The 55,231-nt window shown below is 73.4% G+C and carries 54 protein-coding genes and 1 pseudogene (2 of these 55 running past the window's edge); 28 read left to right on the top strand and 27 right to left on the bottom strand.

The features are described 5' to 3' along the window. On the bottom strand, positions 1 to 370 hold the beginning of the coding sequence (locus tag RM572_RS12790) for a sodium-dependent transporter (protein ID WP_311673433.1). Its footprint begins 1,202 nt before the window's first position; 370 of the gene's 1,572 nt are visible here — the first part of the coding sequence; its start codon is at positions 368 to 370; the stop codon falls past the left edge of the window. Between the two features lie 258 nt (positions 371 to 628). On the opposite strand from RM572_RS12790, the gene RM572_RS12785 reads away from it, so the two are divergent. Beyond that, positions 629 to 1,147, top strand: a complete 519-nt coding sequence (locus RM572_RS12785; protein ID WP_311673461.1) for a DUF4240 domain-containing protein — start codon at positions 629 to 631, stop codon at positions 1,145 to 1,147. Positions 1,148 to 1,205: 58 nt separating this feature from the next. On the opposite strand, the gene RM572_RS12780 is transcribed toward RM572_RS12785, so the two are convergent. After that, positions 1,206 to 1,703 (bottom strand): GNAT family N-acetyltransferase, encoded by a 498-nt coding sequence (locus RM572_RS12780; RefSeq protein WP_311673431.1) that lies wholly within the window; start codon positions 1,701 to 1,703, stop codon positions 1,206 to 1,208. Between the two features lie 49 nt (positions 1,704 to 1,752). On the opposite strand from RM572_RS12780, the gene RM572_RS12775 reads away from it, so the two are divergent. The 3 genes from RM572_RS12775 to RM572_RS12765 all read left to right on the top strand — a co-directional run bounded on the left by RM572_RS12775 (position 1,753) and on the right by RM572_RS12765 (position 4,661). Further along, positions 1,753 to 2,652: a TIGR01777 family oxidoreductase gene (locus RM572_RS12775; RefSeq protein WP_311673430.1), complete on the top strand. Its 900-nt coding sequence runs from the start codon at positions 1,753 to 1,755 to the stop codon at positions 2,650 to 2,652. 244 nt (positions 2,653 to 2,896) lie between these two features. After that, entirely contained in the window at positions 2,897 to 4,288 is a 1,392-nt protein-coding gene (locus RM572_RS12770; protein ID WP_311673429.1) for an FAD-dependent oxidoreductase, read from the top strand. Between the two features lie 130 nt (positions 4,289 to 4,418). After that, positions 4,419 to 4,661 carry a hypothetical protein gene (locus RM572_RS12765; RefSeq protein ID WP_311673428.1) on the top strand — a complete coding sequence of 81 codons (243 nt, stop codon included), beginning with the start codon at positions 4,419 to 4,421 and terminating at the stop codon, positions 4,659 to 4,661. Between the two features lie 50 nt (positions 4,662 to 4,711). Here RM572_RS12765 and RM572_RS12760 read toward each other — a convergent pair whose 3' ends face one another. After that, entirely contained in the window at positions 4,712 to 6,361 is a 1,650-nt protein-coding gene (locus RM572_RS12760; RefSeq protein WP_311673427.1) for a regulator, read from the bottom strand. 238 nt (positions 6,362 to 6,599) lie between these two features. Between RM572_RS12760 and lipB the strand changes: the two genes are divergently transcribed. From lipB to RM572_RS12740, 4 genes are all read left to right on the top strand, one after another. Beyond that, positions 6,600 to 7,487, top strand: coding sequence for a lipoyl(octanoyl) transferase LipB (gene lipB, locus RM572_RS12755; protein ID WP_311673426.1), 888 nt, complete (start codon positions 6,600 to 6,602; stop codon positions 7,485 to 7,487). A 64-nt stretch (positions 7,488 to 7,551) separates the two neighbouring features. After that, positions 7,552 to 8,490 (top strand): lipoyl synthase, encoded by a 939-nt coding sequence (lipA, locus tag RM572_RS12750; protein ID WP_311673425.1) that lies wholly within the window; start codon positions 7,552 to 7,554, stop codon positions 8,488 to 8,490. Between the two features lie 263 nt (positions 8,491 to 8,753). Then, complete coding sequence (locus RM572_RS12745) at positions 8,754 to 9,005, top strand: hypothetical protein (protein WP_311673464.1); 252 nt, start codon at positions 8,754 to 8,756, stop codon at positions 9,003 to 9,005. Between the two features lie 91 nt (positions 9,006 to 9,096). Next, positions 9,097 to 9,792, top strand: a complete 696-nt coding sequence (locus RM572_RS12740) for a DUF4191 domain-containing protein (protein WP_027763068.1) — start codon at positions 9,097 to 9,099, stop codon at positions 9,790 to 9,792. A gap of 82 nt (positions 9,793 to 9,874) precedes the next feature. On the opposite strand, the gene RM572_RS12735 is transcribed toward RM572_RS12740, so the two are convergent. After that, on the bottom strand, positions 9,875 to 10,345 hold the full coding sequence (locus RM572_RS12735; protein WP_078528649.1) for an RDD family protein: 471 nt from the start codon (positions 10,343 to 10,345) through the stop codon (positions 9,875 to 9,877). Between the two features lie 207 nt (positions 10,346 to 10,552). Between RM572_RS12735 and glnA the strand changes: the two genes are divergently transcribed. The 4 genes from glnA (at position 10,553) to RM572_RS12715 (ending at position 15,506) form a co-directional block, all read left to right on the top strand. After that, the gene (glnA, locus tag RM572_RS12730) at positions 10,553 to 11,968 is read left to right on the top strand and encodes a type I glutamate--ammonia ligase (protein WP_027763066.1); all 1,416 of its coding nucleotides are present in this window, start codon (positions 10,553 to 10,555) and stop codon (positions 11,966 to 11,968) included. Positions 11,969 to 12,965: 997 nt separating this feature from the next. Beyond that, positions 12,966 to 13,577, top strand: coding sequence for a type IV toxin-antitoxin system AbiEi family antitoxin domain-containing protein (locus tag RM572_RS12725; protein WP_311673423.1), 612 nt, complete (start codon positions 12,966 to 12,968; stop codon positions 13,575 to 13,577). After that, a complete protein-coding gene (locus tag RM572_RS12720; protein WP_311673422.1) occupies positions 13,577 to 14,476 on the top strand; it encodes a nucleotidyl transferase AbiEii/AbiGii toxin family protein in 900 nt (299 codons plus the stop codon). Before RM572_RS12725 ends, RM572_RS12720 begins: the two co-directional genes overlap by 1 nt. 220 nt (positions 14,477 to 14,696) lie before the next feature. Further along, entirely contained in the window at positions 14,697 to 15,506 is an 810-nt protein-coding gene (locus RM572_RS12715; protein ID WP_311673421.1) for an alpha/beta hydrolase family protein, read from the top strand. Here RM572_RS12715 and RM572_RS12710 read toward each other — a convergent pair. After that, positions 15,503 to 16,195, bottom strand: a complete 693-nt coding sequence (locus tag RM572_RS12710) for a DNA alkylation repair protein (RefSeq protein WP_311673420.1) — start codon at positions 16,193 to 16,195, stop codon at positions 15,503 to 15,505. The genes RM572_RS12715 and RM572_RS12710 overlap by 4 nt on opposite strands. Positions 16,196 to 16,303: 108 nt before the next feature. On the opposite strand from RM572_RS12710, the gene RM572_RS12705 reads away from it, so the two are divergent. The 4 genes from RM572_RS12705 to RM572_RS12690 all read left to right on the top strand — a co-directional run bounded on the left by RM572_RS12705 (position 16,304) and on the right by RM572_RS12690 (position 21,898). Next, entirely contained in the window at positions 16,304 to 16,639 is a 336-nt protein-coding gene (locus RM572_RS12705; protein WP_311673419.1) for an ArsR/SmtB family transcription factor, read from the top strand. After that, a complete protein-coding gene (locus RM572_RS12700; RefSeq protein ID WP_311673418.1) occupies positions 16,639 to 17,388 on the top strand; it encodes a cation transporter in 750 nt (249 codons plus the stop codon). Before RM572_RS12705 ends, RM572_RS12700 begins: the two co-directional genes overlap by 1 nt. A 151-nt stretch (positions 17,389 to 17,539) precedes the next feature. Further along, entirely contained in the window at positions 17,540 to 18,985 is a 1,446-nt protein-coding gene (locus RM572_RS12695; RefSeq protein WP_311673417.1) for a glyceraldehyde-3-phosphate dehydrogenase, read from the top strand. A gap of 273 nt (positions 18,986 to 19,258) precedes the next feature. After that, a complete protein-coding gene (locus RM572_RS12690) occupies positions 19,259 to 21,898 on the top strand; it encodes a SpoIIE family protein phosphatase (protein WP_311673416.1) in 2,640 nt (879 codons plus the stop codon). Positions 21,899 to 21,955: 57 nt separating this feature from the next. Here RM572_RS12690 and RM572_RS12685 read toward each other — a convergent pair whose 3' ends face one another. After that, a complete protein-coding gene (locus RM572_RS12685; protein WP_311673415.1) occupies positions 21,956 to 22,393 on the bottom strand; it encodes a DUF2752 domain-containing protein in 438 nt (145 codons plus the stop codon). Then, positions 22,383 to 22,934, bottom strand: a complete 552-nt coding sequence (locus RM572_RS12680) for a TM2 domain-containing protein (RefSeq protein WP_311673414.1) — start codon at positions 22,932 to 22,934, stop codon at positions 22,383 to 22,385. Before RM572_RS12680 ends, RM572_RS12685 begins: the two co-directional genes overlap by 11 nt. A 153-nt stretch (positions 22,935 to 23,087) precedes the next feature. Here RM572_RS12680 and RM572_RS12675 point away from each other — a divergent pair, with 153 nt between their 5' ends. Beyond that, positions 23,088 to 24,233, top strand: a complete 1,146-nt coding sequence (locus tag RM572_RS12675) for a threonine aldolase family protein (protein ID WP_311673413.1) — start codon at positions 23,088 to 23,090, stop codon at positions 24,231 to 24,233. 49 nt (positions 24,234 to 24,282) lie between these two features. On the opposite strand, the gene RM572_RS12670 is transcribed toward RM572_RS12675, so the two are convergent. The 11 genes and pseudogenes from RM572_RS12670 to RM572_RS12620 form a co-directional block, all read right to left on the bottom strand. Then, positions 24,283 to 24,873 (bottom strand): potassium channel family protein, encoded by a 591-nt coding sequence (locus RM572_RS12670; protein ID WP_311673412.1) that lies wholly within the window; start codon positions 24,871 to 24,873, stop codon positions 24,283 to 24,285. A 327-nt stretch (positions 24,874 to 25,200) separates the two neighbouring features. After that, positions 25,201 to 26,289 carry a hydrogenase expression/formation protein HypE gene (gene hypE / locus RM572_RS12665; RefSeq protein ID WP_394813591.1) on the bottom strand — a complete coding sequence of 363 codons (1,089 nt, stop codon included), beginning with the start codon at positions 26,287 to 26,289 and terminating at the stop codon, positions 25,201 to 25,203. After that, on the bottom strand, positions 26,282 to 27,415 hold the full coding sequence (hypD, locus tag RM572_RS12660) for a hydrogenase formation protein HypD (protein ID WP_311673411.1): 1,134 nt from the start codon (positions 27,413 to 27,415) through the stop codon (positions 26,282 to 26,284). Before hypD ends, hypE begins: the two co-directional genes overlap by 8 nt. Continuing rightward, the gene (locus RM572_RS12655; RefSeq protein WP_311673410.1) at positions 27,412 to 27,786 is read right to left on the bottom strand and encodes a HypC/HybG/HupF family hydrogenase formation chaperone; all 375 of its coding nucleotides are present in this window, start codon (positions 27,784 to 27,786) and stop codon (positions 27,412 to 27,414) included. The genes hypD and RM572_RS12655 overlap by 4 nt, the downstream gene beginning before the upstream one ends. Further along, positions 27,740 to 30,301 (bottom strand): carbamoyltransferase HypF, encoded by a 2,562-nt coding sequence (gene hypF, locus RM572_RS12650; protein WP_311673409.1) that lies wholly within the window; start codon positions 30,299 to 30,301, stop codon positions 27,740 to 27,742. The genes RM572_RS12655 and hypF overlap by 47 nt, the downstream gene beginning before the upstream one ends. A gap of 1 nt (position 30,302) precedes the next feature. Next, a complete protein-coding gene (gene hypB / locus RM572_RS12645; protein ID WP_311673408.1) occupies positions 30,303 to 31,106 on the bottom strand; it encodes a hydrogenase nickel incorporation protein HypB in 804 nt (267 codons plus the stop codon). A 2-nt stretch (positions 31,107 to 31,108) separates the two neighbouring features. Continuing rightward, entirely contained in the window at positions 31,109 to 31,501 is a 393-nt protein-coding gene (locus RM572_RS12640) for a hydrogenase maturation nickel metallochaperone HypA/HybF (RefSeq protein WP_311673407.1), read from the bottom strand. A gap of 129 nt (positions 31,502 to 31,630) precedes the next feature. Continuing rightward, positions 31,631 to 32,215: a hydrogenase maturation protease gene (locus RM572_RS12635; RefSeq protein WP_394813596.1), complete on the bottom strand. Its 585-nt coding sequence runs from the start codon at positions 32,213 to 32,215 to the stop codon at positions 31,631 to 31,633. Positions 32,216 to 32,256: 41 nt separating this feature from the next. After that, positions 32,257 to 32,565 (bottom strand): annotated as a pseudogene (locus tag RM572_RS12630) (hypothetical protein); the annotation flags it as partial. A 93-nt stretch (positions 32,566 to 32,658) separates the two neighbouring features. Then, entirely contained in the window at positions 32,659 to 34,392 is a 1,734-nt protein-coding gene (locus tag RM572_RS12625) for a hydrogenase maturation protein (RefSeq protein WP_311673406.1), read from the bottom strand. 228 nt (positions 34,393 to 34,620) lie between these two features. Continuing rightward, on the bottom strand, positions 34,621 to 35,106 hold the full coding sequence (locus RM572_RS12620) for a DoxX family protein (RefSeq protein ID WP_311673405.1): 486 nt from the start codon (positions 35,104 to 35,106) through the stop codon (positions 34,621 to 34,623). 178 nt (positions 35,107 to 35,284) lie between these two features. Between RM572_RS12620 and RM572_RS12615 the strand changes: the two genes are divergently transcribed. Next, positions 35,285 to 36,301 (top strand): sigma-70 family RNA polymerase sigma factor, encoded by a 1,017-nt coding sequence (locus tag RM572_RS12615; protein ID WP_311673404.1) that lies wholly within the window; start codon positions 35,285 to 35,287, stop codon positions 36,299 to 36,301. 38 nt (positions 36,302 to 36,339) lie between these two features. Beyond that, positions 36,340 to 36,699: an arsenate reductase family protein gene (locus RM572_RS12610; protein ID WP_311673403.1), complete on the top strand. Its 360-nt coding sequence runs from the start codon at positions 36,340 to 36,342 to the stop codon at positions 36,697 to 36,699. 172 nt (positions 36,700 to 36,871) lie between these two features. Here RM572_RS12610 and RM572_RS12605 read toward each other — a convergent pair whose 3' ends face one another. Both RM572_RS12605 and RM572_RS12600 read right to left on the bottom strand, forming a co-directional pair. Then, a complete protein-coding gene (locus RM572_RS12605; protein WP_311673458.1) occupies positions 36,872 to 37,849 on the bottom strand; it encodes a Gfo/Idh/MocA family protein in 978 nt (325 codons plus the stop codon). 158 nt (positions 37,850 to 38,007) lie between these two features. After that, positions 38,008 to 38,445, bottom strand: coding sequence for an SPW repeat protein (locus tag RM572_RS12600; RefSeq protein WP_311673402.1), 438 nt, complete (start codon positions 38,443 to 38,445; stop codon positions 38,008 to 38,010). Between the two features lie 241 nt (positions 38,446 to 38,686). On the opposite strand from RM572_RS12600, the gene RM572_RS12595 reads away from it, so the two are divergent. Continuing rightward, positions 38,687 to 40,012, top strand: coding sequence for a sensor histidine kinase (locus RM572_RS12595; protein WP_394813590.1), 1,326 nt, complete (start codon positions 38,687 to 38,689; stop codon positions 40,010 to 40,012). Here the strand turns inward: RM572_RS12595 and RM572_RS12590 are convergent. Beyond that, positions 39,984 to 40,748 carry an SDR family NAD(P)-dependent oxidoreductase gene (locus tag RM572_RS12590; protein ID WP_027763031.1) on the bottom strand — a complete coding sequence of 255 codons (765 nt, stop codon included), beginning with the start codon at positions 40,746 to 40,748 and terminating at the stop codon, positions 39,984 to 39,986. The two genes, RM572_RS12595 and RM572_RS12590, sit on opposite strands and share 29 nt — an antisense overlap. Before the next feature lie 137 nt (positions 40,749 to 40,885). Between RM572_RS12590 and RM572_RS12585 the strand changes: the two genes are divergently transcribed. Both RM572_RS12585 and RM572_RS12580 read left to right on the top strand, forming a co-directional pair. Continuing rightward, a complete protein-coding gene (locus RM572_RS12585) occupies positions 40,886 to 41,569 on the top strand; it encodes a response regulator transcription factor (RefSeq protein ID WP_311673401.1) in 684 nt (227 codons plus the stop codon). Between the two features lie 44 nt (positions 41,570 to 41,613). Beyond that, positions 41,614 to 42,342, top strand: coding sequence for a TetR/AcrR family transcriptional regulator (locus tag RM572_RS12580; RefSeq protein WP_311673400.1), 729 nt, complete (start codon positions 41,614 to 41,616; stop codon positions 42,340 to 42,342). 13 nt (positions 42,343 to 42,355) lie between these two features. On the opposite strand, the gene RM572_RS12575 is transcribed toward RM572_RS12580, so the two are convergent. From RM572_RS12575 to RM572_RS12565, 3 genes are all read right to left on the bottom strand, one after another. Next, entirely contained in the window at positions 42,356 to 43,012 is a 657-nt protein-coding gene (locus RM572_RS12575) for an HAD-IA family hydrolase (RefSeq protein WP_311673399.1), read from the bottom strand. Between the two features lie 90 nt (positions 43,013 to 43,102). Next, positions 43,103 to 48,472, bottom strand: coding sequence for a pullulanase-type alpha-1,6-glucosidase (gene pulA / locus RM572_RS12570; protein ID WP_311673398.1), 5,370 nt, complete (start codon positions 48,470 to 48,472; stop codon positions 43,103 to 43,105). A 156-nt stretch (positions 48,473 to 48,628) separates the two neighbouring features. Then, complete coding sequence (locus tag RM572_RS12565) at positions 48,629 to 50,017, bottom strand: alpha-amylase (protein WP_394813589.1); 1,389 nt, start codon at positions 50,015 to 50,017, stop codon at positions 48,629 to 48,631. Positions 50,018 to 50,362: 345 nt separating this feature from the next. Here RM572_RS12565 and RM572_RS12560 point away from each other — a divergent pair, with 345 nt between their 5' ends. Together RM572_RS12560 and RM572_RS12555 are read left to right on the top strand one after the other, a co-directional pair. After that, a complete protein-coding gene (locus tag RM572_RS12560) occupies positions 50,363 to 50,851 on the top strand; it encodes a VOC family protein (protein WP_311673397.1) in 489 nt (162 codons plus the stop codon). Positions 50,852 to 50,930: 79 nt separating this feature from the next. Then, positions 50,931 to 51,392 (top strand): GNAT family N-acetyltransferase, encoded by a 462-nt coding sequence (locus tag RM572_RS12555; protein ID WP_394813595.1) that lies wholly within the window; start codon positions 50,931 to 50,933, stop codon positions 51,390 to 51,392. Here the strand turns inward: RM572_RS12555 and RM572_RS12550 are convergent. Further along, the gene (locus tag RM572_RS12550) at positions 51,308 to 52,126 is read right to left on the bottom strand and encodes a MerR family transcriptional regulator (RefSeq protein WP_311673395.1); all 819 of its coding nucleotides are present in this window, start codon (positions 52,124 to 52,126) and stop codon (positions 51,308 to 51,310) included. The two genes, RM572_RS12555 and RM572_RS12550, sit on opposite strands and share 85 nt — an antisense overlap. Before the next feature lie 46 nt (positions 52,127 to 52,172). On the opposite strand from RM572_RS12550, the gene RM572_RS12545 reads away from it, so the two are divergent. Both RM572_RS12545 and RM572_RS12540 read left to right on the top strand, forming a co-directional pair. Further along, entirely contained in the window at positions 52,173 to 52,643 is a 471-nt protein-coding gene (locus RM572_RS12545; protein WP_311673455.1) for a DUF6194 family protein, read from the top strand. A 200-nt stretch (positions 52,644 to 52,843) separates the two neighbouring features. Further along, positions 52,844 to 53,044: a hypothetical protein gene (locus RM572_RS12540; RefSeq protein ID WP_311673394.1), complete on the top strand. Its 201-nt coding sequence runs from the start codon at positions 52,844 to 52,846 to the stop codon at positions 53,042 to 53,044. Between the two features lie 39 nt (positions 53,045 to 53,083). On the opposite strand, the gene RM572_RS12535 is transcribed toward RM572_RS12540, so the two are convergent. Both RM572_RS12535 and RM572_RS12530 read right to left on the bottom strand, forming a co-directional pair. Continuing rightward, complete coding sequence (locus tag RM572_RS12535; protein ID WP_311673393.1) at positions 53,084 to 53,530, bottom strand: ATP-binding protein; 447 nt, start codon at positions 53,528 to 53,530, stop codon at positions 53,084 to 53,086. 98 nt (positions 53,531 to 53,628) lie between these two features. Then, a complete protein-coding gene (locus RM572_RS12530) occupies positions 53,629 to 54,066 on the bottom strand; it encodes a DUF6892 domain-containing protein (RefSeq protein ID WP_311673392.1) in 438 nt (145 codons plus the stop codon). A gap of 152 nt (positions 54,067 to 54,218) precedes the next feature. Here RM572_RS12530 and RM572_RS12525 point away from each other — a divergent pair, with 152 nt between their 5' ends. Both RM572_RS12525 and RM572_RS12520 read left to right on the top strand, forming a co-directional pair. Further along, positions 54,219 to 55,064 carry a helix-turn-helix domain-containing protein gene (locus tag RM572_RS12525; protein ID WP_311673391.1) on the top strand — a complete coding sequence of 282 codons (846 nt, stop codon included), beginning with the start codon at positions 54,219 to 54,221 and terminating at the stop codon, positions 55,062 to 55,064. Continuing rightward, positions 55,061 to 55,231, top strand: the 5' portion of a protein-coding gene (locus RM572_RS12520) for a DUF397 domain-containing protein (protein ID WP_311673390.1). 78 nt of this gene lie beyond the right edge of the window; 171 of the gene's 249 nt are visible here — the first part of the coding sequence; the start codon lies at positions 55,061 to 55,063; the stop codon falls past the right edge of the window. The genes RM572_RS12525 and RM572_RS12520 overlap by 4 nt, the downstream gene beginning before the upstream one ends.

The raw sequence follows: 55,231 nt of genomic DNA, 5'->3' as shown, positions 1-55,231 counted from the left end.
AGGAGAATCCGACGTAGCGGATGGCCCAGGCCAGGATGACGGCGTAGTAGGTCGCGATGACGAAGCAGATCGCCACCTGCCACCAGCCGATGAACTGCCCCGGCTTGCCCAGGGCCCGGAACGCGGCGGGCGGCGACTTCCGGTACTTCCGGCCGACGCTGTACTCCAGGATCAGCAGCGGCAGACCGGCGGTGAGCAGAGCCGCGAGATAGGGCAGGAGAAACGCGCCGCCGCCGTTCTCGTACGCGACGGCGGGAAACCGCCAGATGTTGCCGAGCCCGACGGCCGAGCCGATCGCCGCGAAGAGGAACCCGGTGCGGGAACCCCAGCGCTCGCGGGGCTGGTGCTGCGGGCGGGAATGCTCAGCCATGACGCCGTCCTTCGTCGCTCAGGCCGTGCCCGTCCGGTCGTCCGCGGGAAAGAACCAGGTCAGAGGTTCTCTTCGCGCGTCCCGGACAGTCCTTGCGGCCCATGGTGCTCCCGTCCCCGGCGAAGCGCCATCCGGCCGTGGCAGACGGGTTCGGCGGGGCGGTCGGGCGGAGGCCCGCCCCGCCGCGGCGGAAGGCGTCGGCGTGTCCCGGGCATTCCGCGTGCGTCGGGGCCCACCAGGCTGGATGCTGGTGCCGTGATGGACGAGACGGAGTTCTGGGAGCACGTCGACGCCGCCCGCGAGGCCGCCGAGGGAGACCCCGACGAGCAGGCCGACGTCCTGGTCGACCGGCTCACGCAGCTCGACCCGGACGCCGTGACGTACTTCGCCCGGCACTTCGAGGTCCGCTACCGCCGCGCCTACCAGTGGGACCTGTGGGCGGCGGCCTGGATTCTGCTGGACGGGGTCAGCGACGACGCCTTCGACGCCTTCCGCTGCTGGCTCATCGGGCAGGGCCGGCACCTCTTCGAGGTCGCCGCCCACGACGCGGACGCGCTGGCCGAGCTGCTGGAGGACTTCGACGAGGAGCTGGACGGCGAGGCCGAGGACCTGGGCTTCGCGGCGGACGAGGCGTACGAGCAGCTCACGGGCGGCGAACTGCCGGACCTCGGCCTCCCGGACCGGCCCTCCGATCCGGAGGGCGCCCCGCTCGACCTGGAGGACGACGCGGCGCTGGCCGAACGCCTTCCCCGTCTGTGGGAACGATTCCGCACCTGAGCGGCCCCGCGCCGGTGGCGCCTGGTGCAGCCTGCTGCCGTCCCCGGCACGGCACCGGTCAGCCGGCCAGCGACCGGCCCATCAGCACGTCGTCCACGTACGCGCCGTCCAGCCAGAACTCCTCCGGCAGCACGCCCTCGACCCGGAAGCCGGCCGACTCGTACAGCGCCCGGGCGGGCACGTTCGGCCCCAGCACGCGGAGGGTGAGGCGCCGCGCGCCCCGCCCCCGGGCCAGCGCGCACACCCCCTCCAGCAGGGCGCGCGCGACGCCGATGCCGCGCGCCCGCTCGTCCACCGCGAGACCGTGGATCTGGCGGACGTGCGCGTTGCACTCCAGCTCGGTGGGGCGTCCCAGCCGGACGTAGCCGACGAGGCCGCGACCCGTCAGATCGGCGACGAGGTGGTCCTCGGGGCCGGTGGTGGCGAAGAAGGAGGGGTACGGCGGCTCGGGTCGCGGCGTGACCGCGTGCAGCGGGGACCAGGTCCGTCGGTCGAGGGCGCCGAGCGGACCCTCGTCGGCGTCGGAGGCGGCCCGGATGGTGAACTGGGAGGGCATACGCGTCACTCTCGTCCTCGTTCGCCGCCCACGTCCACAGGATTACGTCATGCGCCTCGCAGTGACCGGTTCGAACGGCCTCATCGGCTCCGCCCTCGTCTCCTCCCTCCGCAGGGACGGCCACGAGGTGGTGCGCGTGGTGCGGCACCCTCCGCGCGCGGCGGACGAGGTGGCGTGGGACCCGAAGGGCGGCACCGTGGACACCGCCGGCCTGGCGGGCTGCGGGGCGGTGGTCCACCTCGCGGGCGCCGGCGTCGGCGAACGCCGGTGGACCGAGGCGTACAAGAAGGAGCTGCGGGACAGCCGGGTGCTGGGCACCGCCACGCTGGCCGAAGCCCTCGCGGGCATGGCGGAGCCGCCCGCGACCTTCCTCGTCGGCACGGCCATCGGCTGGTACGGCGACACCGGGACGCGTGCGGTGGACGAGTCTGCGGCACCCGGCTCCGGCTTCATGGCCGACCTGTGCCGCGACTGGGAGGCCGCCGCGGCACCCGCCGAACAGGCGGGCGTCCGCACCGTGTTCGCGCGGACCGGACTGGTGGTGGCCCGTCAGGGCGGTGCCTGGGGGCGGCTGTTCCCGATCTTCCGGGCGGGTATCGGCGGCCGCCTCGGCGACGGGCGGCAGTACTGGAGCCACATCGCGCTGCACGACCACGTCGCGGCGCTGCGCCACCTGCTCGACACCCCGGAGCTGGACGGACCGGTGAACCTCACCGCACCGGAACCCGTCACCAACCGCGAGGTGACGGCGGCGATGGCGCGGGTGCTGCGGCGGCCCGCGCTGTTCCCGGTGCCCGAGGCCGTACTGCGGCTGGTCCTCGGCGAGTTCGCCGGCGACGTGGTCGGCTCGCAGCGTGTGCGGCCCCGGCGGCTGCTGGAGTCCGGGTTCCGCTTCGCCTTCCCGACGGTGGAGGACGCGGTGCGGGCCGCGCTGGACCGCACCGCCTGACCACCTTTCGGTTCCGGCGGGCGGGCTGACGGCCTGACCGCTCCCGCGCGCCGGTCGTGTCCCCGGGCGTGCGCCGTCGTGCGCCCGTGCCACCCCGTGCACTACTGACGGCGAGTCCGCGTGTGCATAGAGTCGACTCCCTCGGGTATTCCCGGCTCTGCCTGCGGGCATGAGCCAGACGGAACGTCCAACGCTCCGACGGGAAAAGGCCCTTGCTGTCGCTCGACGACCTTGGGGAGGGCACGTGCCGATCAACAGCGCACTCGCACGCCGCACGCACGCGGAGGAGACCGACGTCGTCGTCGTGGGCGCCGGGCCGGCCGGCCTGGCAGCGGCGCTGCACCTGGCCGGTGCGGGGCTGCGGGTCGTGGTTCTGGAGGCCGAGGACCGCATCGGCGGCCGGATGCGCACCGACGAGGTGGACGGCCATCTGCTGGACCGCGCACCGGGGTTGCTCTGCCCCGGCTGGCCCGAGGCCGAACTGCCCGGCCTGGGCCTGGGATCGGCGCTCGCGCTGCGTCCCTTCGCGCCCGGCGCCGTGCTGCGGACCGGAAACCGGGCCCTGCGCGTCGCAGACGTCCGCCCGCACGCCGGACGGCCGGGGCGGGGCGGCCACCCGCACGGCGGCCGGGTGGGCCGCGGCGCGCTGCGCTCCGCCCGCGCGCTGACCCGTACGGCGGTGAGCGACGCCGTGGAGGTCTCGCGGCTCCGGGCCGCCCTGGGCAGGCTGGCCGCGCTGCCCGAAGAACGCCTGCACGCCCGGCCCGAGGTGTCCGCGTCGAAGGCGCTCGCCGGGCGCGGCCTGTCCGGCCGTACGGTCGACGCCCTGATACGCCCGCTGCTCTCCGCGCTGCTGTCCGATCCGGCACTGACCACGTCCAGCCGGGTCGCCGACCTGGCGCTGCGCGGCTTCGCCCGCGCCGGGCTGTGCGTACCGGCCGGCGGTGCCGGCGCGCTGCCGGGCGTCCTGGCCGCCGCACTGCCCCGGGGCTCCGTACGGACCGGGGTGCGCGCCACCTCGGTCTGCGCGAGCGCGGTGGACACGGCCGGGCACGGCAGCATCGGCTGCCGCGCCGTGGTCATCGCGGCCGGTGCGCACCGGGCGGCGCAGCTGCTGCCCGGCCTGCGCGTCCCGCCGCACCACCCGGTGACGGTGCTGCACCACCTCGCGGACGGCCCGCTGCCGCACGGGGACGCGCTGCTGGTCGACGCCGAGCGCCGCGGCCCGGTCTCGCACAGCTGGGTGGCGTCGGCGGTCGACCCGTCCCGGACGCCGGGCGACGGACGGCCGCTGGTGACGTCCGTGGTGCTCGGCGAGGCGGCCGGGGAACCGGCGGCCACGCTGGAGAAGGCGGTGCGGGCGCACGCGGGCGTGCTGCACGGAGTGCCGTCGGACGGCTGGGAGGCGATGGCCGTCCGTCACGACCCGCGCGCCGTGCCGGCGATGCCCGCCCCGCACGACATCCGGCGGGCCGTGCGCGTGCTGTGCGGCCTGTACGTGTGCGGCGACCACCGTGAGGTGTCGGGCCCGCAGGGGGCCCTCGCCTCGGCCCGGCGGGCGGCAGCCGAGGTGCTGCGCGATCTCGGTCTGCGATCCGCCGCGGAGGGCGGCCCGGGCGTACGCGCGGCGGCCTGAGCACATCTGGCCGCCGAAAGCCCCTCCCGACGGGCCGTCAGATGTGCTCTGGCCAGGGCCTTTTGTCAGTGGGCGGCGGTATTCTGGAGACAGAATCGCGAGGGCTCACCCACGTCCTGGGAGGTCGCTGATGACCGTCGTCCGCAAGGTGCCGCTGCCCGCCGGGCAGCCCCGAGAGTGGTACGTCACGCACAACCGCCGGCTGAAGGCGATGCGGCTGGCGATCGCGTTGCTCGACTCCGGCGTCTACACGCCGGACCGGGCGACGGACCGCCGTATCTGCGGCCTGGCCGAGCGGATAGGCGTCCACCGTCCGTCCCGCACGACCTGCCGCGCCGTCCGCGACCTGCTCCCGGCGTCGGCTCGCCGGTAGCCCCTCCCGGGGCCGGGGGCGGGGGCTCGGAGCGCCCCGCCCCCGGCCGTTCAGCCCAGGGCTGCGACGCGCTCGCGGTAGACGCGCACCGGCCCCGCGTCGCGGTACGGCTCGAGACGGCGTTCGAAGTCACGCACGTACTCGAACGCCCGCGCCGACCGCATCTCCGCGGCCTGGTGCGCCGCCTCCGCGGCGAGCGCACACGCCTGCTCGACCTCGCCCAGCCCGAGCCGCGCGGTCGCCAGCACCACCCGGCAGAACAACCGGCTGCGCGCATAGCCCGCGCCGCGCAGCCGCAGCGCGCGCTCCGCGTGCTGTGCCGCCGCGCGGTACTGCTGGAGGTCCCGGTGGCAGTGCCCGAACTCGTCCGCGAGCTGCGCCTCGTCGAAGAAGCGCGCCCAGGGCGGCACCTCCTCCCCCTGCCGTACGGCCTCCAGCGACCGTTCGGCCCGCGCCAGCGAAGCGGTGCAGGCCCGCACCTCACCGAGCACGCCGTGGCCGCGCGCCTCGGCGGCGTGCAGCAGCGCCTGGACCGCGGACGGCGCCGCCGCACCCACCCCCTGCTGCGCCACCCGCGCGAGCTGCACCGCCTCCCGGCCGTGCCCGAGGTAGACGGCCTGGCGGCTCATCGTCACCAGTACGTAGGCGCCGTACGCCCGGTCGCCCGCCGCCTGCGAGAGCCGCAACGCCTGCACGAAGTAGCGCTGAGCGAGGCCGTGCGCCGCGACGTCGTACGAGGTCCAGCCGGCGAGCCGGGTGAGGTCGGCGACCGCGCCGAAGAGTCGGCGCCCGGTCTGCTCGCCGTAGACGCCGCGCAGCAGCGGCTCCGCCTCGTGTTCGAGGTACCGCACCAGGCCCTGGCGGGCGTGGCCGCCGCCGTAGGCGTGGTCGAGGGCGCGGAAGAGGTCGCAGACCGAGCGCAGCGCGGCGACGTCGCCTCCGGTCACGCGACGCCCCGGACCGCGTTCGGTGAGCTGCGCCGGCTCGGTGACGGCGGCCCGCCCGGCGGCGGTACCGGATGCGGTACCCGGGCCGCCGGGGACACCCATCGGGTCCGCCGCCCCGGAGGGGCGCGGTACCCGCACCCCTCCCGCCGCGAGCCCGGCTCCCGGTGACGCCGCGACCGCGCCCGGCCGGAGCACCGGGCTCGCGCCGCGCGCCTGCTGCGGCACCCGCGCGGAAGCAGCCGACGGCACCGCCGGCCCTTCGCCACCGCCACCGCCTCCGCCACCACGTGCGACGCGCTCGTCGGACCGCCCGATCAGCCAGTCCCGGCTGGGCACCACCAGACCGGCCGGTGTGAACGCGATCTTCCGCAGGTCGGCCTGTGCACCGGTGTCCTTGCGCCAGAGCCCGCTGACGATGTCCACCGCCTCGGCGGGCGTCGCGGCGAACTCCAGACCCGCGTACACCGGAGCGCACGCGTCCAACCCGAGGTCCTGCGCGGACAGGCGCCGGCCCAGCCGGCGGGTGAAGACCTCCGCGATCAGGGCGGGGGTGGTGCCGCGCGGCTGCTGCCCGCGCAGCCAGCGGGTCACGGACGTCTTGTCGTAGCGCAGGTCGAGACCGTGTTCGAGGCCGAGCTGGTCCACCCGGCGGGCGAGGCCCGCGTGGGAGAACCCGGCTTCCGCGATGAGCGCGGCGAGGCGTCGGTTGGGCGTGCGCTGCTGGGGGGAACCCCCAGGTCGTTCCGTCGTCATCGGCTGTACGGTCTCCTGACTCACGGCTTGCGCGCAGACGCCGGGGCGCCCTGCTGGAACGGCGCGAATGTAACGGCCACAGCGCCCGCACCGGCCCTGACCGCCGCGTATTCATCCGTACGTGTGAGTAGGCGGTCGCCTCCGGGTCCGCACGGGGCCCGCCGTAGAGTGGCTGGGGTGTGCATCGAGCGCACCGGGGCGCGTGCCCGCGCCCGAGACGCACGCAGAGGAGACGGCCGTGAGCGAGCTGCGCTTCGTCCACCTGGGCTTCGGCGCCGACGCCGTGGAGTACACCGCGGCGTGGCAGGAGCAGCGCCGGGTGCACGCGGCACGGTTCGCGGACGAGTCCCCGGACACCTGTCTGCTGCTGGAGCACCAGGCCGTCTACACCGCCGGCCGCCGCACCGAGGACAGCGAACGCCCGCTGGACGGCACCCCGGTGGTGGACGTGGACCGCGGCGGGAAGATCACCTGGCACGGCCCCGGCCAGCTCGTCGGATACCCGATCCTGAAGCTGCCGCGCCCGGTCGACGTCGTGGCGCACGTGCGGCGGCTCGAGGAGGCGCTGATCCGGGCCGCCGCCGAGTTCGGCCTGGAGACGACCCGGATCGAGGGGCGCAGCGGCGTGTGGGTCCTCGGCGACCCGGTCGACGAGCGGCGCAGCCGAGATGCAGCGCAGGGTGAGGGTCCGGACCGACGAACGAGGAAGGGGCACTCGGCCGGAGCGGAATCGAGGCGGAGCGCGACCAGAGGTCACGAGCGGCAGGCGCTGGGCGGCCTGGCGCTGGACTTCGACCCGCGGCTGACGGACGAGGAGTTCGACCCGCGGCTGAGCGGCCCGGAGTACGCCCCGTCCAACGCGGGGCAGCGCCGGGAGGACCGGAAACTGGCCGCCATCGGCATCCGGGTCGCCAAGGGCGTGACCATGCACGGCTTCGCGCTGAACTGTGATCCCGACAACACCGAGTTCGACCGGATCGTGCCGTGCGGCATCCGTGACGCGGGCGTCACCTCGCTCTCGGACGAGCTGGGCAGGAATGTTCCGGTCGCGGAAGTGCTTCCCGTAGTGGAGAAGCACCTCCGTGCGGTGCTGGAGGAGGCACTTCCCCTCCCCCGCGCCGTCTGACCCGCACAACGGCAGGCGTACTCTGGTACGCACCGAGGAATCGAAAGTACGTAGGGAGCCGGACGTGTCCGCTGTCGCACCCGACGGTCGCAAGATGCTCCGCTTGGAGGTCCGCAACAGCCAGACCCCCATCGAGCGCAAGCCCGAGTGGATCAAGACCCGGGCGAAGATGGGCCCCGAGTACAACGCCCTGCAGAAGCTCGTGAAGGACGAGGGTCTGCACACCGTCTGCCAGGAAGCGGGCTGCCCCAACATCTTCGAGTGCTGGGAGGACCGCGAGGCCACCTTCCTCATCGGCGGCGAGCAGTGCACCCGGCGCTGCGACTTCTGCCAGATCGACACCGGGAAGCCCGCCGAGCTGGACCGCGACGAGCCCCGGCGCGTGGCGGAGTCCGTCCAGCAGATGGAGCTGCGCTACGCCACCATCACCGGTGTGGCCCGCGACGACCTCGAGGACGGCGGCGCCTGGCTGTACGCGGAGACCGTCCGCCAGATCCACGCGGCGATGCCGGACACCGGCGTCGAGCTGCTGATCCCGGACTTCAACGCGGTGCCCGAACAGCTCGCCGAGGTCTTCTCCTCGCGCCCCGAGGTCCTCGCCCACAACGTCGAGACGGTGCCGCGCATCTTCAAGCGCATCCGCCCCGCCTTCCGCTACGAGCGGTCGCTCGAGGTCATCACCCGGGCCCGCGAGGACGGCCTGGTCACCAAGTCGAACCTGATCCTCGGCATGGGCGAGACGCGCGAAGAGGTCTCCCAGGCGCTGCGCGACCTGCACGGGGCCGGCTGCGAGCTGATCACCATCACGCAGTACCTCCGCCCGTCGCCCCGGCACCACCCGGTCGAGCGCTGGGTCAAGCCGGAGGAGTTCGTGGAGCTCCAGCAGGAGGCGGACGAGATCGGCTTCGCCGGCGTCATGTCCGGTCCACTGGTCCGCTCCTCCTACCGCGCCGGGCGCCTGTACCGGCAGGCCATGGACGCCCGAGCGGCGAAGGCCGCCTGACCGCCCGACGACGGGTCGGCGCGGGGCACGCCGCCCCGCCCCCTCCGGCGTGCGCACGGGGACGACCGCCCCGGTACGCGGGGCCCGGCGCGGCGGGCGGCAGTGTGAGTTCGGCCGCACTTCGCCCCAGCGCCGCCGGGTCCCTTTGACCTGATCGACATGCGCTGGTAACACCCGTGAGTGACGATGTACTCACACCCCGCGTCCGGCGCTTCGCCGTGCGGCGCGGGCCCCGGCTCTTTTCTTCAATCTCCGGAGGAAGCATGCGTACCGCCCTGCGCACGTTGGAGGGTCTGCTGCTGGACGGCGGTGGCCGCACCGCGCGCCGTAACGCCTGGCAGGCGGTCCTGGAGGACCGCTCCCGGGCGCGCGCCAGGGCGGAGGCCGAGCGGCTGCTGACCGCGATGCCCACCCCGGGCACGGCGCTCCGCCCCGTGGCCGCTCCGCGCCCTGCGATCGCCGCCGCCCCGCAGGCTGTTTCGCAGGCCGGGGCAGGCGCTCTCCAGCACGGCTAGACCCGGCCGCGCGCGCCACGGCGCGGGGCCCGGCGGGGCGTACACCCGGCCGGGGCGGAAGCGCTCCGGCGCGCCACGTAAACTGCGCCCTATGGCGAGGCAGGACACTTCCGAGAACCCGGGCCGGTTCAAGCAGATCGGCCTGACGTACAAGATGACCCGGCGCGTGGACCGGAAGATCGGCTGGATTCTGGCCGGCATCGGTCTCGGCACGCTCGGTGTCCTGCTCGGGATCGGCTTCCTCATCGGCCACCCGGTCTACCTGGGCATTCTCGGCGTGCTGCTCGCCTTCCTCGCCACGGCGATCGTCTTCGGGCGGCGTGCGGAGCGGGCGGCGTTCGGGCAGATGGAGGGCCAGCCGGGTGCCGCCGCCGCGGTCCTCGACAACATCGGCCGCGGCTGGAACGTCACCCCTGCCGTGGCGATGAACCGGAACCAGGACGTGGTGCACCGGGCCGTCGGCAAGCCCGGCATCGTGCTCGTCGCCGAGGGCAACCCCAACCGGCTGCGGGGACTGCTCGCGGCGGAGAAGCGGAAGATGAGCCGGGTCGTCGCGGAGGTTCCCGTGCACGACCTGGTGGTCGGCAACGACGAGGGCCAGGTGCCGCTGAAGAAGTTGCGCACCACCATGCTGAAGCTGCCCCGCGTGATGCAGGGCTCGCAGATCACCGCGACCAACGACCGGCTGCGTGCGCTCGGCGACCTGATGAGCAACATGCCCATGCCCAAGGGCCCCATGCCGAAGGGCATGCGGCTGCCGAAGGGCCCGAACGGCGGCCGGCGCTGACGACCGGCACCCCGACGAACGGCTGAGGGGCCGGTGCGGTGCACCGGCCCCTCTCGCATGTCTCCGCCGGCCGGCGGACCGGTCAGATGCGGACCTGCACCGCGCCGGAGAGCTGGTCGTGCAGGCCGCGGCCGTCGCGGTCCCAGATCAGCGCGGGGATCGCGAGGCCGAGCAGGACCGTGCGGACCAGCACCCGCCACGTCGCCAGGCGGCCCAGCCCGTCCACCGCGACCACGCGCAGGCCGAGGATGCGCTTGCCCGGGGTGAAGCCGACCGTGCCCACCGTGAGCAGGACCATCACCAGGAAGACGGGCAGCGCCCACCGGTTCGCGGTCTGCAGCGCGCCGCCCGAGAGGAGCCCGTAGGAGATGAGCACGGCCAGCGCCCAGTCGATGAAGATGGCGCCCAGCCGCCGCCCGAACGACGCCACCGACCGGGGGCCGTCCTGCGGCAGGCCGAGCCGTTCACCGCGGTAGCCGAAGTCCGCGCCCATGCCCTCGGCCGCGCTGCGCGGGCCGGAGAGCCACGATCCGATTGCTTCCCTGTTGTCCACGGCTCCACGGTATCGCGGGCGAAATCGTCCACGACCGCCCGGTTGGCGAGGTTTCCGGGCCGCAGGGTGGTTAACATCGGCGAAACAAATGGGTCATGCCCGAGAAATGGCGTCTCCCTATGGTCGGGGATCAGCGTGCCCCCGCACCGGCCCGCGCTCTCACGGCAGCAAAGCCCGTCCCCGCACGACGGGACTAGGAGGAGTCGAATGTTCCAGAACGCCGACGAAGCCCAGAAGTTCATCGCGGACGAGGACGTGAAGTTCGTCGACGTACGGTTCTGCGACCTGCCCGGCATCATGCAGCACTTCACGGTACCGGCCAAGTCGTTCGACCCGGCCGAGCACCTGATGTTCGACGGCTCCTCGATCCGCGGCTTCCAGGCCATCCACGAGTCCGACATGGCCCTGGTCCCGGACCTCTCGACCGCCCGCGTGGACCCGTTCCGCCGCGACAAGACGCTCAACGTCAACTTCTTCATCCACGACCCGATCACCGGCGAGCAGTACAGCCGCGACCCGCGGAACGTGGCGAAGAAGGCCGAGGCGTACCTCGCCTCCTCCGGCATCGCCGACACCGCCTTCTTCGGGCCCGAGGCCGAGTTCTACGTCTTCGACGACGTGCGCTTCGAGACCAAGGCCAACGCCGGCTACTACCACATCGACTCCGAGGCGGGCGCCTGGAACACCGGCGCCATCGAGGACGGCGGCAACCGCGGCTACAAGGTCCGCTACAAGGGCGGCTACTTCCCCGCCCCGCCGGTCGACCACTTCGCCGACCTGCGCGCCGAGATCTCCCTGGAGCTGGACAAGGCCGGCCTCCAGGTCGAGCGCCAGCACCACGAGGTCGGCACCGCCGGCCAGGCCGAGATCAACTACAAGTTCAACACGTTGCTGGCCGCCGCCGACGACCTGATGCTCTTCAAGTACATCGTGAAGAACGTCGCCTGGCGCAACGGCAAGACCGCCACCTTCATGCCGAAGCCGATCTTCGGCGACAACGGCTCGGGCATGCACGTCCACCAGTCGCTGTGGCAGGGCGGCGAGCCCCTGTTCTACGACGAGCAGGGCTACGCGGGCCTCTCCGACACCGCCCGCTACTACATCGGCGGCATCCTTAAGCACGCCCCGTCGCTGCTGGCCTTCACCAACCCGACGGTGAACTCCTACCACCGCCTGGTGCCCGGCTTCGAGGCCCCGGTGAACCTGGTCTACTCGCAGCGGAACCGCTCCGCTGCCATGCGCATCCCGATCACCGGCGCCAACCCCAAGGCCAAGCGCGTCGAGTTCCGCGCCCCGGACCCGTCCTCCAACCCCTACCTGGCCTTCTCCGCGCTGATGATGGCCGGCCTGGACGGCATCAAGAACAAGATCGAGCCGGCCGAGCCGATCGACAAGGACCTCTACGAGCTGGCCCCCGAGGAGCACGCCGGCGTCCCGCAGGTCCCGACCTCCCTCCCGGCCGTCCTCGACGCCCTGGAGGCCGACAACGAGTACCTCCAGGCGGGCGGCGTCTTCACCGGCGACCTGATCGAGACCTGGATCGACTACAAGCGCACCAACGAGATCGCCCCCATGCAGCTCCGCCCCCACCCGCACGAGTTCGAGCTGTACTTCGACATCTAGAAACCGTGCAGGTCAGAGGACTGATTCGCTGACCTGGGGCGCAAACGGGCCGTGAGCTGGTCTTCCCTTCTCGGAAGGCGACTCACGGCTCGTTTCGGTATGCGGCTGTCAGGCTGCGTCAAGGGCTCGCTCCGCTCGCCGCGCGGCCCCTCGCCGGGCCAGCGCGAAGGCGAGCCGGGGCGGGGAGTGCATCATGGCTGGGGCGTTCCGCTTCGCGGCTCAAGCAGCCGCTTCGAGGCGAGCCTCCACGTGCATGGCCCCACTTCGGGCTGTGCGGGCAGGCTGGGAGCTGCCCGAGTCGCGGCGAGCTTGCAGGGCCATGATCTCTCGCCCCGAGCAGCTCCAGCCCAAAGCAGCTACGCCGACCTCGGTTTGGTGACCTCGGCCAAGCCCGCCAGGACGAGCAACCGGATCGCTTCCGCTCGCGAGCATCCCCGGTGGGCTGCGTAGGCATCCACGCTGGGAAGCAGCTCACCAAGGCGGACTTGGACGCGTCCGCCGATCTCCGGCCTGCCGGGTCCGCGTTCGTCCTCGGCGTCGGGTAGGTAGTCCCGGGATGCGGTCCTCGTGGCGGTTCTGGGTGAGCCAGGCGATGGCTTCCGCGTCGCTGGGGAAGCGGTACCGGGGCGTGGGGGTGGGCAGGGGAAGGCGGACGATGGGCCGGGGCCGCCGTGGGGTCGCACGAGGGTGGCCAGGGATGACAGACGCCGACGGCCGCCGACAGCCAACCCGCAGATCAGACGGTCAGCCACTGTCGTGCGTACAAGCCAGGAAAGGTGCCGGACTCGTTGACCTGCACCGGCGGTTTCGTAGCAGCGCCGCGCTCCCTCGATCCGCGCTGCTGCACCCGGTCGTGCTGCCGGAGCCCCGCCGCCGATCACGGAGGCACCTGGCAGAGTCGCAGAGAGTAGGCGCAGCGGCGGCGGCTAGCGCCCCGCACCCTGGCGCGCGTACCAAATCCTTCCCATCCCATGTCGATCTGGGTAGGATTTGATACATGTCCAAGGTCACCGACCGCCTCATGCAACGTCTGGCGGGCTTGCCTCCGACCTTCACCTCTCGCCAGGCCCGCGCCACGGGGCTCCCCCCACGAGACCTGGCCACCTTGGCCTCGGCGGATGAAATCGAGGAGATCTCCCGAGGCGTCTACCGTCGGGCCGATGCGGCACCGACAGCCCATGTCGACGTCCTCGCAGTCTGCACCCGGGCGCCGCACGCGGTCGTATGCGGGGAGTCCGCACTGGCACTGCACGAACTGATCGACGACATCCCGTACGAGGTGCACATCGCGGTACCGCGGGGCACACACCGCCCGGCGATCGCCCACCCCGCGACCCGGACCTCTCAACTTGCCGCGGATACCTTCGGCTACGCGATCGACCGATTCGAAGCCGCTCCGGGCGAGACCATCCCCGTCTACAGCCGCGCACGATCCGTCGTGGATGCCATGCGCCTCGGCGGGGCCGCAGGCAGACCCCTCGCACTCAGCGCCCTCAACCGCTACCTGCGCCGGTACGGACAGGGCGGCGTCGCCGACCTTCAGGAAGCCGCTCAGACGCTCGGCGCCCTGTCCACCGTCCGCCCAGCCATCGAAGCGGTGCTCGCCTGATGCCCAATCCCACCCGCGACACGACTGCCGGGCGCATCTACAACGACCTGCGCAACCTCGCCCGCCGCACCGGGCACCCGAGCGACCAGCTGATGCTCGAATACGTCCTGGAGCGCTTCCTGTTCCGGTTGAGCAATCACCCCGAGGGCGGCCGGCACTTCGTGCTCAAGGGCGGCCTGCTGCTAGCCCAGTTCGGCGCCCGTCGCATGACCCGCGACATCGACATCCTCGGTCGTTCGTTCTCCGGTGACGAAGCCGAGATCACCCGCCGCATCGCAGCCATCGCCGCCACAGAGGCCGACGACGGGGTCGTCTTCGACCCCGCGAGCCTGTCCACCGTGGACATCCGCCAGGACGACGAATACCACGGACTCCGCCTGACGATGGCCGCGAGTCTCAGCCGGGCGCGACTCAAGCTCCAACTCGACGTCAGTTTCGGCGATCCGGTGACTCCCGAGCCAAAGCTGATCGATTACCCACAGGCTCTGGAAGGAAGGCACTTCCCACTCTACGGCTACCCGATCGCGACCGTCATCGCAGAGAAGCTTTCCACCGCCGTCGCTCTCGGAGATCTCAACACCCGGGACCGCGACTACGCTGACCTCTACCAGCTGATCACCCGGCACCGTCTCGACGGCACCGAACTCACCGATGCCCTCAGCGCGACCGCCGAACATCGAGCCATCCAGCTACGCCCACTCAGCCGCGCCATCACCGACCTGCCGACGCGTCGTCAGGCTCCTTACACCGCCTGGCTGCGTCGCCAGGGCCCCTCAGCCGAGAACCATCCCGAAACCCTCACCGAGGTGGTCGCCCTCGTGGCCGACTTCGCCGACCCGCTCCTCACGGGCACCGCCACGCAACGAACCTGGGAACCGCAAGCGAAGGCCTGGACCTGAAGCCCCGATCCCGGATGCCGGCGCGCTGCTGCACAGGAACTCCGAGTACGGGCCCAGACTCGACAATCGCGAGAGAGGGAGGGCGCGCGCGCCACGGCCCGTTCCGGTAGTGGGCCTCGCTGCGCGTCGAGGGCCGCCCCTCGTCGTCGCACGGTGCCACGGGCTAGGGTCGCCCTCGTTCCCGTCCCACGATCCGTCCCTGTCGAGGTGAGCGCCCCGCATGAAGGAAGAAGTGAGGTTCCCGAGCGTCGTCGGTCCCGAGCTGGCCGGGGTGATCGACGTGCCGGAGGGGGAGATCCGGGGCTGGGGGCTGTTCGTGCACGGATTCACCCTCGGCAAGGACTCGCCGGCCGCCTCGCGCGTGTGCAGGCAGCTGGCCCGCGAGGGCGTCGGCATGCTGCGCTACGACAATCTCGGGATCGGGGATTCCGACGGTGACTGGGGGGACGGTTCCTTCACCGTCAAGGTGCGGGACACCGTCCGGGCCGCGGCCTTCATGGCGGAGCGGGGGACTCCGGTGGACCTGCTGGTGGGGCACTCCTGGGGAGGCGCGGCCGCGATCGCCGCCGCGCTCGAGACGCCCGGCCTCCGGGCGCTGGCCACGATCGCCGCGCCCGTCGATCCCAGCGACGTCGAGCGGCACTACGACTCGGTGCTGGACCGCGTCCTCGAGGACGGGGCGCACGAGTGGTTCGTCGGCGGCAGGACCCTGGTCCTCAAGCGCGCCTTCGTCGAGGACGTCCGCCGGGCGCACCTGCGCGACCGGATCGGCGAGGTGGACCTGCCGCTCCTCGTCGCCCATTCGCCCACCGACTCCACGGTCGACATCGCGAACGCCGCGGAGATCTTCCAGGAGGCGCGGCATCCGCGAAGCTTCATCTCCCTCGAAGGGGCGGACCATCTGCTGACCGCGCGGGGGCAGGCGCAGCGGGCCGCCCACATCATCTGCGCCTGGGCCGACCAGTACCTCGACGAGCCGCGGGCCGGAGAGGCGGCTCCGCGGACGGCGGAGGGCCCGGACGCCTCTTAGCCTCGGGCCTCGTCCCGGCGGCGGACCATTTCGGTGATCCAGGTGGGGGCGAAGGGGGAGGTGCAGCCGGGGGAGGTCGGGTAGTCCTTGAGGACCTCGAGGCGTTCGCCGATGTCGAGGGCGCGGGCGCGGTGCTCGGGATGCTCGATGCCGATCTGTGCCAGGCAGTGGTTCATCGCCCACTGCAGGCGGTCCGGGGCGTCCTTCATCGACGCCTCGACGGTGTCCAGGAGACCGGGCAGGTCGAGGCCCTCGGGCTGCTTCGCGACGCGTTCGGTGGTCAGCGCCCAGCCGGCGCTCGCGACCACGGGGTCCGGGTCGGCGAACCAGGCCACGCGGAGTTCCTCCGCGTGGGGGCTCTTCTTCACCACGTAGTTCACGAGCCAGTCGTGCACCTTCGGCGTGCGCGCCTCGTGCAGCATGCCGTCGAGTTCGTCGCGTCCGAACGCCTTCGGGCGGCAGATCAGGAGCGCCAGCAGTCGCGCCGCGGTGTCGCCCGTGCGCCACAGTTCGCGGGCGAGTTCCTGCTGCGTCCTCAGCCGCTTGGCGAGCGCGCGCAGCGTGCTCAGTTTCACGCCGTGGTCGTCGCCGTGCTTCTCGTTCACCGCGCGTACCTTCGGGTCCTCGAGTCCGGCCAGCTCGGCCCTCACCTCGTCCACCGTCGAGCACGTGCGTGTGTCGTCAGCCATCCCGGCCTCCCGCCTCCCACATGCCGCTCAGCGTACGACGGCCGCCCCCGCACGGAGAACGCTGGTACACGATCTCCTGGATTCAGGAAATCGTGTACCGTCACGGGCATGCTGACTGTTGCTTCCGAGGTCGAGGTGCTGACGCGGTTCGGGCGGGCGCTGGCGGATCCGATCCGGTGCCGGGTGCTGCTGGCACTGCGGGAGGGTCCGGCGTACCCGGCGGACCTCGCCGACGCGCTCGGCGTCTCCCGGACCAGGCTGTCGAACCATCTGGCGTGCCTGCGCGACTGCGGCCTGGTCGTGTCCGCTCCCGACGGGCGCCGCACACGCTACGAGCTCGCCGACGCACGACTCGGCCACGCGCTGGACGACCTGCGCGCGGCGGTGGTCGCCGTGGCCGGCGACCGCAGCTGTCCGGACGCCGACGCGGAGGGCTGCTGCTGATGGCCGCGCGGACGTCTCCCCTGTCGCTCGGTCCCTCCCCGGCCCGCCGTGAGGCGCTGGCCCGGCGGGTGCGGCTGCTGGTGGCCGCGACCATCGCCTACAACGTGGTCGAGGCGGTCGTCGCACTGACCGCCGGCGCGCTGGCGTCGTCCACGGCGTTGATCGGGTTCGGTCTGGACTCGGTCATCGAGGTCTCCTCCGCCGCCGCGGTCGCCTGGCAGTTCTCCGCCCGCGACCACGCCGCGCGGGAGGCCCGCGAGCGGACCACGCTGCGGATCATCGCCGTGTCGTTCTGCGCGCTCGCCGCGTACGTGGGGATCGACGCCGTACGGGCCCTCGGCGGCGACGGCGAGCCGGAGCACTCGGTCCCGGGCATCGTCATCGCCGCGCTCTCGCTGGCGGTCATGCCGTTCCTGTCCGCCGCCCAGCGCCGCGCCGGACGCGAACTGGGCTCGGCCAGCGCGGTCGCGGACTCCCGGCAGACCCTGCTGTGCACCTATCTCTCCGCCGTGCTGCTGGTGGGGCTGGTCCTGCACGCGGCCGTCGGCTGGTCCTGGGCCGACCCGATCGCCGCACTCGTCATCGCGGCGATCGCGGTCAAGGAGGGCCGCGACGCCTGGCAGGGCAAGGGCTGCTGCGCACCCACCGCCCACGTAGGGACGAGCCCGGACACCGCCGACGAGGAGTCGCCCGGATGCGGGTGCGCACCCGGCTGCGCCTGCTGCGCGGAGGCGGGCGCGGCGCGCTGAACCGCCGGGCGGCGGGTGCCTCGCCCCCGGGACGCCCGGGCCGCTGCCCGACCGCTTCCCCAGGACTGGGCCGGTCAGGGTGGGGCGGTCGGGTGATCGACTAGGGATGTGTTTAGCATATGAGCACCGCCTAGCTCGAAAGATAAGAACTGTGACTGTCAACGAGGACGCGTTCACCAACTGGAAGAACCGCGAGGAGATCGCGGAGTCGATGATCCCGATCATCGGCACGTTGCACCGGGAGCGGGACGTGACCGTCCTCCTCCACAGCCGCTCGCTGGTGAACAAGTCGGTGGTGAGCATCCTCAAGACTCACCGGTTCGCCCGGCAGATCGCCGGAGAGGAGCTCTCGGTCACCGAGACGCTGCCCTTCCTGAAGACGCTGACCGCGCTCGACCTGGGCCCGTCCCAGATCGACATCGGCATGCTCGCCGCGACCTACAGGGCAGACGACCGCGGGCTGTCCGTGGAGGAGTTCACCGCCGACGCCGTGGCCGGCGCCATGGGCGAGCACAAGATCGACCGCCGCGAGCCGCGGGACGTCGTGCTGTACGGTTTCGGCCGCATCGGCCGGCTCCTCGCCCGCCTGCTGATCGAGAAGGCCGGTTCCGGCAACGGCCTGCGGCTGCGCGCCATCGTGGTGCGCAAGGGCAAGGGCCAGGACCTGGTGAAGCGTGCCTCGCTGCTGCGGCGCGACTCCATCCACGGCGCCTTCCAGGGCACGATCACCGTCGACGAGGCGAACAGCAGGATCATCGCCAACGGCAACGAGATCAAGGTCATCTACTCCGACGACCCGACGACGGTCGACTACACGGCGTACGGCATCAAGGACGCCATCCTCATCGACAACACCGGCCGCTGGCGCGACCGCGAGGGCCTGGCGAAGCACCTGCGTCCCGGCGTCGACAAGGTCGTCCTGACCGCCCCGGGCAAGGGCGACGTGCCGAACGTCGTGCACGGCGTCAACCACGACACGATCAAGCCGGACGAGCGGATCATCTCCTGCGCGTCCTGCACCACGAACGCGATCGTGCCGCCGCTGAAGGCCATGGCGGACGAGTACGGCGTGCTGCGCGGCCATGTGGAGACCGTCCACTCCTTCACCAACGACCAGAACCTGCTGGACAACTACCACGGCTCGGACCGCCGCGGGCGTTCGGCCGCGCTCAACATGGTGATCACCGAGACGGGTGCCGCCTCGGCTGTCTCGAAGGCGCTGCCGGACCTGAAGGCGAAGATCACCGGCAGCTCGGTGCGGGTGCCGGTGCCGGACGTGTCGATCGCCATCCTCAACCTCCAGCTCGCCCGCGAGGCGGAGCGCGAGGAGGTCCTCGACTACCTCCGCAACGTCTCGCTGACCTCGCCGCTCAAGCGCCAGATCGACTTCATCAGCGCCCCCGACGCCGTCTCCAGCGACTTCATCGGCTCGCGTCACGCCTCGATCGTCGACGCCGGCGCCACCAAGGTCGACGGCGACAACGCGATCCTCTACCTCTGGTACGACAACGAGTTCGGCTACTCCTGCCAGGTCGTCCGGATCGTGCAGCACGTCTCGGGCGCCGAGTACCCGACCTTCCCGGCCCCGGTGGCCTGATCCATCCGCTTCCACCCTCTCCGGCGTCGCGCCGGTGACCCGCAGGCCGTGCCCCCGCACTCCGGGGCACGGCCTGCGGGCGTGCGGCGGCCCGGCGGACAGCCCGCGGCCGGTGGGCCCGTACCCGGGTACGGGCCCACTACGCGGTGTGCGGCTTCGCCCCGGCGGAAGCGGTGTGGAAGCATCTCGACCATGGTGAGTCTCGGGTCCCGGACGAACGCGGAACCCCCCTCCCGGCGTCGTCCGTGGCGGCGGGGAGGCCGGGGAGGGTCGATGCTGGGCATGCGCACCGTCGCCGGCCAGGCCCTGGTGCTCCAGGTCGTGCTGGCGCTGCTGATCGTCGCTGCGGGCGTGGCCGCGCTGCTGCTCCAGGCGGAACGTTACAGCGAGCGTGCGGCGAAGGACCGGTCCCTCGCCGTGGCGCAGAGCCTCGCCCGGTCCCCCGGCATCGTCGAGGCCCTCCGCTCCCCCGACCCCACGAGCGTGCTGCAGCGGCGGGCCGAGGCGGTCCGGGAGCGCACCCGGGTGGACTTCGTGGTGATCACCGACGATCAGGGCATCCGCTACACCCATCCCGAACGCGACCGGATCGGCAAGAAGTTCGTCGGGGACATCGAGACGCCGCTCGGCGGGCGGGCGGTCACCGAGACCATCGACGGCACGATCGGACGGCTGGTGCAGGCCGTCGTCCCGGTGAAGGACGAGCAGGGCGACGTCGTCGGCCTGGTGTCGGCCGGGGTGCTCACCAGCGCGGTGGGCGACGTGGTGGACCGTCAGCTGCCGGTGCTGCTCGGCGGCGCGGCGGTCGCGCTGGCGGTGGCGACGACCGGCATGGTGCTCGTGGGCAGGCGGCTCAGCAGACAGACGCACGGTCTGGGCCCGGCCGAGATGGCCCGGATGTACGAGCACTACGACGCGGTGCTGCACGCCGTGCGCGAGGGCGTGCTGATCGTCGGCGGCGACGGGCGGCTGCTGATGGCCAACAACGAGGCGCGCCGCCTGCTGTCCCTCCCCGCCGACGCGGAGGGCCGCCCGGTCGTCGAGCTGGGCATGGACGCGCACATCACCGAGCTGCTGGCGACCGGCCGGGTGGCGACCGACGAGGTGGTGGCCTCCGGCGACCGGCTGCTCGCCGTGAACAACCGGCCCGCCGACCGGCACGGCAGCCCGGCCGGGGCCGTGGCCACGCTCCGCGACACCACCGAGCTGCACGAGCTGTCCGGCAAGGCGGCGCTGGCCCGCGACCGGCTGCGCCTGCTGTACGACATCAGCGTGACCGTGGGCACGACGCTGGACGTGCGGCGCACCGCCCAGGAACTGGCCGAGGCGTCCGTGCCCGGCTTCGCCGACTTCACCACGGTGGACCTGCTGGACGGTGTGCTGGCCGGTGAGGAGCCGGGGTCGGCGTCGTCGGTGGAGATGCGCCGGGCCGCCCTCAGCGGTATCGCGGAGGGGCCGCCGTTCTTCCCCGTCGGCCGGCTCATCCGGTTCGTGGAGTCGTCTCCGCAGGCCCAGGGCGTCGGCCGGGCACGCGGGGTACTCGCCGCCGACCTGCGGGAGTCGCCGGGCTGGCAGGCGCAGGACCCGGAGCGCGCGCAGGCCCTGATGGACTACGGCATCCACTCGATGATCACCGTCCCGCTGCGGTCCCGGAACACCGTGCTGGGCCTGGCGAACTTCTGGCGCACGGAGGGTTCCGAGCCCTTCGAGGTGGACGACCTGTCGCTCGCCGAGGAGGTGTGCGCCCACGCAGCGGCCTGCGTGGACAACGCCCGCCGCTTCACCCGCGAGCACTCCATGGCGGTCACCCTCCAGCAGAGCCTGCTGCCGAGCGGGCTGCCGGAACAGCGTGCCCTGGAGGTCGCCTACCGCTACCTGCCGGCGCAGGCCGGGGTGGGCGGCGACTGGTTCGACGTCATCCCGCTGCCCGGTGCCCGGGTCGCGCTGGTCGTCGGCGACGTGGTGGGGCACGGCCTGCACGCGGCCGCCACGATGGGACGGCTGCGCACCGCGGTGCACAACTTCTCCTCCCTCGACATGGCGCCCGAGGAGCTGCTGGGCCGGCTGAACGAACTGGCGCTGCAGAGCGATCCGGACGGCGCGGACCTCAGCGGCGCGGGGCTGACCGGCGCGACCTGCCTGTACGCCATCTACGACCCGGTGGCCCGGCGCTGCACCGTCGCCCGGGCGGGACACCTGCCGCCCGCGGTGGTGGCGCCGGACGGCTCGGTGGCGTTCGCCGAGGTACCGGCCGGGCCGCCGCTGGGCGTGCCCGGGCTGCCCATCGAGTCGGCCGAGATGGAGCTGGCCACCGGCAGCCGCCTGGTGCTGTACACCGACGGGCTGGTGGAACGGCGCGGCCGGGACATCGACCACGGCCTGGGCCTGCTGCGGGACGCACTGGCCGGTGCGGACGGCGACGGCGCCGAGGAGACCTGCCAGGGCGTGCTGGGGACGCTGCTGCCGCAGCAGCAACAGCAGAAGGACGACATCGCGCTGCTGGTGGCCCGGACCCATTCGGTGCCCGCCGACCGGATCGCCGAGTGGGACGTGCCCTCGGACCCGGCGGCGGTCGCCGCGGTGCGCGCCGCGGTGGGCGAGGTGCTCGAACGGTGGGGGGTGTCCGAGGAGGCGTTCGCGACGGAGCTGATCCTGAGCGAGCTGGTCACCAACGCGATCCGCTACGGTTCCAGCCCGGTCCGCGCCCGGCTGATCCTGGACCGTGCGCTGATCTGCGAGGTCTGGGACGGCAGCAGCACCTCGCCGCACCTGCGGCACGCCGCCACGATGGACGAGGGCGGCCGCGGGCTGTTCCTGGTCGCCCAGCTCTCGGACCGCTGGGGCACCCGGTACACGCCGAACGGCAAGGTGATCTGGACCGAACAGCCGGTGGCCCCCGCCGCGCAGGCCTGACGGGTCGTCGCAGGCCCCCGCGGTCACCCGCAGGCCGGTGTCGCCCGCGGGCCGGTGTCACCCGGCGACGTTGCGTCCGACCGTCCAGACCAGGGCCGTCGCGACGATCGCGGCCGTGCCGAGGCGGGTCGGCTCGGGGCGGTAGTGACGGCCCCGCAGGCCCTCGCGCAGCATCCGCGTGAACAGGTACGCGGCGGCCGGCAGCCCGAGCAGGAGCATCGCCGCGTTGTCGTGGAAGGCGGCGACGACATCGCCGTGCAGCAGGTCGTACGTCATGCGGGTGCCGCCGCAGCCCGGGCAGAGCAGCCCCGTCGCCCACTCCAGGGGGCAGCGGGGCAGGAGCTGACCGGGCTGGTGCGGGTTCGTCCGGTACAGGTAGGCGGCACCGGCAGCGGCGAACGCGGCCAGCCCGGCGGGCAGCGCCAGCGGGTGGCGCAGTGCCGCACGGAGCCGGACGAGGCCGCCACCGGCCGCCGCGCCCCCGTCAGCCGCCACGCAGCACCCGGCCGTCGCTGTCGGTCGCGTCCTTGTTGGTGAGCGTGATGATGCCGTCGATGAGTGCCCAGAAGCCGAGTCCGCCGCAGGTGAAGAGCTGGGCGAGCGCGATGCCGACGTGGCCGGTGTAGAACCGGCCGATGCCGAGGCCGCCGGCGAACAGCGTCAACACGCCCGCGACGATGCGGGACTTGTCGGAGTAGGGCCGCCCGTACGGGTCGTAGCCGTAGGGCGCCGCCGGGTCGTAGCCGTAGGGCACGGGCATCGCGCCGGGCTGGCCGGGGTAGCCGTAGCCCGGCTGACCGGCGAACTGCTGGCCGTACTGCGGGTCTCCGTACTGCTGGCCGGCGAACTGCTGGCCGCCGTACTGCTGGCCGTACGGGTCGGCGCCGTACGGCGGCTGCGTGCCGTAGGGCGGCGGGGTGGTGGGCTGAGCACCGGGCGGCGGGGTGCCGGGCTGCGGGCTGGGCTGCTGGGGGTAGCCGTAGCCGCCGGCCGGGGGCTGCTGCTCCGGGTACGGGTTCTGGTGCGGATCGGACATGGCGCTGGACCCCCCGAGGGACGCGGATGGTGACGTGGGGCCGAGCGGAGCCCCTGGCATCATCCTGCCAGTTCCGGCCCCCGGCCCGCACACCCGCTGCAGAGGCCGGTTCCCGCCGGCCCGCGCAGGCGCGTCCGGTGCGAGAATCGGCGGATGACCGACGAGGAGCGGGCGGCGCTGCGGGCGCGGCGGACGGCGGCGGTGAACGGCTGCGACCGGCTGCTGTCGGCGGGCAGGTGGCCGACGATGCGCGAACGGCTGACGCGGCTGGAGAGCTACGACCTGGACGGGCCGCCGGACATGTACGGCGACGGCCCCGTGGCGGGGCTGGAGCAGCGCGTCGCGGAGCTGCTGGGCACCGAGGACGCCGCGTTCTTCCCCACCGGGACGATGGCGCAGCAGGTGGCGCTGCGCTGCTGGGCGGGCCGCACGGGCAACGCCACGGTCGCCCTGCACCCGCGGGCGCATCCGGAGGTGCACGAGGGCGGGGCCCTCGGCGCGGTGGCCGGACTGCGCACGGTCCACCCGACGCGGGAGGAGCGGCTGCCGGACGCGGCGGACGTGCGCGACCTGGCGGAACCGTTCGGCACGCTCATGCTGGAACTGCCCCTGCGGGACGCCGGGTTCGTGCTGCCGTCGTGGGAGGAGCTGACGGCGACCGTGGCGGCCGCGCGGGAACGCGACGCGGTGGTGCACTTCGACGGCGCCCGGCTCTGGGAGTGCACGCCCCACTTCGGGCGGCCGCTGCCGGAGATCGCGGACCTCGCGGACAGCGTCTACGTGTCGTTCTACAAGTCGCTGGGCGGCGTCTCGGGAGCCGCGCTGGCGGCCTCCGCCGACCTGGTCGCGGAGGCGAAGGCGTGGCGGCACCGGTACGGCGGGCTGCCGTTCCAGCAGTGGCCGGCGGTGCTGTCCGCGCTGTACGGGCTGGACCACGAGCTGCCGCGGCTCCCGGGGTACGTCGCGCACGCGGCGACCGTCGCCGCGGCGCTGCGCGAGGCGCTGGCGGCGGAGGTGCCGTTCTTCCGCGTGCATCCGCAGACGCCGTGCACGCACCAGTTCCAGGTGTGGCTGCCGTACCCGGCGGACGTGCTGAACGAAGCCGGGCTGCGGCAGGCGGAGGAGACCAAGACGCTGGTGTTCGGCGTCTGGCAGGAAGGTCCGCTGCCCGGCCTCTCGCACACGGAGGTCACGGTGTCGGCGTCGGCGCTGGAGTGGACGGAGGAGGACGTCGCGGACGGCACCGCGCAGTTCCTCGGGTTCCTGCGAGCCGGGTCGCCCCGGAGCACTCACCGGTGACCTGAGTCAGAGCTTCGGTAGCAGTAGGCGGCGAATCTCCGACGTCAGGTCACTGGAGACGCCGCGGCGGGTCCCCGTCGTCCTCGCCGTCCGGTCCGGCGTCCCCGGGCCCGCCCGCGTCCGGCCGGCCGTCGTCGGGGCCCTCACGGTCGGCGGGGCGCACCGCGCCGCCGCCCCGGCCGCCCCAGTGGCGGCCGACGTGCCTCCGGAAGCGGTGGGACAGCGTGGTGGCGGCCGCGGTGAGGAAGACCAGGTTGTACGTGATCTGGATGACCGCCAGCAGCCGGGACGTCTGTCCCCGCGGGTGGATGTCGCCGTAGCCGACCGTCGCCAGGGTGACGACCGTGAAGTACAGCGCGTCCAGCCGGGTGCGCAGTCCGTGGAACTGCCCGGGCTCCTTGGCCAGCGTGTAGTACGCCGCGGAGAACGCGAGGACCGTGAGTGCCACCAGGAGCGGGATGACGAAGCCCGGATGCACGCCCCTGCGGTCCAGCAGCACGTCCCGCATCTGCTTGAGCAGCAGCACGGCGATCAGCGTGAGGAGCAGGACGAAGACGGACCAGCCGATCACGGGGCGCTCGGAGCCGAACGCGTCGAGTGGCAGCAGGAAGTACCCGGTGACCATGAGGGCCGTCACCACGCTGAGGGCTCCCCAGATCCGTTCCGGGTTCCGCCTGCCGCCCCGGCCGTCGTCCCGCACGTCCGTCCCGTCGCCGCGGTAGCCGGGGCGCTACCGTTCCGGCATCGGCGCGGGCGCCCGGGTCCCGCCCTCCCGGGGCCCCACGTCCCGGATTCCGAGCTGCACCGCAGCCTGCATGGCCTCTCACCTCCGGCTTCGACGTCCTCGTCGGTCACCCGCCGCGCGGGCCGGGGTCGGGAACCGGGGCCGGGTACCCCGCCGCCCCGCCCTCACGCGCCCGGAACGGTCGGGCGGGCCGGCGGGGCCGGTGAGCGAGCGGCGGTGCGGTCAGCAGATGCGGGGCAGCTGCTCCCCGAGCGGCAGGTCGACGACCCGGGTGCCGCCCAGGCCGGTGCGGGCGACGACCATGCCGGGGTGGTCGGCGACGCACGCGCCGATGACGGCCGCGTCGGCGCCCAGCGGGTGGGCCCGCATCGCTTCCAGCACCGCGTCGGCGTGATCGCGGGGCACGAAGGCGACCAGCTTGCCCTCGTTGGCCACGTACAGCGGGTCCAGGCCGAGCATGGCGCAGGCTCCGGCGACGGGCTCGGGGACGGGCAGGTGCCGCTCGTCGACGGCCACGCCCACACCCGCCGCGGCGGCGATCTCGCCGAGGGCCGCCGCCACTCCCCCGCGTGTCGGGTCGCGGAGCACGTGCAGGTCGGGGGTGACGGCGAGCATCGCCTCGACCAGTCCGCCCAGCGGGGCGCAGTCGCTCTCCACCCGCACGTCGAACTCCAGCCCTTCGCGCAGGCTGAGCACCGCGATGCCGTGCAGGCCGATCTGCCCGCTGACGAGCACCACGTCACCGGGCCGGGCGCGCTGCGGGCGGATGTCGACGCCGTCGGGGATCAGGCCGATGCCGGCGGTGTTCAGGTAGACGCCGTCGCCGTGGCCGGCCTCGACGACCTTGGTGTCCCCGGTGACGATCTCCACTCCCGCCGTCCGGGCGGCGGCGCCGATCGCCTCGGCGACACGGGCCACGACGGGCATCTCCACGCCCTCCTCCAGCACCACGCCGCAGGACAGGTACGCCGCGCGGGCACCGCTCATGGCGAGGTCGTTGACGGTGCCGTTGACGGCGAGGTCGCCGATGGAGCCGCCGGGGAAGAACAGCGGGCGCACCACGAAGGTGTCGGTGGAGAAGGCGAGACGGGCGCCGCCGAGGGTGACGGCGGCGGAGTCGGCCATCGTGGCGAGCGTCTCGCCGCCGAAGGCGGGGGCGAAGACGTGCTCGACCAGTTCGGCGGACAGGGCGCCGCCGCCCCCGTGGCCCATCACGATGCGCGGCTGGTCGCGCAGCGGCGCGGGGCAGGTCCAGCCGGAGAAGTCGGGTGCCGGGTGGCCGGCGGTGCGTTCGGCGGTGGTCTCAGCCAACGGTGGTCGCCTCCTGCGCGGTGGTGGTGCTCACGGGGCCGCCGAGGCGGCGGTAGAGGTAGTACGCGGCGCAGGCCCCCTCGCTGGAGACCATCGTGGCGCCGAGCGGCGTGCGCGGGGTGCAGGTGGTGCCGAACGCCTCGCACTCGTTCGGCTTGAGCAGCCCCTGCAGCACCTCGCCGCTGCGGCAGGCGGCCGGCTCCGCGGTGGTGATGCCGCGGACGGGGAAGCGCTCCTCGGCGTCGTAGTCGCGGTAGCGCTCGGAGAGCCGCCAGCCGCTGTCGGGGATGACGCCGATGCCGCGCCAGGCCCGGTCGGTGACCTCGAAGACGTCCGCCAGCATGGCGCGCGCGGCCGGGTTGCCCTCGGGGCGCACGGCGCGGGCGTAGGCGTTGTCGACGGTGTGCTCGCCGCGTTCGAGCTGCTGCACGGTGCGGCGGACGCCCTCCAGGATGTCCAGCGGCTCGAAGCCGGTGACGACGATCGGCACCCGGTGACGTTCGGCCAGCTCCGGGTACTCCTCGACGCCCATCACGCTGCACACGTGCCCGGCCGCGAGGAAGCCCTGCACCTGGCAGTCCGGCGAGGTCATGATGGCCTCGATGGCGGGCGGGACGCGGACGTGCGAGACCAGCAGGCTGAAGTTGCTGATGCCGAGCCTGCGCGCCTGGTACACCGTCATGGCGTTGGGCGGGGCGGTGGTCTCGAAGCCGACCCCGAAGAACACCACCTCACGGTCCGGGTTCTCCTGCGCGAGGCGGAGCGCGTCCAGCGGCGAGTAGACGACGCGCACGTCGCCGCCCTCGCTGCGCACCCGGAACAGGTCGCGGTCGGTGCCGGGGACGCGGAGCATGTCGCCGAAGGAGCAGAAGATCACCCCGGGACGGGCGGCGATGGCCAGCGCCTTGTCGATGACCTCCAGCGGGGTCACGCACACCGGGCAGCCGGGCCCGTGGATCAGGCGTACCTGCTCGGGCAGCAGCTGGTCGATGCCGTGCCGGATGATGGTGTGCGTCTGTCCGCCGCAGACCTCCATGAGCGCCCAGGGCCGGGTGACGGTGGTGTGGATGTCGTCCAGCAGGCGCCGCGCCAGCTCGGGGTCCTGGAACTCGTCGATGTACTTCACCGGGCCTCCTCCGCCGTGTCCTGGGCGGCGGGGACACGTGCTGCTCCGCCGGGCCCCTCCGCCGCGTCCGTCGTGGCCGCCGCGTGCGGTACGGGCTGCCCGCTCTCCTCGGCCGCCTGCAGCCAGGCGTCGCCGAACTCCTCCTCCAGAAGACCGAGTCCGGCGAAGAGTTCGAGGGTCTGCCGCGCCGACTCCTCGTCCAGCCGCTGGAGCGCGAAGCCGACGTGCACGATGGTGTACTCGCCGACCCGGAGGTCGGGCACGTACTCCAGGCACACCTCCTTCACCACGCCGCCGAAGTCGACCTCGGCCATCCGGGTGCCGTCACGCTCCTCGATGGTGAGCACCCTGCCGGGTACCGCCAGACACATGGGCTCCTCCTCGCTCTCGGGATTCGTCGGGGCGGGGCCCGGCCGGGCCGGCAGGGTCCTCGCGGGCGGCGAGCACCAGCTGACCGAGCGCCAGCCCGCCGTCGTTCGGGGGGACGAGGCGGTGGGTCAGGACGGTGAAACCGTCCGCCCTCAGGCCCCGCACGCAGTCGCGCGCGAGCAGCGCGTTGGCGAACACGCCGCCGCTGAGAGCGACGGTGTCCGTGCCGTGCCGGTCGCGGGCGGCGGCGCACACGCGCCGCACGAGGCGGGCGACGCAGGCGTGGAAGCGGGCGGCGATCGCGCCCGGCGCGTCGCCGCGCCGCACCGCGTCCGCCACCGCGCGGATCACCGGCGCCGGGTCGGCGATCAGCGGCCCGTCGTCCCTCGGCCGGTCGTGCTGCCGTGCCGGGGGCCGGAGCGCGAAGTCCGCGTCGTGCGCGGGGTCCGGGCTCTCCGTGCCGTGCTCGCCCAGGTGCGCGTGGGCGGCGGCCTCGAGTTCGACGGCGGCCTGGGCCTCGTAACCGGCGTGGTGGCAGATCCCGGCGAGGGAGGAGACCGCGTCGAACAGCCGACCCATGCTGGACGTGGGTACGCAGTGCAGGCCGCGCTCCAACTGGCGTGCCAGCAGTCGCAGTTCGTCGGGGGCGCAGGCCGCAGCCGGGGGCAGCGCGGGGTCCCACGGGAGCCCGGCGGCGTGCAGGTGGGACAGCGCCATCCGGCGGGTGTGGCGCACGGCCGCGTCGCCGCCGGGCAGCGCCGCGTAACCCAGGTGCGCGAAGCGCCGGTAGTCGTCATAGCCGGCGAGCAGGAACTCGCCGCCCCACACGGCACCGTCGTCGCCGTAGCCGGTGCCGTCGAAGGCCACGCCGAGCACCGGGCGGGCGCCGTCGTGCCCGGCTTCGGCCATCGCGGCGGCGACGTGCGCGTGGTGGTGCTGGACCTGCCGCAGCGGCCGGCCGGCGGCGTGGCGCCGGGCCCAGCCGGTACTGCGGTAGCCGGGGTGCCGGTCGGCGGCGAGGACTTCCGGGGTGACGCCGGTGAGCCCTTCGAGCGCCGCTTCGGCGTCGGTGAAGGCGGTGAGGGTCGCGAGGTCGTCCATGTCGCCGATGTGCGCCGAGAGCCAGGCGCGTCGGCCGCGACCGAGGCAGAAGGTGTTCTTCAGGTCGCCGCCGACGGCCAGGGCCGGGCGTACGGGGAAAGGCAGGGTGACGGGGAACGGTGCGTGGCCGCGCGAGCGGCGCACCGGCAGCGTCTCGCCGTCCACCACGCGCAGCACGGAGTCGTCGCACGGCACGTGGATGGGACGCTCGTGGACGAGCCACGCGTCGGCGAGTCCCGCGAGCCGTTCCAGGGCCTCGTCGTCGCCGGTGACGATGGGCTCACCGCCGAGGTTGCCGCTGGTCATCACCAGCAGCCGGGGGCCGGGCGGGTCCCCGGGGAGCCCGAGCAGCAGATGGTGCACGGGGGTGTAGGGCAGCATCACGCCCAGGTCGGCGCTGCGGGGGGCGACGGCTTCGGCGAGCGGCACCGCGTCCGCGGGCACGTCGGCGGCGGGGCGGCGGCGGAGCAGCACGATGGGCCGGGCCGGGCCGGTGAGGAGGTCCCGTTCGGCGGTGCCGAGGTGCACGCGGGGCGCGAGGTCGGCGAGTTCGCGGGCCATCAGGGCGAACGGCTTGTCGCCGCGGGCCTTGCGACGGCGCAGCGTCCGTACGGCCTCGGGGTTCGCGGCGTCGCAGGCCAGGTGGTAGCCGCCCAGGCCCTTGACGGCCACGATCGCCCCGGCGGCCAGCAACTCCCGCACGCGGGCGACCGGTTCGCCGTCGTACTCGGTGTGGTCGGCGGGGTCGGCGGGGCCGCCCGGGACGCCGGTTCCGCCGCCGTGGGCGGGAAGCAGCAGGCGCAGCCGGGGGCCGCAGGCGTGGCAGGCGACGGGCTGGGCGTGGAAGCGGCGGTCGGCCGGGTCGGCGTACTCGCGGGCGCAGTCCGCGCACATCGGGAAGCCGGCCATGGTGGTGTGCGCCCGGTCGTAGGGCAGGGCGGTGACGATGGTGAAGCGCGGCCCGCAGTGCGTGCAGGTGAGGAAGGGGTGCCGGTACCGCCGGTCGGCGGGGTCGCACAGTTCGGCCAGGCAGTCGGCGCAGGTGGCGGTGTCGGGGGAGACGAGGGTACGGGCCGCCGCGCCGCCGCGGGACTCGTGGATGGCGAAGCCGGCCGAGCCGCCGGTGCCGGTGGCGGGGAGCGGTTCGGGGGCGACGGACTCGACCAGGGCGAGCGGGGGTGCGTCGGTGGCGAGCCGTTCGAGGAACGCCGCCACGGCTCGCTCCGCACCCTCGGCCTCGGCCACGACCCCCTCGGGGGTGTTGGCGACGTGGCCGTGCAGTCCGAGTTCGGTGGCGAGCGCGTACACGAAGGGGCGGAAGCCGACGCCCTGCACCACACCGCGCACGGTGACCCGGCACCGGCGTCGTTCCGGGGCCGCGGTGGCTGCCGCAGCGGGCAGGGCGTCGGCGCTCATGTCAGCGGGCGTGCTCGTGGACGTGCGGGTGGGCGTGGTGGCCGTGGTGCCCGTGGTCGTGGTCGTGGTCGTGGTCGTGTCCGTGGTCGTGCCCGTGCGCGTGTCCGTGGTCGTGGGAGGTGCGGGCCAGCACCGGCCGGTGGACGGGCCCCCCGTCGTGCGCCGCCAGGGCACGGTCGAGCACCTCGCCGCTCCCCTCCCCCGTCCGCGCGGAGGTGAACAGCACCTCGACGCCGGGGTTGACCTGCTGCACGTTCGCTTCGAACGCGGCGCGGTCGAAGCTGACCGCGGCCGCGATGTCGTTCTTCGTGACGACCACCAGGTTCGACAGCCCGAAGGCGGTGGGGTACTTGAGCGGCTTGTCCTCCCCCTCGGTGACGGAGGCGAGCGCGATCCGCAGGGTCTCGCCGAGGTCGTACGAGGCCGGGCAGACCAGGTTGCCGACGTTCTCCACGAACAGCAGCCGGGTGTCGTCCGGCAGCCAGCCCTCCAGGTGACCGCGGAGCATGTGCGCCTCCAGATGGCACAGCCCGTCCGTGCAGACCTGCTTGACGGGGACGCCGGAGCGGGCGAGGCGCACCGCGTCGTTCTCGGTCGCGAGGTCGGCGGTGAGCGCGGCGACCGGCACGCCCCGTTGGCGAGCGTGCCCGAGTTCGGTCTCCAGCAGCGCGGTCTTGCCGCTGCCCGGGCTGGAGAGCAGGTTGACCACGGTGGTGCCGCGGGCGGCGAGGTCGGCGCGCAGCGTCCGCGCGCTGTCGTCGTTCTTGGCGAGTACGGCCTGTTGCAGGTCGACGGCACGGCACATGGTCAGCTCTCCTCGGGCACCGGGGCGGACGGGACGGGGTCGGGGCGGGCACCGGAGCACCGGAGCGCGGTGATCCGCAGTTCCCGGCCTGCGAGCAGTTCGGTGTCCGCCCCGTCGCACTGCGGGCAGGCCAGGCGGGGCGGCATGCCCGTCGCCCACGCGTGGTCGCAGGCCGCGCAGCGGGCACGGCCGGGGACGGCGTCGATCAGCAGCTCGGCGCCTTCCAGGACGGTCCCGGCACAGGCCAGGGAGAAGCTGAAGCGGAGGGCGTCCGGGACGACGCCGGCGAGTTCGCCGACCTGGAGCCGGACGCACTCGACGGCGCCGGTGACGTCCTGCGGCGGCGCCTCCTCGACCTGCTGCACCACCGCCATGGCGATGGACATCTCGTGCATCGTGGTCTCTTCTCGCGTGGACGTCGGGGTGCGCGGCGCCTCCTGCTGCCCGTCCGCTCATTAGAGGGCGGGCCCGGGTGGGCCCCGGGCTGACACGCCGCCACGGCCGGGGCGGCTGGCCCGTTCGGCTCAGGTGGGGCCGCCGGCCGCCGCTCCCGCCTCCGGGTGCGGCAGGAGGTCGGCAATCAGGTCGTCGACGAGTTCACGCACGAGCAGCACGGCCTCCGGCACGGCCGCGGCCACCGGCCGGGACAGGCCCATCCCCTCCTCCACCGTCTCGGGCACGCAGCCGACGACCAGCACCCGGCTCGGGCCGGCCTCACCGGTGCCTTCGGCCAGGGTGTCCAGGAGGCCCAGCACGGCGTCCGGGGTCATGCGGTGGCCGTCGACCACGGCGACCGGGCCTCCCGCGGGGTCGGGACCGGGTTCGATGACGCGGAGCGTGCCGGGCGGGTCGTCCCCGGGTACGGCGTCGACGAGGACCAGGCCCGCGTAGCCGTCGAGCAGCTGGTAGGCGAGGTGGACGCCGCGCACGCCGGTGTCCTGCACCTCCACGCCCGGTGGCATCGTCTCCTCGCGCAGCCGGCGCGCGGTCTCGACGCCGAAGCCGTCGTCACCGAGGAAGATGTTGCCGATGCCGGCGACGAGGATGCGGCCGGGCGCGGTCTCCGGGCCGGTGTTCGCGTCCGCGCTGCCGACGGCCGGGCCGTTCACCTGCGGACGGTTCGTCTCCGGGCCGTTCGTCTCCGGGCTGCTCACGCATCCTCCGGGAGGGCGACCTCGTCGGGCTGGAAGTACCAGTAGCGGCGCTGGGCACGGCGCAGTTCGGTGCCCGGGTCGCCCTCGACGGTCACCGCGAGGTGCACGGAGCCGTCCACGTCGTGCAGCACCTCCTCCACCACGGCCGTGCGGCCGTCGAGGAAGACGTCCTGGGCGTCGCTGCGGCGCTGTCCGGGCCGCAGCACGACGCGGTCTCCGGCGCCGATCGACGTGCCCTGCACCTGCACCCGGTCGCGCGCGGGGTCCACGCCCCGTTCGGCCTCGGGGTGCCACCAGGGCGTCTCCTCGGCGGTGGGCTCCGTACTGCCGGCCATGCGTCGCGCCTTTCGTCGGTGCGGTCGTGCGGTCTGAGGTCGGTCGGGCGGGGTGCCGGGTGGTCAGGGGCGGGCGGCGAAGCGGGGCTGCGGGGCCCCGGCGGGCGGGGCCTCCTTGCGGACGAACGCCGCCCGCAGCGCGTGGTACGGCGCGCCGGGGTCGTCGAACACGGCCCGCATCGCGGCGAGTTCCTCCGCACGGTGGTCGGCCAGGGGCCTGCGCGCCTCGCGCGCCTCCAGGTCGGACTTCTTCGCGCCGATGCGGCGTTCGGTCTCGGCCGAGCCCACCGTCCGAGCGGCCCGTGCGGCCGTCTCCGTGGCGAACCCCTGCGGGGAGGTCTCCAGGACGCGGTCCACCAGTCCGATGCGGTGGGCGGAGTCCGCGCCGACCGGAAGCGCCCGTTCGGTGAGGTCGCGGGCGGTGTGCGGGCCGACGCGGCGGGGCAGGGTGGCGGTCCAGTACTCGGAGCCGGGCAGGCCCATCAGCCGGTAGTGCGGGTTGAGCACGACGCCGCGGCGGCACCACACCTCGTCGGCGGCCAGCGCCAGCATCACGCCCCCGGCCGCCGCGTTGCCGCCGAGGGCGGCGACCGTCAACCGGTCGGTGGTGGTGAGAACGGCCCGCACCAGGTCGTTCATCGCCTCGATGTTGGACCACGACTCGGCGGCGGGGTCGGCGGCGGCCTCGATGACGCCGAGGTGGATGCCGTTGGAGAAGAAGTCGCGGGCGGGGCCCAGGACGAGCACCCGGGTGGGGCGGGTGCAGGCGTAGCGGTAGGCGTCGAGCAGGCGGCGGCAGTGCGCGGTGCTCATCGCGCCGCCGGGGAAGGAGAACTCCAGGAATCCCGTGGCACCCTGCTCCCGGTAGCGGATGTCCGACCAGGCCGTACGTGCGTCCGGGCCCCCGTGCGCCCCGGGTCCGGGCGCCGCCTCCGGGTTCAGCGGGACCGGTTCCTCGGGCAGGTCGGGCAACCGGTCTCCGAGGGCGGTGACGGCGGGCAGCGCGATGCCGCGCCGGCCGTCCGTGCGTCGTTCGCGCAGGACGGGCAGCCACACGGCGCCGTCGGCGGTGGCCCGGCACACCGCACCGGCGCGGACTGCCAGGAGCGTGCCGGGCCGCCCCCGCAGCCGGTACTCGGGGTGCCCGCCGTGCAGGAACCATTCGGCGCCGAGCAGGGTGTCGCGTACGCCCGGCTGGGAGTCGGCGGCGCGGAGGATGCGCAGCACGTCGGCGGTGGTGTGCCGGTGCCAGTCCAGGCGCCGGTCGGCCTGCCGCATCGCAGGCCGCACGCACACCTCGGCGCCCAGCGCCGGGTCGTCCTGCCGGGAAGGGGTGTGGGCGCCGGAGGCGAACCGTTCGACGGCGAGGTGCACGGCGGTCAGGGCGGCGTCGGCGATCTCGCCGCGGTACAGGTCGCTCTTCCCCCTTTCCGGGAGCGGGCACGGGGCCCAGGCCCAGACGCGTCCGGCGTCCATCTCCGCCTCGGCCTCGAGGACGGTCACGCCCCAGCGGCGCGCTCCCCCGGCGACGGCCCAGTCCAGGGAGGACGGCCCGCGGTCGCCGGGCGGTCCGGGGTGCACGACCAGGCACGTGTGGGCGGTGAACACCTCGCGGGGGATCGCGGCCCTCAGCATGGGCGCGAGCACCAGTCCGGGACGGTGCCGCCGTACGGCCGTCCGGATCGCCTCGCCGTCGGCGACCGTCTCCACGGCGACGTCGTGGCCGCGTGCGGTCAGCTCGGCGTGGACGCGTTGGGTGAGGCTGTTGAAGGCGCCGGCCACCAGCAGAATGTGCAACGTCGACCTCCCGGCCGTCCGGGGCGCGGCCCGCTTCGGCGGGCCCGATCCGCGGCGATCATGCCCCGGAGGTGCGCCGGACGGCCGGACGGCCCGCCCACGGGTCACCCGATAGCCGTGCGTTCCCTCCGCCGACGAGCGGAAGGGCGGCCGGTGCTGCGACGCCCGGTGACCGTCCGCGCCACGCCCCGGACGGTGCGGTGCCGGCGGACGGCCGGCGGGGGACGGTCAGCGGCGGCGGACGGTGCGCAGCAGCCGCAGCGTGCTGTCCCGGCGGAACCGCGCGAGGACCGCGACGAGGATCAGCGCTCCGAGCGGCGGGACGGCCATGGCCGGGCCGTGCACGGCGAGCTCCAGGACGACCGCACCGGCCATCATGGGCACGAAGCACAGCGCGGCGAGCCCGGCCATGCGCGGCACCAGCAGACCGATGCCGCCGGCCAGCTCGGCCACGCCCACCAGGTACATGCAGGGCAGGCCCAGCCCCAGCTCCGCGAACGCCTCGGGGGACCCGGCGAGTCCGCCGAGCTTGAGCACGCCGCCGTTGACGAAGAGGAGCGCGGTGACGATCTGGAGCGTCCACAGCGCCACGTTCGCCTTGCGGCTGCGGGGCGGGGAGCCGAGGGTGGAGGGGGTGGCATCCGCCCGGGTGGCGGTTGCCGAGGTGGCTGCGGCTGTGGTCGTGGTCGCGGTGTCCGGCGTCGAAGCGGTCATGGTCCCGGCCTCTCGTTGCGAGGGTGTGGCGTGTCGCACAGGGTGACGGCGGCCGGGCCGGAAACTCATCGGTGGGGCCGGCGAACGGCGGTCGCGGTCGTTTCGGGGGCGATTGTCAGACCCCGGTGCCAGGATGTCCCCATCCGCATCGGAGCTCCTGTGAGAGAGGGCGTGGACCATGGCGGAGAACCAGGTCAGCGAGGATTTCCCGAAGCTTGCCGATCCCTTCCGGCGTGAGCTGCTGGCCCACTGCTACCGGATGCTCGGCTCCGTGCACGACGCGGAGGACCTGGTGCAGGAGACCTACCTCCGCGCCTGGCGGGCGTACGACAGGTTCGAGGGCAGGTCCTCGATGCGCACCTGGCTGCACCGGATCGCCACCAACACCTGCCTGGACGCGCTGGAGAGCCGTGGCCGGCGCCCGCTGCCGACCGGCCTGGGAGCCCCGAGCACCGACCCGGTGGACGACCTGGTCGAGCAGCGCGAGGTGCCCTGGCTGGAGCCGGTGCCGGACGCCATGGTGGGTGCGGACGGCGCGGACCCGGCGGCGATCGTGACGTCGCGGGAGAGCATCCGGCTGGCGTTCGTCGCCGCCCTCCAGCACCTGCCGCCGCGGCAGCGTGCGGTGCTCCTGCTGTGCGAGGTGCTGAAGTGGAAGGCCGCGGAGGCCGCGGACCTGCTCGGCACCACGACCGCGTCGGTGAACAGCGCGCTCCAGCGCGCCCGCGCGCAGCTCGGCAAGGTGGCCCCCAGCGAGAGCGGGACGAGTGAGCCGGTCTCCGCGGAGCAGCGCGAGCTGCTGGACCGGTATGTGACGGCCTTCGAGAAGAAGGACATGAAGGCCATCGTCGGGCTGTTCACCGAGGAGGCGGTCTGGGAGATGCCGCCTTTCACCGGCTGGTACCAGGGCCCGGAGAGCATCGGCACGCTCATCGACCTCAACTGCCCGGCCGGTCCGGACGAGCTGCGCCTGATACCGACGGCGCTGAACGGCCAGCCCGCGTTCGCGATGTACATGCGCGGCGAGGACGGGCGTTTCCTGCCGTTCAGCACGATGGTGCTGTCGCTGGAGGGCGACCGTGTGTCGCACGTCGCCGCGTTCTTCGACCTGAGCCTGTTCGAGACCTTCGGGCTGCCGGACCACCTGCCCGCGAGCACCGCCCCGGCGCACGCCGGGGCGGCGGAGCACGCCTGACCGGCGGTGCTCCGCGCCCGGCGGCTACCGTTGCCGGCATGGAGATCTGGATCAATCCCGCCTGTTCGAAGTGCCGCAGCGCGGTGAACCTGCTGGACGAGGAGGGCCGGGAGTACACCGTCCGCCGCTACCTGGACGACCCGCCGGGCGAGGAGGAGCTGCGCGCGGTGCTGGACCGGCTGGGTCTGGAGCCGTGGGACATCACGCGGACCCAGGAGGCGGCCGCGAAGGAACTGGGCGTGACGGACTGGCCGCGCGACGCCACGTCCCGCGACCGCTGGATCGCCGCCCTGGCCGGGCATCCGAAGCTGATCCAGCGGCCGATCATCACGGCCGACGACGGTACGGCCGTGGTGGGCCGCAGCGAGGAGGCGGTCCGGGACGTGCTCTCCCGCTGATGAAGCCCCGCCGGGGTAGGGGTGCATCCCGGGTTCCGGATCTGCGGCGCGCGCCGGCCACCGCGGCGCACGTCCCTCACAGGGCCGGCCGGAAGGCGGGGGACGGCGGCCGGCAGGCGCCCGACGTGCCGCGCGGGCCGCGCCCCCCCTGCGGCCGGACGGCCCGTCCGCGTCAGCGCGCGGCGGCGGCGCGCCCGGTGTCCAGGCCGGGCACCGCGCCGAGGGCGGCCTCCGCCCCGGCCAGGATCTCCGTCACCCGGACGCCGAAGCGCAGGTCACAGGCGTCCGGCGTGCCGGTGCGCACCGCGCGGAGCAGGGCGTCGAGCGCGTGGCCGAAGGACTCGGCCGGCGGCTCCTCGCGCTCGGGCAGCACGGCGACGCCGGCGGGTCCGCGCACCTCGGCGGTGACGCCCGCGGCGCCCGGCGGCACGGTGTGGCTGACGGTGACGGTGCTGGAGGCTCCGCCGTGGTGCCGCAGCGTCAGGTGCACGGTGTCACCGGGGCCGGCCACGGCCGCGACGTCGGCGACGTCGCCGAGCACCGGCAGCAGGACGGACAGCGCGTGCGGGCCGACGTCCCACAGCGCGCCCTTCTCCTTGCGCCAGGGTGAGGCCGCGTACGGGGAGTCGGCGCCGCCGAAGACCGGCGACAGCCAGTCGGCGCGGCCGAGCAGCCAGTCGCCCGCGGCGGCCCGGGCGTCGATCCAGCCGGCGGTGGTGGGGCTGAACCGCAGGGTGAAGAACACCACGGAGGCCACGCCCGCGCGTTCGGCGGCGGCGGCGACCTCCGCGGCGCCGCCGGGAGTGGTGGCGACCGGCTTGTCGAGCAGGAGGTGGCACCCCGCTTCGGCGGCACGTACGGCCAGGGGTGCCTGGATGTCGGGCGGCAGGGCGACGGCCACCGCGTCGCAGTCGGCGAGCAGCGCGTCGACGTCGGAGTGGGCGCGGATGCCGAAGCGGTCCGCGAGTTCGGCGGCGGCCTCGGGCCGCCGTCCCCACACGCCGGCGAACTCCACGCCGGGGTGGGCGTCGAGGGCGGGCGCGTGCGTGGCGTGGGCCCACGGTCCGGTGCCGAGCAGGCCGAAGCGGAGGGGTGCGGGCGGCGGCGCGCCGTGCGGGGTGCCGGGCAGGTCGTCGTGCGGCGTCGTCATCGGCATGCCGACAGCGTAGGCCGTCCCGTACGCCGGGCGGCGCGCCGCTTCTCGCGCGAGCGGCGCGCCGGCCGTGCCCGGGCCCTTTCGTCTCCGGGCTCCTGCGGGGTTCGGGGTGTGCGTCGTCGGTGCCGTCCCCGGCCTTCGCCGGGCTCCGGTCACGTGGCGCGGCCGCTCCTGGCCGCCACGCCGACGCAGGCCACGCCCAGAAGGAAGGCGAGGCCGCCGACGATGATGTTGTTCCAGATGATGCCGGCGTCGGGACTGTCGCCGACCACCCAGGACGAGACGATGATCCATGCGCCCATCGCGCACATGGCCCAGCTCAGGCCGTACATCCGCTCCGGTGTCACGGTGAATCCGAGTGCCAGCAGGGCGATCGCGATGCCCATGATCAGGGCGTGCGTCGTCAGTGCGGGCTGGTTTCCGGAGTAGTGCACCACCCAGGGGGACACGGCGCAGTACAGGCCGACGAGGAAGACCGGCCCGTCGACGAACGCCACGTCCCTTCCCTGGAGTACGCGGGAGTACCTCTCCCGCATCTCCGTCGCGTCGGGGTGACCCGCCAGGTCTCCCCGGTGAGACACATCGGCCATCCGACTCGCCTCCTACTCGTGTCGCAAGTCCGACCGCGTGGTGCTCAGCCGTGCGACATATACATGTCGCCTCTCCCATTGTGCGCGCCGGAACGCCGAAGAGGTAGATACCCGGACAAAAAGGTTGACGGGGTAACCACGTTTCCCGCCGGGGGTGGTGACAGCACCACCCCCGGCGGGGTGGCGGCACCCGTGTGCGGCGGCCCGGCCGACGCCAGACTGAGCGGCGGAGGTGAGGGCGGTGGCTCAGGGAGAGGACCGGCTGCGCCGGTGGAGAGATTCGGTGGTGGCGACGGTGCGGGCTTTCGCGCTCTGCCTGCTGTCGCTCGGGGTGTCGCTCGCGCTGTTCATCGTCACGGTGGTGTCGCTCGCCTTCCTGCTGCTGGGCGTCGGCTTCCTCACGACGCCCGCCGTGCTCACGCTGGTGCGGATGCACGCCAACCAGCGGCGCGCCCTCGCGCACGACTGGGCGGGCCTGACGATCCCGGCGCCGTACCGGGCGTTCCCCCCGACGAGGCGCGGCGGACCGGCCGGGCAGGTCGAGCGGTGCACGCTGCTCCTGCGCGATCCGGCGACCTGGCGGGACGTCCTGTGGCTGCTGGTGGACGCGGTCGCCGGTTTCGTCACGGCGCTGCTGCCGGTGGCGCTGATCGGCTACGGCGTCGAGGGGCTGGTGCTGCTCGCCGGGCTGTGGCACGCGGTCTCCGGCGCCTACTGGTACGCGTTCATCCCCGTCTCGGGCTTCGGCAGCGCGGTGCTGTGCGCCGCCCTCGGTACGGCGCTGATCGCCCTCGGTCTGGTGGCCAACCCGGCACTGCTGCGCGCCCACTTCCTCCTCGCGCGGGCGCTGCTCGCGCCGACGCGGGAGGCACGGCTGGAGCAGCGGGTGCGGCGCCTGGCCGAGACCCGTCACGACGCGGTGGACGACTCCGCCGCCGCCCTGCGGCGCATCGAACGGGACCTGCACGATGGCGCGCAGGCCCGGCTGGTCGCCATGGGGATGGACCTGGGCACCGCTCTGGCCCTGATCGAGAAGGACCCCGCGGGCGCCAAGGCGCTGCTGGCGCAGGCCCGTTCGTCGTCCGCGGCCGCCCTGACCGAACTGCGCGACCTGGTGCGCGGCATCCACCCGCCGGTGCTCGCCGAGCGTGGCCTCGCCGACGCGGCGGAGGCGCTGGCGCTGCGCTGCGGCGTACCGGTGGAGACCGACATCGACCTGCCCGGCCGGTACGGCGAACCCGTCGAGGCGGCGGCCTACTTCGCGATCAGCGAGGTGCTGACCAACGCGGCCCGGCACGCGGGCGCCCGACGCGTCTGGCTGGACCTGCACTTCGCCCCGGCACCGGGCGGCGGGGGCGCGCTGCGCGTCGCCGTCACCGACGACGGACGGGGCGGTGCCGACCCGTCCGCCGGCAGCGGCCTGCGCGGCGTGGAACGCCGGCTGGCCGGGTTCGACGGCGTCCTCGCGGTGAGCAGCCCGCCCGGCGGCCCGACCATGGTGACCATGGAGGTGCCGGCCGCCCCCGCGGCGGAGCCGGTCAGTTCCCCTTCCGGGCCCCGCCGTTGACCTGCACGATCTGGCCGGTGACGTGACCCGCGCCGGGCGAGCAGAGCCAGTGCACGGTGTCGGCGACGTCCTCGGGGACGCCGGCCCGGCCCGTGTCGGTCTGCTCGACGAGGACGCGCCTGCGTGCGTCGGTCATCCCGCCGCGGAAGAACTCGGTGTCCTCGATGTAGCCGGGCGCCACGGCGTTGACCGTGACGCCACGCGGCCCGAGGGCCCCCGCCAGGTCGTAGGCGTACGGGTGCAGCGCGGCCTTCGCGGCGGCGTAGGAGCCGGTGCCGGAGCCGCGGAAGGCGGCGATGGAGCTGAGCAGCACCACCCGGCCGCCGGGCGAGGCGAGCAGGTCGCGCAGCCCTTCGGTGAGCAGCACCGCGGTCAGCACGTTGGACCGGAAGTTGCCGGTCCAGTGCGCGGCGGCGCCCGCCAGTCCCTTCGTCGCCTCCGCCGGAGCGCCGATCTCCACGTTGCCGCCGGCGTTGTTGACCAGCACGTCGACCCGGCCGTACCGCTGGGCCAGTTCCGCGCAGAGCTCCTCGACCTGCGCGGGCTCGGCGAGGTCCACGGCCCGGGTGCTCACTTCGGCTCCCGCGACACGCGCCCGGAGGTCGTCCGCCGCCGTCTCCAGCACTTCCGCCCGGCGCCCGAGCAGCACGACCCGGTCGCCGTCCCGCGCGAAGCGCTCCGCCGTCGCCCGGCCGATGCCGGTCCCGCCGCCGCTGATCACGCTCACCCGTGCCATACCCGGTGCTTCTCCTCCGTGCCCGATGTGTTCGACCTGCACACGCTATGTCACCGCGCGCCGCGCCGCAGGGTGTTTCGGGGTCCGCCCGGCGACCCGCCCGCCGCCGGGCCACGCGCCGGGGAGGTGGTGGCGCCGTGACGGGCGGTGCCCCGCGCGTCGTGCTCGCCGAGGACCTGTTCCTGCTGCGGGACGGGCTGGTGCGGCTGCTGGAGGCGTACGGCTTCGAGATCGCGGCCGCCGTCGACACCGGCCCCGGGCTGACCCGCGCCCTGGCGGAGGAGGTCCCGGACGTGGCGGTGGTGGACGTACGGCTACCGCCGACCTTCTCCGACGAGGGCCTGCAGTGCGCGCTGGCTGCGCGGCGCGCCCGCCCGGGGCTGCCGGTGCTGGTGCTCTCCCAGCACGTGGAGCAGCTCTACGCGCGCGAACTGCTCGCCGACGGCTCCGGCGGCGTCGGGTACCTGCTCAAGGACCGGGTGTTCGACGCGGAGCAGTTCGTGGACGCGGTGCGGCGGGTGGCCTCGGGCGGCACGGCCATGGACCCGCAGGTGATCCGGCAGCTGCTGTCCCGGCGCGAACGGGACGAGGGCCCGGTGGGCAGGCTGACGCCGCGGGAGCGCGAGGTGATGGAACTCGTCGCCCAGGGCCGCTCCAACGCCGCGATCGCCGCCCAGCTGGTCATCACCGAGCGGGCGGTCGGCAAGCACACCTCCCAGATCTTCGCCAAGCTCGGCCTGCCGCCCTCCGACGACGACAACCGCCGCGTCCTGGCGGTCCTCGCCCACCTGGACCGGGGCAAGTCCCCTCCCAGACCCTGACGCCCTGTCAGAACACGCGCCCGGTACCGCTTAGTCTGGGGGACATGACCACCACACCGACCACTGGTGCGCGCCGCAGGATGGGCGTCGAGGAGCGGCGGCAGCAACTGATCGCCGTCGCCCTGGAGCTGTTCAGCAGCCGCGCGCCGGAGGACGTGTCCATCGACGACATCGCGAACGCCGCCGGAATCTCGCGGCCGCTGGTGTACCACTACTTCCCCGGCAAGCAGAGCCTCTACCAGGCGGCCGTGCGGATCGCGGCGGAGGAGCTCGCGGGCCGGTTCAGCGAGCCGCACGAGGGCCCGCTGAGCGGACGCCTGCTGCGCGTGATGCGCCGGTACTTCGACTTCGTCGCCGACCACGGCCCCGGCTTCTCCGCGCTGCTGCGCGGCGGCACGGCTGTGGGCTCGCCGCAGACGGGCGCGGTCATCGACGAGGTGCGGCAGGCCGCGTACGAGCAGGTGCTCTCGCATCTGGGCATCGAGTCGCCCGGCCCGCGCCTGTCGCTCGTGGTGCGCTCCTGGGTGGGGCTGGCCGAGACCACCGCGCTGACCTGGCTGGACGGGCGGGAGGTGCCGCGCCGTGAGCTGGAGGTGCAGTTGGTGCACGACTTCATGGCGCTGGCGGCCGTGACCGCCGTGCACGACGAGGAGACGGCGGCCGTCGTGCGGCGCGTCGTGGGGCAGGAGCCGACGGACGGCCCGCTCTCCGACCTGGTGGCCGGGCTCCTCGCCCTCCTGCCCCACCCCACCGAAGCCCCGCGCGGGCCGTAGGCCGAGGACCCCGCTAAGACCTGTCCGGCCCGTCCGACGCGTCCGAGGTGTCCCGGCCGGAGGCGAAGGCGAGGATCTCGCGGACCGCTGTGCGCAGGGTGGCGAAGTGACGGTGCACGCCGTCCACCGCCGCCGCGGCGTTGACACCCCACACCGTCATCCCGGCGTCCAGCCCGGACCGCACGCCCGACGGGGCGTCCTCGATCACGAGGCAGTCCTCCGGAGCGGCCCCGAGGAGCGCGGCCGCCCGCAGGTACGGCACGGGCGACGGCTTGCCCTCCTCGACGGCGGCCGCGTCCACGAGGACCTCCGGCACCCGCAGGCCGGTCCGCGCGAAGCGCCCGCGGACCCGGTGCGCGTAGTTCGAGGTGACCACGGCCCAGGTCCCGGGGCGGAGGCCGTCCAGGAGTTCCGCGGCGCCGTCGAAGGCCGTGTACGTCCCGGTCCGGACGTCCTCGTCCTCCAGCTCGTGCAGCAGGGCCAGGCACTGCTGCGGATCACGGCCCGGAGCGACCTCCGCGAAGGTCTCCAGCGGTCTCGTCCGCAGCGCCACCCGGTAGACCTCGTCGCCGTCCAGCCCGTGCCGCCTCGACCAGGTGCGCCACACACGCCGCTGGTTGTCCACGGCGTCGATCAATGTGCCGTCGACGTCGAGCAGGACGTACTTCACGGCCACTCCACTCACCACTCTCCGCTGATGCCTCGCCGGGGCGGCTCCAGCGGGAGCCGCCCCGGTGAGGAAGGACACCGGACGCGGCCCTCAGCGGGCGGCGAACACCGCGACCGTACGTCCCGGCACCTCGAACGTGCCCGTCCCGGCGTCGAACTCCGCCGACTTCACGACCTCGTCCGAGCCGCGGGCCTGGGCGGGGTGCAGGGCGAAGCCGCCGTCCTGCCAGCCGTCGTCGGCGACCCGCCGGCGCTCGGGTGTCGCGTTGAGGACGACGACCAGGTCGCCGACCTCCATCGCGATCACCCCGGCGACCTGCCGGTCCGTCCCGGACAGCGGGAAGGAGACGCGTTCCTGCACCTGCGCGGCCGTCCCCAGCGAGAAGGCGTCCTCACCGGCGCGGATGCGCAGCAGGTCGCGGTACGCGCCCGACGCCCCACGGATCTCCTCGCACCCCGGCGTCAGCGCGTCCCGGGTGAGCAGCGGCTTCGCGTACGGCCACTTGTCCTCGTTGTCCCACGCGGGGGGCAGCCCGCGGCCGAAGCCGTTGCCGTCGCGGCAGTCCCAGTGGATGGCGTTGAACCAGTCGCCGGAGTCGTAGGAGTTGCGGTCCAGCGACTTGGAGCGCAGCAGGTCGGTCCCGGCCTGGCTCAGCGCCGGTCCCTGCGAGAGTGCCGCGGTCGCCATCGCGAGGACCTGCATGCGGGCCCGTTCCCCGGCCGTCGTGTCCTTCGGCAGCTTGTAGGCGAGCGCGTCGTAGAGACTCTCGTTGTCGTGCGCGTCCGCGTAGGCGAGCGCGTCGCCGGGGGCGTCGGCGTACCCGGCGGGCGAACCGTTGTAGTCGACCTCGGCTCCGGTGACCCGCTTCCCGCCCGAGTCGGTGAACGCGTAGTCCGCGAGGTTGCCGGTGAGCCCGACCTTGATCAGGTCCTGGTAGTGCAGCAGGCGCTGCTTCTGCTCCTCCCGGGTGCCGTTGTTCTCCGAGTCGTTGGGGTCGGTGTAGAGGCCGGAGGCGAAGCCCTGCACGCCGGGGTCCTCGTCGAACGGGCCGCCGCCGCGCACCGCGTCCCGTGCCCGGTCGGAGAAGGTGGCGATGCCGGTGCCGGCCATGTGCTTCTGCGTGGCCTGCGTGAACCGGGCGTCGTCCGCGACCTCGCCGAAGTTCCAGCCCTCGCCGTAGAGGATGATCGACGACCCGTCGACGCCGTCCTTCGCCGGCGTCAGCTCGTTCAGCGCCTCGCGCACCGCGACCATGTTCGCCTTCGGGTGGTGGCCCATCAGGTCGAAGCGGAAGCCGTCGATCTTGTACTCCTTGGCCCAGGTGACGACGGAGTCGACGACGAGCTTGCCCATCATGGTGTGCTCGGGCGCGGTGTTGGCGCAGCAGGTGGACGTGGCCACGGTGCCGTCGGCCAGCAGCCGCTGGTAGTAGCCGGGAACGATGCGGTCGAGCACCGACTTCCCGTCCTGCCCGGCGGCGTAGGTGTGGTTGTAGACCACGTCCTGCACGACGCGCAGGCCCGCGTCGTTGAGTCCCTGCACCATGCGCCGGTACTCGCGGGTGCGCTGCGGCCCGTCCGTCCGGGTGGCGTACGAGCCCTCGGGCACGGTGTAGTGCAGCGGGTCGTAGCCCCAGTTGTACGCGTCCTCGCCCCGCACCGCGCCGACGCATTCCTGCTGCTTCGCCGAGTCGGCGGGCAGCGCGGCCAGGTCGCAGTCGGGTTCCTTCTGGTCGCCGCGCCGCTCCGGCGTGGAGGCGAGGTCGTAGGTGGGCAGCAGGTGCACGTAGGAGGTGCCGGCCTTCGCCAGCTTCCGCAGGTGCCGCATGCCGTCGGAGTCCTCGTCGGTGAAGGCCAGGTACTTCCCCGGGTGGCGGTTGGTGTCGTCGGCGACGGAGAAGTCGCGGACGTGCAGTTCCTGGATCTGCGCGTCACGCAGCGGCGTGGCAGCCGGCTTGTCCAGCTGCCCCCAGCCCTCCGGCTTCAGCTTCCGGTCCGACAGGTCGACGACCAGGCTCCGCTTCGAGTCGGTCGTCAGCGCCGTCGCGTACGGGTCGGTGACCTTGTTGGTGACGAGCTTCTGCACCGTCGGCGCCCACACCTCGACGACGTACCGGTACGGCTTCCCCTCCCAGGTCCGGTCGCCGCGCACGCTCCACACGCCGGTGGCGTCGTCGCGCCGCATCCGCACCGTGCGGCCGTCCAGCTCCAGCGAGACCGTGCGCGCGGTGGGGGCCCACACCGACAGCGTGGGGCGTCCCCGGCCGTCGAAGACCGGGCCCAGCTCGGCGTCCTCGGCCCGCGCGCCGTACAGGTCGTCCAGCACGCCGGGGAGTTGCACGCCGGTGGCGGCCAGCAGGGCGCCGTTCTTCGCCCGTTGGGTGGCGACGAGCTGGCTGCGGGTCGCCTCGCGCACCCGGTCGCGGTCGCGCAGGTCGATGCGGAAGGCGGTGTGGTCCTTCAGGTGCGGGTACTGCGCGCGCTGCTCCTCGGTCAGCCCGCCCTCGACCGGGGTGAGCCGGATCCACCGGCCCTCGCGGGTGAGCGCGCCGTCCTCGATCCCGATGCGGCCCTTCGGGTCGAAGACGAGCTGCTCGCTGGTGGCGCCGCTGGCCTCGACGTTCCAGGCGACGGTGTCGCGGTCGATCCACTGCGCCTCGGCCTTGGTGAGGTCGAGGTCGGGTGCGCTGCCGCCGGCGGGGAGCAGGTAGCCGTCCTTGCCGCTGAGCTTCCACGCGACGCGGCCGTGGGTGGCGAAGTCGAGGGACTGGTCGGCGGCCTGATCCTTCTGGTCGCCCTTGTGCAGGATGTAGCTCAGTGATCCCGCGCCCTCGGCGAGCGGCACCTCGAAGGTGACGCCGAACGCGTCGCGGCCGGTGGGCTGCAGCGGCTCGGCCCAGTCGGTGGGGTCGGCGGCACCGGTCCAGGTGTGCAGGCCCCAGCCGTCGTAGTCGCCGTCGGGGCGGTGGTAGTGGACGACGGCGGTGTTCTCGTCCTGCGGCGGGTACGCGCCGTCGGGCGCCTCGGGCAGCGTCTCGTCGCCGCCCTGCCGCACCCACACCTCGCCGGTGCGGCCCAGGTCGATGCTGCGCTCCCCGCCGTCGGCCGTGCCGTCCTTCTCGATGCGGAAGTCGACGGCGCTCTCGCCGTCCGCGACGGGGACCCAGGCGAACGCGCCGTAGGCGTCCCGTCCGCTGAAGGGCGCGGTGCGCTCCCCCGCGGTGAGCTGCCAGCCGTCGTAGTCGCCGTCGGGCCGCTGGTAGTGGACGACCGCCCAGTCGCGTTCCAGTGCGGACGGCGGCTGTTCGGCGGGCGGCTGCCCGGCGGCGCTGCCGGCCGTGTCGGAGGCGAGGCGGCCCTGCCGGTCCACGGCGACGGCCTTGTAGCGCAGCGGCGTTCCGGCGGCGACGTCGTCGCCGACGTGCTGGGTGACGCGGTACGGCGCGTGGTCGGCGGTGCCGAGGGTGCGCCACGTCCCGTCGCCGGTCTGGGCGGCGAAGACGACGCGGGCGAGGGGGCCGCCGTCCACGTCGGCGCTCAGCTCGACGGTGCCGGTGGCGCCGTCCTCGGGGGCGGTGAGGGTGACGGACGGCCCGTCCTCCGGCTCCGGCACCGGCTGCGCGGCACGCAGCACCCGGGCGGACAGCGGGGGCACGGTGACCTTCACCGTGCCGTCGGCCTGGCTGGTGACGGACTTGCCCTCGCCGTGGAGGGTGCGGAAGCCGGTGCCGGGCGAGGCGGTGTCGAGGGTGACGGTCCGCTTCTCCTCGGCGTTGTTGACGGCGACCAGGTACTCGCGGGCCGGTGCGTCCTGCTCGGCGGGGAAGCGGGAGAAGGCGTACACGCCGGGGCCGTCGGCCGCGTGCCGTTCGACCTGCACGCCGTCGCGCAGCGCCGGGTGCTGCGTGGTGAGCTTCGAGAGCCGGGCGACGGCGCGGTACAGCGGGTGGCGGGTGTCGTAGGCGTCCTCGGCGTGGGTGCGGTCGGTGCCGAGCTGGTCGTCGTCGAGGTAGTCGGGGGTCCTCGAGGCGAAGAGGGTCTGGCGGGCGTCCTTGTCGCCGCCGGCGCCGGTGAAGCCCTGCTCGTCGCCGTAGTAGAGCACCGGGTTGCCGCGGCTGAGGAACATCAGCTCGTGGGCGAGGGCGTCGCGGCGCAGCAGTTCGGCCTCGTCCGCGTCGGGGTTGTCCTGGCGGACGAAGGCGCCGATGCGGCCCATGTCGTGGTTGCCGAGGAAGGTGACCTGCTCGTAGGCGTTGGCCTTGCCGGTGGTGTAGCGGTGGTCCTGCGCGAACACCTCGGCCAGCTTCTGCGCGGAGCCGCCCTGGGAGGCGAAGCCGCGGGCGGCGTCCTGGAAGGGGAAGTCGAGGGTGGAGTCCAGCCGGCCCTGCGTCACGTACGGCGCGGTGGTCTTCACGTCGGAGGAGTAGACCTCGCCGAACATGAAGAAGTCGTCACGCCCCTTCTTCGCGGCGTACCGGTCCAGGGCGGTGGCCCACTGCGACCAGAAGTCCATGTCGACGTGCTTGACGGTGTCGATGCGGAAGCCGTCGATGTCGAAGTCGCGGACCCACCGCTGGTAGATCCGCTCCATGCCCCGCACGACCTCGGGCCGTTCGGTCCACAGGTCGTCGAGCCCCGCGAAGTCGCCGTACTCGCTGGACTCGCCGGCGAACGTGGAGTCGCCGCGGTTGTGGTACATCGCCGGGTCGTTGAGCCACGACGGCACCTTGACGTCCCGCTCCGCCTCCGGCACGACGGGCGTACGCGGGAAGGAGCCCTCGTCCACCTTCGGGAAGCGCTTCCCGCCCGCGTGGTCGGCGTCGTCGAACGGTTTGCCGTCCTTCGCCAGGTAGGGGAAGGCGCCCTTGGACAGGTAGTCGTAGGACGCCGGCTCGTAGCCGACGACGTCGGCGGTGTGGTTGGTGATGACGTCGAAGAAGACCTTCATGCCTTTGGCATGGGCCGCTTCGATCAGCGTCTCGAGCTGTGCGTTGGTGCCGAAGTGCGGGTCGACCTGCGTGAAGTCGGTGATCCAGTAGCCGTGGTAGCCGGCGCTGGCGTTCTTCCCCTCGCCCTGCACCGGCTTGTTCTTGAAGATCGGCGCCATCCAGATGGCCGTCGTCCCGAGGTCCTCGATGTAGTCGAGCCGGTCGATGATGCCCTGAAGGTCGCCGCCCTGGTAGAAGCCCTTGTCCGTCGGGTCGAAGCCGGTCCGGAGGCGTCCGCCGGTCAGGCCGCCCTCGTCGTTGCCGGTGTCGCCGTTGGCGAAGCGGTCCGGCAGCACGAAGTAGAACTGCTCGCGGGTGAGGTCGTGCCGCGTCGCCTCGGCGGCGAGCTTCTTGTCGGACGGCGGTGGTGGCGCCTTCTTCGCCGCCGCGGGCGCGGCGGCGGTGACGAGCGTGGTCAGAACGGCGGCCGCTATGCCCGCGGCCACCCCTCTGCGCGCGGAGGAACCGAGCACGGTGGCTCTCCTTCAGGGGCGGTGGAGAAAAGTGAGGGTGGAGGAGGGGGAGGGTGAGTGGCGGGAACGGGCCGCCCGGCAGCGGGGTTCGGAGTGTGCCGGGCGGCCCGGGTGGTGCGGTCCCGCCTCAGAGCGATCGGAGCGGGAGTGCGGCGCTCAGCAGGAGCGGGCGCCGGTGTGCAGGGCGAGCGCCGCGTTCGCGCCGAGGGTGGCGCTGAACCGGCCCTCGCCGTCCACGTTCACGGTGGTGCCGCTCTGCACGTCGCAGTACGTGCCGCCGGGCAGCGCGCTGTCGTAGGTGCGGGTGGTGGAGGAGCCCTCGTGGTTGATCACGACGTAGCCCTTGCCGCCGCGCCCGAAGGCGATGTGGTCGTTGCCGTTGTCCCACCAGCCGGTGACCGGTTCACCGCGGGTGGTGTTGCGGAAGGCGACCATCGACTCGATCTCCGGCCAGGCGTGCTGGCACTTCCAGCCTCCCTGCCAGCAGGCGTCCACCCGGCCGCCGTTGGGCGGTCCGGCGTCCTTGTTCGACCACTCGTAGCCGGAGTTGACGTCCGGGGAGCCGTACGGCCACGCCAGCATGAACACGTTGGCGAGGGTGTAGTTCGCGCCGCTCTTGTAGTTGAGCGTCTCGCCGTTGCGCTCGGTGTCGTGGTTGTCGACGAACACCCCCGCCCTGCCGCTGCCCAGGTAGCCCCAGCCCTCGCCGAAGTTGTCGAGGTAGGCCAGCTTCTCGTTCTCGAAGACCCGCTTGAGGTCCCGGCCGTACTGGAACTCCTGCACGTCGCCGACGCCCAGGTACTCCTCCGGCGTGACCGGCTCGCCGGCCGCCCGGATGACCTCCTGCTTGAGGTACACCCCGGAGTCGCTGAGCCGGCTCTTGATGTTCGCCAGGTCGCCGGCGGGGATGTGCTTGGCGGCGTCGACGCGGAAGCCGTCCACACCGAGCGACAGCAGGTCGTTCAGGTAGCCGGCGATCCGGCCGCGCACGTAGCCCTCGCCGGTGTCCAGGTCCGCGAGGCCGAGCAGTTCGCAGTGCTGCACCTGGTACCGGTCGCCGTAGTTGCTGATGTCGTCCCGGCAGTCGTCCATGTCCGCGCCGGAGTAGGTGCCGGGGTAGTCGTAGTGCGTGTACGACGAGCCGCCGGTGCCGGTTCCGGAGCCGGCGGTCATGTGGTTGATCACGGCGTCCACGACGACCTTGACGCCCGCGCCGTGGCAGGTGTTCACCATGTCCCGGAACTGCTGGCGGTTGCCGAGCCGTCCGGCGATCTCGTAGCTGACCGGCTGGTACGACGTCCACCACTGGCCGCCCTGGATGTGCTCCTGCGGCGGCGAGACCTGCACGTACCCGTAGCCGGCCGGGCCGAGGGTGTTCGTGCACTCGCGGGCGATGGAGTCGAAGTCCCACTCGAAGAGGACGGCGGTGACGTCCTTGCCTCCGGGCGGGGCGGCCTGTGCGGTGGGGGTGGGCGCGACGGTCAGCAGTCCCGCGACGGTCGCGACCGACGCGAGTGCGGCCCCCGTGGTCCTTCTCCTGGCCACAATGCCTCCTTGGGGGTGGGCTGGGGGTCCCTCCCGGGGCCGGGGGCCCTGGGGAGGGTGGGTGTGCCGCCCCGCCGGGCCACGCGCCGCTGCCCGCAAGGCGGTTGAAGCTGCCGGTGTGAACCGGCCCGGCCGGCCGGGCGCGTGGGCCCGATGCGGTGGGCCCCGGCCGACCGGACCGGACGGGAAGGAACGTAACAGCTTGCTGAAACTTGCGGAAGACCTTGCGCGCCGTTTGCGTGCACCCGCCCGGCACCGGCGCTTGACCTGAACCAAAGGTGAACTTCTACGTTCGTCCCAGAGCCGCCGGGACCGACCTGCGGCGCCCGGAGAGGGAGCTTCGCCATGCCCGAGGACACCACCGCCGTCGAGATTCCCGAGCAGTACCACTACGCCGTGGTCCCGCACATCATGGTCGACGACGCCGCCGCCGCGATCGACTTCTACCGGCGGGCGTTCGGCGCCCGCGAGGACTTCCGGGTCGACGCCCCGGGCGGCGGGATCCTGCATGCCGAGATCACCGTCGGACGGTCGGCGCTGATGCTGGGCGACGCCAGCGTGGACGAGGCGGAGGCCGGCCGCTTCGCCTCCCCCGCCGCCCTGGGCGGAGGAACCTCCGTCACGCTGCACGTCTTCGTACCGGACGTCGACGGCCTGGCGGAGCGCGCCGAGGCCGCCGGCGCCGAGATCCTCCAGCCCCCGACGGACATGTTCCACGGCGACCGCACCGTCATCCTCAAGGACCCCCAGGGCCACATGTGGGTCTTCCTCACCCACCTGGAGGGCGTCCCGGAGGAGGAGCTGCGGCGTCGCCTGGCCGCTGCCGCCGACTAGGCTTCCGGCCGTGGACGACGACGCACGGGGACTGAGCGTCAGGCCGGGGTACGCGGCCGACGCGGGCGCCGTACTCGGCATGCTGGACGCCGCCGTGGCCTGGATGAACGCACGCGGCAACACCCAGCAGTGGGGCACGACCCCGTACTCGCAGCGCTCCGACGGGCCGGCCCGGGTCGAGCGGTATCTCACGGAGAACACGCCGTACGTCGCCGAGCTCGGCGGGGCGCCGGCCGGTGTGCTGATCCTGGACGGCGGCCCCAGCCCGCAGCTGCCGATCGCGCCGGCCGCGGAGCCCGAGCGGTACGTACGGCTGCTGGCCTCCGACCGCCGGTACGCCGGTTCGGGTATCGGCGCGGCGCTGCTCGCCCACGCCGCCGAGGAGACCCGGCGGGCGGGCGTGGGGCTGCTGCGGGTCGACTGCTGGGCGGGTGGCGGGGGCGCACTGGTCGCGTTCTACGAGCGCAACGGCTTCACACCGACCGGCCGTTTCACCTCCGGTTCCTGGCCCGGGTGCGTCCTGGCCCGCCGCGTCGGCTGACCGACGGGACTCTCGATGATCTCGGAGAGCACCGAACCCGCCCGCAGGAGGGCAAGGGTGCGCCGGGCGAGCGCGCCGACCCGGGCGGCGAGCGCCGTCAGGGGGTCCTCCACCTCCCGCAGCTTCCGGATCGCGTGCATCGTCTGCCGGACCTCGGGGACGCCGTAGCCGGCCGCTCGGAGGGCGGCGACGATGCGGGCTTCGCGCACCACCGGCACCGGGTAGCGGCGCGCGGTGCCCGCACGCGTGCCGACCCGTTCCGGCGTGAGGAGTTCCGCCTTCTCCCAGAACCGGAGGGTCGAGGCGGGGACGCCGAGGGCGACGGCCAGCTCCCTGATCGTCATCGCGTCCCCGGCGGCGGGTTCCGCGTCCGTCGACCCCTCGGCGCGGATCAGGAGCAGCGCCTCCTGCGCGGCCAGGGCGTCGTCCCGCTCCCGGGCGAGCGCGAGGTGGAAGGAGCTCACCAGCGCCGCCGCACGGTCGACGGGCAACGAGCGGATCTCACGCAGGGCCCGGCGTGCCGGTACGGGGCCGACCGCGGTGGCCAGGTCCCGGTAGGCGCGCAGGTCGCGCACATGGTGCTCCGCGAACAGGCGGTAGCCGTTCGCCGCGCGGGAGGCCGGGGCGATGACGCCCAGCCGTTCCAGGTCCCGGACCTGCTGCGGGGAGTACCCCGAGCGCCGCGCCACCGCGGTCGTGCCCAGGCGTCCGGCCGCCGTGTCCGCCCCGGTCATCGGCAACCCTCCACACGCACTTCAACCTCACACTTCACGCATGAGTATGGAGCAGATCCTCGACACCGTCCGCGCCTTCGACGGCGTTCTCGAACTCGCGCCCACCGAGGGCAGCGGATACCCCGAGCCCGCCTGGGGCGACCACTTCTTCTTCTACGCCCCTGACGGCGAGGTGCCGCAACGGGTGCAGCCCTACGCCACCGTCGTGACCAAGGACTCCCCCGGCGACACGCTGTCGGACCTCGACCCGCCGGACCGCCGGCGGCTGAACATCCACGTGGGCAGGACGACCGTCACCGCGCTCACCGGACACGCCCCGGGCGGCCGGACGCCGCCGGCCCGGGACTTCCGCACGACCGACACGCTCCACCCGCACCCGGTCTACGGCGCCCAGGGGTGGGTGGCCGTGGTCAACCCGGGACCGCGGACCACGCCCACCGTCCTCGCCCTGCTGAGGGAGGCCCACGAGAACGCCCGCCGCCGCGCCACCCGCCGCTCGGCACCGGGCGCCGGGTAGGCGCCGGGAGAAGACGGCAGTTCGTGGCGACGGACGCGCCTACCCACTCGCGGGCCGGTCATCCGCGGTGCGGCCCACCTGCTGGCGGAAGTCCTGGAAGCCGTCGGCGCCCGGTGTCGGCACCCGGCGCGGGGGCTCACCATGCAGTACGGCACACAGAACGGAACGATCGGTTCCGGCGGAACGGAGAGGTGGCCCGCATGCAGCGGTGGAAGGTCCCGATGCAGATCGCGGTGGGGGTGCTGCTGGTCGCGATGACCGTCGCGGTGCTGCTCACCACGCCGCTGGACAGCATCGCGGCGAAGGGCGCGCTGGCCGGCATCGCCATGGGTTTCGCGGGACTGATCTTCGGCGTCTACTACGACCGCAAGCAGGCCGCCGCCCGCGCCCGGGAGGAGTGACCCGGCGGGCGCCCCGCCGCACGGCGGGGCGCGGCCGGCTCAGCGCGGCAGGTCCAGTTCGGCGGCGACCGTCTTACCCACCGGCACCCGGTCCAGCACCTCCCACCGGTCGGCCAGGGCCTCGACGAGGTGCAGGCCGCGCCCCCGCTCGGCGTGCGGCTTCAGGGCGGGAAGGTCGCCCGGTGGCGGCGGCCGTCGCTCGTCCCGCGCGTCGGTCACCTCGATGCGCAGCGTGCCGCAGGCCAGCAGGAGCCGCAGCTCGAAGTCCCGCCCGGGAACGCGGCCGTGCGTGACGGCGTTCGCCGCCAGCTCCGCCACGAGCAGCGCAGCGGCGTCGGACACGGCGGTGCCGTGCGGGTGGTCCCAGCGCTCCAGCTGATGCAGCGCCAGGTGCCGCGCGAGCCGCGCACCGAACCGTGTGGAGCTGAACCGCTGCGTGAAAAGGCGCACGGCGCCGGTGCCCTCGGGGGCGGAGGTCGATCGCATGAACCCACCCTGACCTGCACGGACGCCCGTTATCCAGCCTGGGTCCGCGTACTGCGGGCCGTCGTACGCGGCACCACGGCGCCACGTACGCGTGCCCCTCAGTCGGCCACGATCCCCCGGGCCGCGAGGAGTTCGACGGCGTCCGGCACCGACACGATCGCGCAGTCCTCCACGCCCTCGACGCGCCGGAGGTTCGGCAGCAGGTCCAGGTCGTCCAGTGAGCGGACGTCGAACAGGTCGTCCTCTCCGTCCCAGACGGGCGCGCACTCCTGGTAGACCTCCAGCCCACCGTCGACGCACAGCTCCTCGACCTTCGCCAGCAGGTCGTCCGGGATCTCCAGCTCCGCGAAGTACGCCCGCGACTCCTCCAGCACCGTGAACGCGAGGTCGTTGTCGAACGCCCAGCCCTGCACGTCCGTGACGCCGCGCTCCCGCATGCGGTCGGCGATCCGGAACTGCGGCGTGAGCAGTTCCCGCCGGTACATGAGCTGCTCGACGACCAGCAGCTTGAAGTTGAAGTCGCGGAAGACGGCCATGCGCAGAGCATCCCACGGGCGCCTGCATGCCCGGTCGGCAGCCCCACGGCGTGCGCGTACGCGCCGGGAGCGTACGCGCACCAACGGCTGCGGTACGCGTTAGGCAGTGTGACGATCCGTCAGGCGGGTGGGTACTGCGGGAGGTGGCCGGAATGGGCGAGAGCAGGAACGGCAAGGACAACGCGGGCGGCGAACCGGAGGCTTCCGACAGCCTCCGCACCTTCGGCGCGGTCGTCCAGGCGCTCCGCGAGCACGCGGGCCTGACCCGCGACGAGTTCGCCTGCCTGGTGCGGTACTCGCGCCACACGGTGGCCTCCGTCGAACAGGGCCGCCGCATGCCGGACGCCTCGTTCGTCGAGCAGGCGGAAGAAGCACTGGGCAACACGGGCGTGCTCCGCAAGGCCGCGCAGCACCTCTCCCGCCAGCCCGGCCTGGCGAGTTGGTTCCGCCAATGGGCGCGCCTGGAAGCCGAAGCCATCAGCCTCTACACCTACGAGTGCCGCCTGATCCCCGGCCTCCTCCAGACCGAGGCGTACGCGCGCACGCTGTTCACTCATCAGTTGCCCCCACTTGGGGATGCCCAGATCGAAGCACAGCTGGCCGCCCGCACCGAGCGACAACGGCTGCTGTGGGAGCGGCCCCACACCACGTTCAGCTTCATCCTCGAACAGCAGGTGTTCACGCGCCGAACCGGTGGTGCGACTGTCACACGTGACGCCATCGACCGGGTGCTTGAAGCCTCGCTACTACGCAACGTCGAGGTACAGCTCATGCCTGAGATCTGTGAAACACACGCAGGTCTCGATGGCCCCATCCAGCTCCTCGAGTCACCGGACAACCGCTGGTACGCCTACGGCGAGGGCCAGCGTGGCGGGATCCTGCACTCCGACTCCAGGGAGGTCAGCATTCTGCAGAGCAGGTATGCCAGGATGCGTTCGCAGGCCCTGACGCTCGATGATTCCCGGGGCCTGTTGCAGCAGATGCGAGGAGAGCCATGACTGCGTCCGAACTGCCGTGGTTCAAGAGCAGCTACAGCGGAAGCTCTGGCGACGACTGCGTCGAAGTGGCCCTGTCCTGGCGCAAGTCCAGCCACAGCAGCGGCGGTGACGGCGACTGCATCGAGGTGGCGACGTGCGCCACCACCGTGCACGTACGCGACTCCAAG

It is taken from the genome of Streptomyces hazeniae, from assembly GCF_031845485.1.
Taxonomy (GTDB): Bacteria; Actinomycetota; Actinomycetes; order Streptomycetales; family Streptomycetaceae; genus Streptomyces; species Streptomyces hazeniae.
This window is presented reverse-complemented; position numbering and strand designations above follow the sequence as displayed.

What these genes read in the sequence shown, in the direction of transcription:
- RM572_RS12785 (WP_311673461.1), top strand. Translation starts at nt 629, where the DNA reads ATGGACGAGACGGAGTTCTGGGAGCACGTCGACGCCGCCCGCGAGGCC.
- RM572_RS12780 (WP_311673431.1), bottom strand. Translation starts at nt 1,703, where the DNA reads ATGCCCTCCCAGTTCACCATCCGGGCCGCCTCCGACGCCGACGAGGGT.
- RM572_RS12775 (WP_311673430.1), top strand. Translation starts at nt 1,753, where the DNA reads ATGCGCCTCGCAGTGACCGGTTCGAACGGCCTCATCGGCTCCGCCCTC.
- RM572_RS12765 (WP_311673428.1), top strand. Translation starts at nt 4,419, where the DNA reads ATGACCGTCGTCCGCAAGGTGCCGCTGCCCGCCGGGCAGCCCCGAGAG.
- RM572_RS12760 (WP_311673427.1), bottom strand. Translation starts at nt 6,361, where the DNA reads ATGACGACGGAACGACCTGGGGGTTCCCCCCAGCAGCGCACGCCCAAC.
- RM572_RS12745 (WP_311673464.1), top strand. Translation starts at nt 8,754, where the DNA reads ATGCGTACCGCCCTGCGCACGTTGGAGGGTCTGCTGCTGGACGGCGGT.
- RM572_RS12740 (WP_027763068.1), top strand. Translation starts at nt 9,097, where the DNA reads ATGGCGAGGCAGGACACTTCCGAGAACCCGGGCCGGTTCAAGCAGATC.
- glnA (WP_027763066.1), top strand. Translation starts at nt 10,553, where the DNA reads ATGTTCCAGAACGCCGACGAAGCCCAGAAGTTCATCGCGGACGAGGAC.
- RM572_RS12725 (WP_311673423.1), top strand. Translation starts at nt 12,966, where the DNA reads ATGTCCAAGGTCACCGACCGCCTCATGCAACGTCTGGCGGGCTTGCCT.
- RM572_RS12720 (WP_311673422.1), top strand. Translation starts at nt 13,577, where the DNA reads ATGCCCAATCCCACCCGCGACACGACTGCCGGGCGCATCTACAACGAC.
- RM572_RS12715 (WP_311673421.1), top strand. Translation starts at nt 14,697, where the DNA reads ATGAAGGAAGAAGTGAGGTTCCCGAGCGTCGTCGGTCCCGAGCTGGCC.
- RM572_RS12710 (WP_311673420.1), bottom strand. Translation starts at nt 16,195, where the DNA reads ATGGCTGACGACACACGCACGTGCTCGACGGTGGACGAGGTGAGGGCC.
- RM572_RS12705 (WP_311673419.1), top strand. Translation starts at nt 16,304, where the DNA reads ATGCTGACTGTTGCTTCCGAGGTCGAGGTGCTGACGCGGTTCGGGCGG.
- RM572_RS12700 (WP_311673418.1), top strand. Translation starts at nt 16,639, where the DNA reads ATGGCCGCGCGGACGTCTCCCCTGTCGCTCGGTCCCTCCCCGGCCCGC.
- RM572_RS12690 (WP_311673416.1), top strand. Translation starts at nt 19,259, where the DNA reads ATGCTGGGCATGCGCACCGTCGCCGGCCAGGCCCTGGTGCTCCAGGTC.
- RM572_RS12680 (WP_311673414.1), bottom strand. Translation starts at nt 22,934, where the DNA reads ATGTCCGATCCGCACCAGAACCCGTACCCGGAGCAGCAGCCCCCGGCC.
- RM572_RS12675 (WP_311673413.1), top strand. Translation starts at nt 23,088, where the DNA reads ATGACCGACGAGGAGCGGGCGGCGCTGCGGGCGCGGCGGACGGCGGCG.
- RM572_RS12655 (WP_311673410.1), bottom strand. Translation starts at nt 27,786, where the DNA reads ATGTGTCTGGCGGTACCCGGCAGGGTGCTCACCATCGAGGAGCGTGAC.
- hypF (WP_311673409.1), bottom strand. Translation starts at nt 30,301, where the DNA reads ATGAGCGCCGACGCCCTGCCCGCTGCGGCAGCCACCGCGGCCCCGGAA.
- hypB (WP_311673408.1), bottom strand. Translation starts at nt 31,106, where the DNA reads ATGTGCCGTGCCGTCGACCTGCAACAGGCCGTACTCGCCAAGAACGAC.
- RM572_RS12640 (WP_311673407.1), bottom strand. Translation starts at nt 31,501, where the DNA reads ATGCACGAGATGTCCATCGCCATGGCGGTGGTGCAGCAGGTCGAGGAG.
- RM572_RS12620 (WP_311673405.1), bottom strand. Translation starts at nt 35,106, where the DNA reads ATGACCGCTTCGACGCCGGACACCGCGACCACGACCACAGCCGCAGCC.
- RM572_RS12615 (WP_311673404.1), top strand. Translation starts at nt 35,285, where the DNA reads ATGGCGGAGAACCAGGTCAGCGAGGATTTCCCGAAGCTTGCCGATCCC.
- RM572_RS12610 (WP_311673403.1), top strand. Translation starts at nt 36,340, where the DNA reads ATGGAGATCTGGATCAATCCCGCCTGTTCGAAGTGCCGCAGCGCGGTG.
- RM572_RS12605 (WP_311673458.1), bottom strand. Translation starts at nt 37,849, where the DNA reads ATGACGACGCCGCACGACGACCTGCCCGGCACCCCGCACGGCGCGCCG.
- RM572_RS12600 (WP_311673402.1), bottom strand. Translation starts at nt 38,445, where the DNA reads ATGGCCGATGTGTCTCACCGGGGAGACCTGGCGGGTCACCCCGACGCG.
- RM572_RS12590 (WP_027763031.1), bottom strand. Translation starts at nt 40,748, where the DNA reads ATGGCACGGGTGAGCGTGATCAGCGGCGGCGGGACCGGCATCGGCCGG.
- RM572_RS12580 (WP_311673400.1), top strand. Translation starts at nt 41,614, where the DNA reads ATGACCACCACACCGACCACTGGTGCGCGCCGCAGGATGGGCGTCGAG.
- RM572_RS12560 (WP_311673397.1), top strand. Translation starts at nt 50,363, where the DNA reads ATGCCCGAGGACACCACCGCCGTCGAGATTCCCGAGCAGTACCACTAC.
- RM572_RS12555 (WP_394813595.1), top strand. Translation starts at nt 50,931, where the DNA reads ATGCTGGACGCCGCCGTGGCCTGGATGAACGCACGCGGCAACACCCAG.
- RM572_RS12550 (WP_311673395.1), bottom strand. Translation starts at nt 52,126, where the DNA reads ATGACCGGGGCGGACACGGCGGCCGGACGCCTGGGCACGACCGCGGTG.
- RM572_RS12545 (WP_311673455.1), top strand. Translation starts at nt 52,173, where the DNA reads ATGGAGCAGATCCTCGACACCGTCCGCGCCTTCGACGGCGTTCTCGAA.
- RM572_RS12540 (WP_311673394.1), top strand. Translation starts at nt 52,844, where the DNA reads ATGCAGCGGTGGAAGGTCCCGATGCAGATCGCGGTGGGGGTGCTGCTG.
- RM572_RS12535 (WP_311673393.1), bottom strand. Translation starts at nt 53,530, where the DNA reads ATGCGATCGACCTCCGCCCCCGAGGGCACCGGCGCCGTGCGCCTTTTC.
- RM572_RS12530 (WP_311673392.1), bottom strand. Translation starts at nt 54,066, where the DNA reads ATGGCCGTCTTCCGCGACTTCAACTTCAAGCTGCTGGTCGTCGAGCAG.
- RM572_RS12525 (WP_311673391.1), top strand. Translation starts at nt 54,219, where the DNA reads ATGGGCGAGAGCAGGAACGGCAAGGACAACGCGGGCGGCGAACCGGAG.